Source organism: Halorubrum persicum (assembly GCF_002727125.1).
GTDB classification, from domain to species: domain Archaea; phylum Halobacteriota; class Halobacteria; order Halobacteriales; family Haloferacaceae; genus Halorubrum; species Halorubrum persicum.
This window is the reverse complement of sequence record NZ_NHOA01000036.1, coordinates 1-54,756: the sequence shown is the minus strand read 5'-3', so window position 1 is coordinate 54,756 and position 54,756 is coordinate 1. Positions and strand designations below refer to the sequence as shown.

At 69.5% G+C, this 54,756-nt stretch carries 56 protein-coding genes and 1 pseudogene; 22 read left to right on the top strand and 35 right to left on the bottom strand.

Annotation, left to right across the window (positions count from 1 at the left end; all coding sequences use genetic code 11):
- Positions 1–8: 8 nt before the first annotated feature.
- Positions 9–759 (bottom strand): annotated as a pseudogene (locus DJ69_RS05795) (J domain-containing protein).
- Between the two features lie 113 nt (positions 760–872).
- Complete coding sequence (locus DJ69_RS05790; RefSeq protein WP_099254731.1) at positions 873–1,130, bottom strand: MTH865 family protein; 258 nt, start codon at positions 1,128–1,130, stop codon at positions 873–875.
- 138 nt (positions 1,131–1,268) lie between these two features.
- On the opposite strand from DJ69_RS05790, the gene DJ69_RS05785 reads away from it, so the two are divergent.
- Positions 1,269–2,321, top strand: coding sequence for a M42 family metallopeptidase (locus tag DJ69_RS05785; RefSeq protein WP_099254755.1), 1,053 nt, complete (start codon positions 1,269–1,271; stop codon positions 2,319–2,321).
- Positions 2,318–3,157 carry an SDR family NAD(P)-dependent oxidoreductase gene (locus DJ69_RS05780; protein ID WP_099254730.1) on the top strand — a complete coding sequence of 280 codons (840 nt, stop codon included), beginning with the start codon at positions 2,318–2,320 and terminating at the stop codon, positions 3,155–3,157. Before DJ69_RS05785 ends, DJ69_RS05780 begins: the two co-directional genes overlap by 4 nt.
- Before the next feature lie 6 nt (positions 3,158–3,163).
- On the opposite strand, the gene citZ is transcribed toward DJ69_RS05780, so the two are convergent.
- From citZ to alaS, 5 genes are all read right to left on the bottom strand, one after another.
- Entirely contained in the window at positions 3,164–4,312 is a 1,149-nt protein-coding gene (gene citZ / locus DJ69_RS05775; RefSeq protein WP_099254729.1) for a citrate synthase, read from the bottom strand.
- A 190-nt stretch (positions 4,313–4,502) separates the two neighbouring features.
- Entirely contained in the window at positions 4,503–6,392 is a 1,890-nt protein-coding gene (locus DJ69_RS05770) for a PINc/VapC family ATPase (protein WP_099254728.1), read from the bottom strand.
- A gap of 78 nt (positions 6,393–6,470) precedes the next feature.
- Entirely contained in the window at positions 6,471–7,187 is a 717-nt protein-coding gene (locus DJ69_RS05765; RefSeq protein ID WP_099254727.1) for a type 1 glutamine amidotransferase, read from the bottom strand.
- Between the two features lie 97 nt (positions 7,188–7,284).
- Positions 7,285–8,091, bottom strand: a complete 807-nt coding sequence (locus tag DJ69_RS05760) for an alpha/beta fold hydrolase (RefSeq protein ID WP_099254726.1) — start codon at positions 8,089–8,091, stop codon at positions 7,285–7,287.
- Between the two features lie 16 nt (positions 8,092–8,107).
- Positions 8,108–10,888, bottom strand: coding sequence for an alanine--tRNA ligase (alaS, locus tag DJ69_RS05755; protein WP_099254725.1), 2,781 nt, complete (start codon positions 10,886–10,888; stop codon positions 8,108–8,110).
- Positions 10,889–11,044: 156 nt separating this feature from the next.
- Between alaS and DJ69_RS05750 the strand changes: the two genes are divergently transcribed.
- Genes DJ69_RS05750 through DJ69_RS05740 form a run of 3 tightly spaced genes read left to right on the top strand, consistent with a single transcriptional unit; the run spans position 11,045 to position 13,042 of the window.
- Positions 11,045–12,490 (top strand): ATP-binding protein, encoded by a 1,446-nt coding sequence (locus DJ69_RS05750; protein ID WP_099254724.1) that lies wholly within the window; start codon positions 11,045–11,047, stop codon positions 12,488–12,490.
- A gap of 43 nt (positions 12,491–12,533) precedes the next feature.
- Positions 12,534–12,812 carry a signal recognition particle subunit SRP19 gene (gene srp19 / locus DJ69_RS05745; protein ID WP_099254723.1) on the top strand — a complete coding sequence of 93 codons (279 nt, stop codon included), beginning with the start codon at positions 12,534–12,536 and terminating at the stop codon, positions 12,810–12,812.
- Positions 12,813–12,814: 2 nt separating this feature from the next.
- A complete protein-coding gene (locus DJ69_RS05740) occupies positions 12,815–13,042 on the top strand; it encodes an H/ACA ribonucleoprotein complex subunit GAR1 (protein ID WP_099254754.1) in 228 nt (75 codons plus the stop codon).
- A gap of 25 nt (positions 13,043–13,067) precedes the next feature.
- On the opposite strand, the gene DJ69_RS05735 is transcribed toward DJ69_RS05740, so the two are convergent.
- The 13 genes from DJ69_RS05735 to purE all read right to left on the bottom strand — a co-directional run bounded on the left by DJ69_RS05735 (position 13,068) and on the right by purE (position 24,659).
- Positions 13,068–13,433 carry a hypothetical protein gene (locus DJ69_RS05735; protein ID WP_099254722.1) on the bottom strand — a complete coding sequence of 122 codons (366 nt, stop codon included), beginning with the start codon at positions 13,431–13,433 and terminating at the stop codon, positions 13,068–13,070.
- Between the two features lie 88 nt (positions 13,434–13,521).
- Positions 13,522–15,033 (bottom strand): NADH-quinone oxidoreductase subunit N, encoded by a 1,512-nt coding sequence (locus DJ69_RS05730; RefSeq protein ID WP_099254721.1) that lies wholly within the window; start codon positions 15,031–15,033, stop codon positions 13,522–13,524.
- On the bottom strand, positions 15,026–16,555 hold the full coding sequence (locus DJ69_RS05725; protein WP_180271730.1) for a complex I subunit 4 family protein: 1,530 nt from the start codon (positions 16,553–16,555) through the stop codon (positions 15,026–15,028). The genes DJ69_RS05730 and DJ69_RS05725 overlap by 8 nt, the downstream gene beginning before the upstream one ends.
- Positions 16,552–18,594 (bottom strand): NADH-quinone oxidoreductase subunit L, encoded by a 2,043-nt coding sequence (nuoL, locus tag DJ69_RS05720; RefSeq protein WP_099254719.1) that lies wholly within the window; start codon positions 18,592–18,594, stop codon positions 16,552–16,554. Before nuoL ends, DJ69_RS05725 begins: the two co-directional genes overlap by 4 nt.
- 1 nt (position 18,595) lies before the next feature.
- Complete coding sequence (nuoK, locus tag DJ69_RS05715; protein ID WP_099254718.1) at positions 18,596–18,916, bottom strand: NADH-quinone oxidoreductase subunit NuoK; 321 nt, start codon at positions 18,914–18,916, stop codon at positions 18,596–18,598.
- Positions 18,913–19,272 carry a hypothetical protein gene (locus DJ69_RS05710; RefSeq protein WP_099254717.1) on the bottom strand — a complete coding sequence of 120 codons (360 nt, stop codon included), beginning with the start codon at positions 19,270–19,272 and terminating at the stop codon, positions 18,913–18,915. Before DJ69_RS05710 ends, nuoK begins: the two co-directional genes overlap by 4 nt.
- Positions 19,269–19,535, bottom strand: coding sequence for an NADH-quinone oxidoreductase subunit J (locus DJ69_RS05705; RefSeq protein WP_004049822.1), 267 nt, complete (start codon positions 19,533–19,535; stop codon positions 19,269–19,271). Before DJ69_RS05705 ends, DJ69_RS05710 begins: the two co-directional genes overlap by 4 nt.
- A gap of 49 nt (positions 19,536–19,584) precedes the next feature.
- Positions 19,585–20,046 (bottom strand): NuoI/complex I 23 kDa subunit family protein, encoded by a 462-nt coding sequence (locus DJ69_RS05700; protein WP_099254716.1) that lies wholly within the window; start codon positions 20,044–20,046, stop codon positions 19,585–19,587.
- A 1-nt stretch (position 20,047) separates the two neighbouring features.
- Positions 20,048–21,121 carry a complex I subunit 1/NuoH family protein gene (locus tag DJ69_RS05695; protein WP_099254715.1) on the bottom strand — a complete coding sequence of 358 codons (1,074 nt, stop codon included), beginning with the start codon at positions 21,119–21,121 and terminating at the stop codon, positions 20,048–20,050.
- Complete coding sequence (locus tag DJ69_RS05690) at positions 21,121–22,785, bottom strand: NADH-quinone oxidoreductase subunit D (protein WP_099254714.1); 1,665 nt, start codon at positions 22,783–22,785, stop codon at positions 21,121–21,123. The genes DJ69_RS05695 and DJ69_RS05690 overlap by 1 nt, the downstream gene beginning before the upstream one ends.
- The gene (locus DJ69_RS05685; protein WP_006113007.1) at positions 22,782–23,480 is read right to left on the bottom strand and encodes an NADH-quinone oxidoreductase subunit B; all 699 of its coding nucleotides are present in this window, start codon (positions 23,478–23,480) and stop codon (positions 22,782–22,784) included. The genes DJ69_RS05690 and DJ69_RS05685 overlap by 4 nt, the downstream gene beginning before the upstream one ends.
- Positions 23,477–23,896, bottom strand: coding sequence for an NADH-quinone oxidoreductase subunit A (locus DJ69_RS05680; protein ID WP_099254753.1), 420 nt, complete (start codon positions 23,894–23,896; stop codon positions 23,477–23,479). The genes DJ69_RS05685 and DJ69_RS05680 overlap by 4 nt, the downstream gene beginning before the upstream one ends.
- Positions 23,897–24,038: 142 nt before the next feature.
- On the bottom strand, positions 24,039–24,659 hold the full coding sequence (gene purE, locus DJ69_RS05675) for a 5-(carboxyamino)imidazole ribonucleotide mutase (protein ID WP_099254713.1): 621 nt from the start codon (positions 24,657–24,659) through the stop codon (positions 24,039–24,041).
- A gap of 122 nt (positions 24,660–24,781) precedes the next feature.
- Between purE and DJ69_RS05670 the strand changes: the two genes are divergently transcribed.
- Complete coding sequence (locus DJ69_RS05670) at positions 24,782–26,005, top strand: PQQ-binding-like beta-propeller repeat protein (protein WP_099254712.1); 1,224 nt, start codon at positions 24,782–24,784, stop codon at positions 26,003–26,005.
- Positions 26,006–26,038: 33 nt separating this feature from the next.
- On the opposite strand, the gene DJ69_RS05665 is transcribed toward DJ69_RS05670, so the two are convergent.
- The 5 genes from DJ69_RS05665 to aglJ form a co-directional block, all read right to left on the bottom strand.
- Positions 26,039–27,214, bottom strand: a complete 1,176-nt coding sequence (locus DJ69_RS05665) for a 5-(carboxyamino)imidazole ribonucleotide synthase (RefSeq protein ID WP_099254711.1) — start codon at positions 27,212–27,214, stop codon at positions 26,039–26,041.
- A 134-nt stretch (positions 27,215–27,348) separates the two neighbouring features.
- On the bottom strand, positions 27,349–28,083 hold the full coding sequence (locus DJ69_RS05660; RefSeq protein WP_099254710.1) for a hypothetical protein: 735 nt from the start codon (positions 28,081–28,083) through the stop codon (positions 27,349–27,351).
- A gap of 58 nt (positions 28,084–28,141) precedes the next feature.
- Entirely contained in the window at positions 28,142–29,293 is a 1,152-nt protein-coding gene (locus DJ69_RS05655; RefSeq protein WP_099254709.1) for an FtsZ/tubulin family protein, read from the bottom strand.
- 118 nt (positions 29,294–29,411) lie between these two features.
- A complete protein-coding gene (locus DJ69_RS05650; RefSeq protein ID WP_099254708.1) occupies positions 29,412–30,518 on the bottom strand; it encodes an AI-2E family transporter in 1,107 nt (368 codons plus the stop codon).
- Positions 30,519–30,637: 119 nt separating this feature from the next.
- Positions 30,638–31,570, bottom strand: coding sequence for an S-layer glycoprotein N-glycosyltransferase AglJ (gene aglJ / locus DJ69_RS05645; protein WP_099254707.1), 933 nt, complete (start codon positions 31,568–31,570; stop codon positions 30,638–30,640).
- A gap of 101 nt (positions 31,571–31,671) precedes the next feature.
- Here aglJ and DJ69_RS05640 point away from each other — a divergent pair, with 101 nt between their 5' ends.
- Positions 31,672–32,052 carry a DUF7522 family protein gene (locus tag DJ69_RS05640; protein ID WP_099254752.1) on the top strand — a complete coding sequence of 127 codons (381 nt, stop codon included), beginning with the start codon at positions 31,672–31,674 and terminating at the stop codon, positions 32,050–32,052.
- A gap of 52 nt (positions 32,053–32,104) precedes the next feature.
- Here the strand turns inward: DJ69_RS05640 and DJ69_RS05635 are convergent, their stop codons facing one another.
- Positions 32,105–32,464, bottom strand: a complete 360-nt coding sequence (locus tag DJ69_RS05635) for a response regulator (RefSeq protein ID WP_099254706.1) — start codon at positions 32,462–32,464, stop codon at positions 32,105–32,107.
- Between the two features lie 191 nt (positions 32,465–32,655).
- On the opposite strand from DJ69_RS05635, the gene DJ69_RS05630 reads away from it, so the two are divergent.
- From DJ69_RS05630 to DJ69_RS05605, 6 genes are all read left to right on the top strand, one after another.
- Positions 32,656–33,687 carry a phosphate signaling complex PhoU family protein gene (locus DJ69_RS05630; protein WP_099254705.1) on the top strand — a complete coding sequence of 344 codons (1,032 nt, stop codon included), beginning with the start codon at positions 32,656–32,658 and terminating at the stop codon, positions 33,685–33,687.
- Between the two features lie 107 nt (positions 33,688–33,794).
- Entirely contained in the window at positions 33,795–33,977 is a 183-nt protein-coding gene (locus DJ69_RS05625) for a DUF7525 family protein (RefSeq protein ID WP_099254704.1), read from the top strand.
- A gap of 51 nt (positions 33,978–34,028) precedes the next feature.
- The gene (locus tag DJ69_RS05620) at positions 34,029–34,256 is read left to right on the top strand and encodes a DUF7123 family protein (RefSeq protein ID WP_007998354.1); all 228 of its coding nucleotides are present in this window, start codon (positions 34,029–34,031) and stop codon (positions 34,254–34,256) included.
- Between the two features lie 104 nt (positions 34,257–34,360).
- The gene (locus DJ69_RS05615) at positions 34,361–34,789 is read left to right on the top strand and encodes a CoxG family protein (protein ID WP_099254703.1); all 429 of its coding nucleotides are present in this window, start codon (positions 34,361–34,363) and stop codon (positions 34,787–34,789) included.
- Positions 34,786–35,592 carry a carbon-nitrogen family hydrolase gene (locus DJ69_RS05610; RefSeq protein ID WP_099254702.1) on the top strand — a complete coding sequence of 269 codons (807 nt, stop codon included), beginning with the start codon at positions 34,786–34,788 and terminating at the stop codon, positions 35,590–35,592. Before DJ69_RS05615 ends, DJ69_RS05610 begins: the two co-directional genes overlap by 4 nt.
- Before the next feature lie 624 nt (positions 35,593–36,216).
- A complete protein-coding gene (locus DJ69_RS05605) occupies positions 36,217–37,260 on the top strand; it encodes a presenilin family intramembrane aspartyl protease PSH (RefSeq protein WP_099254701.1) in 1,044 nt (347 codons plus the stop codon).
- Between the two features lie 14 nt (positions 37,261–37,274).
- Here the strand turns inward: DJ69_RS05605 and aroA are convergent, their stop codons facing one another.
- Positions 37,275–38,636 carry a 3-phosphoshikimate 1-carboxyvinyltransferase gene (gene aroA / locus DJ69_RS05600; RefSeq protein WP_099254700.1) on the bottom strand — a complete coding sequence of 454 codons (1,362 nt, stop codon included), beginning with the start codon at positions 38,634–38,636 and terminating at the stop codon, positions 37,275–37,277.
- A 154-nt stretch (positions 38,637–38,790) separates the two neighbouring features.
- Here aroA and DJ69_RS05595 point away from each other — a divergent pair, with 154 nt between their 5' ends.
- The gene (locus DJ69_RS05595) at positions 38,791–39,324 is read left to right on the top strand and encodes a multiprotein bridging factor aMBF1 (RefSeq protein ID WP_099254699.1); all 534 of its coding nucleotides are present in this window, start codon (positions 38,791–38,793) and stop codon (positions 39,322–39,324) included.
- Between the two features lie 38 nt (positions 39,325–39,362).
- Here the strand turns inward: DJ69_RS05595 and DJ69_RS05590 are convergent, their stop codons facing one another.
- Both DJ69_RS05590 and DJ69_RS05585 read right to left on the bottom strand, forming a co-directional pair.
- The gene (locus tag DJ69_RS05590) at positions 39,363–39,779 is read right to left on the bottom strand and encodes a disulfide bond formation protein B (RefSeq protein WP_099254698.1); all 417 of its coding nucleotides are present in this window, start codon (positions 39,777–39,779) and stop codon (positions 39,363–39,365) included.
- Positions 39,776–40,582 (bottom strand): DICT sensory domain-containing protein, encoded by an 807-nt coding sequence (locus DJ69_RS05585; protein WP_099254697.1) that lies wholly within the window; start codon positions 40,580–40,582, stop codon positions 39,776–39,778. The genes DJ69_RS05590 and DJ69_RS05585 overlap by 4 nt, the downstream gene beginning before the upstream one ends.
- Positions 40,583–40,734: 152 nt before the next feature.
- On the opposite strand from DJ69_RS05585, the gene tpiA reads away from it, so the two are divergent.
- The 6 genes from tpiA to DJ69_RS05555 all read left to right on the top strand — a co-directional run bounded on the left by tpiA (position 40,735) and on the right by DJ69_RS05555 (position 46,563).
- On the top strand, positions 40,735–41,379 hold the full coding sequence (gene tpiA / locus DJ69_RS05580) for a triose-phosphate isomerase (protein ID WP_099254696.1): 645 nt from the start codon (positions 40,735–40,737) through the stop codon (positions 41,377–41,379).
- A gap of 246 nt (positions 41,380–41,625) precedes the next feature.
- Complete coding sequence (gene dnaK, locus DJ69_RS05575; protein WP_180271729.1) at positions 41,626–43,557, top strand: molecular chaperone DnaK; 1,932 nt, start codon at positions 41,626–41,628, stop codon at positions 43,555–43,557.
- Between the two features lie 81 nt (positions 43,558–43,638).
- Positions 43,639–44,802, top strand: coding sequence for a molecular chaperone DnaJ (dnaJ, locus tag DJ69_RS05570; protein WP_099254694.1), 1,164 nt, complete (start codon positions 43,639–43,641; stop codon positions 44,800–44,802).
- 54 nt (positions 44,803–44,856) lie between these two features.
- Positions 44,857–45,177, top strand: coding sequence for a cupin domain-containing protein (locus tag DJ69_RS05565; protein ID WP_099254693.1), 321 nt, complete (start codon positions 44,857–44,859; stop codon positions 45,175–45,177).
- An 81-nt stretch (positions 45,178–45,258) separates the two neighbouring features.
- The gene (locus tag DJ69_RS05560; RefSeq protein WP_099254692.1) at positions 45,259–45,993 is read left to right on the top strand and encodes an acyl-CoA synthetase family protein; all 735 of its coding nucleotides are present in this window, start codon (positions 45,259–45,261) and stop codon (positions 45,991–45,993) included.
- A 72-nt stretch (positions 45,994–46,065) separates the two neighbouring features.
- Entirely contained in the window at positions 46,066–46,563 is a 498-nt protein-coding gene (locus DJ69_RS05555; protein WP_099254691.1) for a LabA-like NYN domain-containing protein, read from the top strand.
- Between the two features lie 40 nt (positions 46,564–46,603).
- Here DJ69_RS05555 and DJ69_RS05550 read toward each other — a convergent pair whose 3' ends face one another.
- From DJ69_RS05550 to dapA, 6 genes are read right to left on the bottom strand one after another with little or no spacing between them, the layout of a single operon-like run.
- Complete coding sequence (locus tag DJ69_RS05550) at positions 46,604–47,800, bottom strand: M20/M25/M40 family metallo-hydrolase (protein WP_099254690.1); 1,197 nt, start codon at positions 47,798–47,800, stop codon at positions 46,604–46,606.
- Positions 47,797–48,714 (bottom strand): diaminopimelate epimerase, encoded by a 918-nt coding sequence (gene dapF, locus DJ69_RS05545; protein WP_099254689.1) that lies wholly within the window; start codon positions 48,712–48,714, stop codon positions 47,797–47,799. The genes DJ69_RS05550 and dapF overlap by 4 nt, the downstream gene beginning before the upstream one ends.
- Positions 48,711–50,096, bottom strand: coding sequence for a diaminopimelate decarboxylase (gene lysA / locus DJ69_RS05540; RefSeq protein WP_099254688.1), 1,386 nt, complete (start codon positions 50,094–50,096; stop codon positions 48,711–48,713). Before lysA ends, dapF begins: the two co-directional genes overlap by 4 nt.
- The gene (locus DJ69_RS05535) at positions 50,093–50,932 is read right to left on the bottom strand and encodes a 2,3,4,5-tetrahydropyridine-2,6-dicarboxylate N-succinyltransferase (protein WP_099254687.1); all 840 of its coding nucleotides are present in this window, start codon (positions 50,930–50,932) and stop codon (positions 50,093–50,095) included. The genes lysA and DJ69_RS05535 overlap by 4 nt, the downstream gene beginning before the upstream one ends.
- A gap of 57 nt (positions 50,933–50,989) precedes the next feature.
- On the bottom strand, positions 50,990–51,781 hold the full coding sequence (gene dapB, locus DJ69_RS05530) for a 4-hydroxy-tetrahydrodipicolinate reductase (protein ID WP_099254686.1): 792 nt from the start codon (positions 51,779–51,781) through the stop codon (positions 50,990–50,992).
- Positions 51,778–52,776: a 4-hydroxy-tetrahydrodipicolinate synthase gene (dapA, locus tag DJ69_RS05525; RefSeq protein WP_099254685.1), complete on the bottom strand. Its 999-nt coding sequence runs from the start codon at positions 52,774–52,776 to the stop codon at positions 51,778–51,780. Before dapA ends, dapB begins: the two co-directional genes overlap by 4 nt.
- 317 nt (positions 52,777–53,093) lie before the next feature.
- Between dapA and DJ69_RS05520 the strand changes: the two genes are divergently transcribed.
- Positions 53,094–54,014, top strand: coding sequence for an HD domain-containing protein (locus DJ69_RS05520; RefSeq protein ID WP_099254684.1), 921 nt, complete (start codon positions 53,094–53,096; stop codon positions 54,012–54,014).
- 50 nt (positions 54,015–54,064) lie between these two features.
- A complete protein-coding gene (locus DJ69_RS05515; protein WP_099254683.1) occupies positions 54,065–54,598 on the top strand; it encodes a PUA domain-containing protein in 534 nt (177 codons plus the stop codon).
- The last annotated feature ends 158 nt before the right edge of the window (positions 54,599–54,756 follow it).

Genomic DNA, 54,756 nt, shown 5'->3' with positions numbered 1-54,756 from the left:
GAAAACGTTTACCGCGAGGCGCTTTCGGGGACGCCGCCGTCTGCGTGGTTGCGCGCGGTCGCGTACGCCTCGCGGACGCGCCGGAACGACTCCTCGTCGCCGCCCTGATCCGGGTGCGTCTCCTTGACGCGCTCGCGGTAGGCGCGCTTCACCTCGGCGGCGTCCCCGAANNCGCTTCACCTCGGCGGCGTCGGCGTCGGTCGCCACGTCGAGTTCGGCGAAGGCGGCCGCGACGGGGTCTTGCCCGCCCGCGCTGCTCGCTCGGCCGATCCGATCGGCGGCGCGGCCGGCTGCGCCGACGCGCTGCCCGCCCCTCCCGGCACCCCCGCCCGTTGCCCACTCGGGTTCGGTCACGTCGAAGGGGAGCCGTCGACCGAGCCCGCGGCCGGGCATCTCGTGTTCACAGAGGACGGTGTAGATCCCCTCCCCCTCCAGTCTGAAGTAGTCGTGCGCGTCGAAGGTGATGGCGACGCCGCGTTCGGGGAGGTAGAAGGGAACCGCCACGCCGTCGAACGCGTGGTTCTCGTCGAACCGCTCGCCGATCGCTCGCAGGTACTCGCGGATCTCCCGCCGCCGTCGCTCGCCGGGGGCGCGCCCGGCGCCTCCCGGGCCGGCACCGCCGGCGCCGTCGCTCGGGGCGGGGCCCACGTACCGGTCCCCGAGGTAGAAGGCGAGCGCGACGAGCGCGGACGCGACGGCACCGAGCGCGAGGCCCAACGCGACCCACGGCGGCAGGAGACCGATGAGCTCGACGACCACGCTCGCAGTTACGGCTCCGAGCGTATCAACCCCTCGGCGGGGTCAGCCGGTCGGTTCGGCAGCGGCTGGCGGTGGACTACGCGACTGAGGAAGGGGCAGCGTTCGCCGACGCGTCAGAGCATCCCCTTCGCCTCGAGTCCGTCGATGATGTCGTCGACGAGCGCTTCGGGGGTGTCGTAGGGGAACTCCTGCTCGCTGCCGAGCTTCGCGGCCATCTCCATCGCGGTGAAGCTCACGTCGCCGGCCTCGAACTTCGTGCCCGGTCCGTCCGGAAGCGCGGGGACCAGATCCATCTGGTTCTCGACCGGGAAGTCGGCGCCGCCGAAGGCCTCCAAGAACTGTTCGCGGAGTTCCGCTTTCACGTCTGTCATACACCCACGTCCCGGGAGCGACCGCAAAAGCGTTGCGGAACAACCCTAAACCGGTTGAGGGTTCTCAGCAGAACGACCGAGACGAGGGGGTACCCCGGATCCTGCGGAACTTTGTCGATGGGCGACCGAGAGGGCGACATGTCGTTCAACTTCGATTACGACCTGCTGTGCGAGTTGACCGAGGCCCGAGGCGTTCCGGGATACGAAGACGAGGTCCGCGAGATCGTCCGCCGCGAGTTCGCCGACCGCGCCGACCGCGTCCGCACCGACGCGATGGGGAACGTCGTCGCCACGATCGAGGGCGACTCCGACTACTCGGTCGCCGTCGCGGCCCACATGGACGAGATCGGGTTCATGGTCCGACACGTCACCGACGAGGGGTTCGTGCAGGTGGACCCGCTCGGCGGGTTCGACGCCCGGGTGCTCCGCGCCCAGCGCGTCACCGTCCACGGGGAGGAGGATCTCACCGGCGTCATCGGCTCCGTCCCGCCGCACACGCTCACGGACGAGCAGGCGGAACAGGAGGACGAGGTTTCGGACGTGTTCATCGACGTGGGGCGCGACGCCGAGGCGGTCGAGGAGCTCGTCGGCGTCGGCGACCTCGTCACCCTCGACCAGACGACGACCCGCATGGGCGACCGGATCACGGGGAAGTCGCTCGACGACCGGATCTGCCTGTTCGCGACGCTCGAGGCCGCGGCGCGGATCGAATCGCCCGACGTGACGATCCACTTCGCGGCGACGGTCCAGGAGGAGGTCGGGCTCCGCGGCGCGACCGCGCTCGGCGTCGACATCGACCCCGACCTCGCGCTCGCCCTCGACGTGACCGTCGCGAACGACGTGCCGCAGATCGGCGACGCGGCGGACGCGGTGACCGAACTTGGCGAGGGCACCGCGGTCAAGCTGAAGGACTCCTCGGTGATCACCAGCCCGAAGGTCCACAGGCGACTCACCGCGGTCGCCGAGGAGGAGGGGATCGACCACCAGCACGAGGTGTTGCCCGCGGGCGGCACCGACACCGCCGGCTTCCAGAACACCGCGGGTGCCAAACCCGTCGGGGCCATCTCGGTCCCGACCCGGTACCTCCACACCGTCACCGAGACGGCCGACGGCGGCGACGTGACCGCGACGATCGACCTACTGACGGCGTTCTTAGAGTCAGAGACCGGCGAGCACGACTACACGCTATGAACCGATTCGCCGGGAAAACCGCGATCGTGACGGGCGCCAGCTCCGGGATCGGGCGGGCCACGGCGCTCCGCTTCGCCGAGGAGGGAGCGAACGTCGTCGTCGCCGACATCGCCCCCGACGCCGGGCGCGAGACCGTCGACCAGATCGCCGACGCGGGCGGGGACGCGACGTTCGTTACGGTCGACGTGGCCGACCCGTCCTCCGTTGAGGAGATGGTCGACGCCGCGGTCGAAACCTACGGGAGCCTCGACATCGCACACAACAACGCCGGGATCCTCACCGACTTCGTGGAAACGACCGAGGTGACGGCAGAGAAGTGGGACCAACTGATGGACGTGAACCTGAAGGGCGTCTGGAACTGTCTGAAGGCGGAGCTTCCCGTGATGAAACGCCAGGGCCACGGTGCGATCGTGAACACCGCCTCGATGGCCGGGCTCGTCGGGATGGGCGGCCTCTCGAGCTACGCGGCCAGCAAGCACGGCGTCGTCGGACTCACGAAGTCGGTCGCGCTGGAGAACGCGAGCCGGGGAATCCGCGTGAACGCAATCGCGCCGGGACCGACGAAGACGAACATTCAGTCGGGGCTTCTCGGGGGGTCGGGCAGCGCCGGCCCCGCGTCGTTCCGCGACCGGCTCAGGTCCGCTATCGCGCTGGTCAAAACCGCGATCCGGACGCTCCGGGCCGACTTCGACACGTCGACGATGCGCGACGTGCCGATGGACCGCATCGCCGATCCGGAGGAGATGGCGGGGCCCGTGGCGTTCCTCTGCTCGTCGGACGCCTCCTACATCACCGGCCACACGATCCCCGTCGACGGGGGACAGGCGGCCGACTGAGACGCCTCACCGATCGTCGATCGGGACGAACTCGGACTCCGTGGGGCCCGTGTACCGCGCCCGCGGGCGGATGAGGCGGTTGTCCTCCTGGTACTGGACGACGTGGGCGATCCAGCCGCCGACGCGGCTCATCGCGAAGATGGGGGTGTACATGTCGACCGGGATGCCGAGCGAGTCGTAGACGGAGCCGGAGTAGAAGTCGACGTTCGGGGCGATCCCCTTGTCGAGCAGCCCCTGGTCGGTGAGGTACTCCTCGATCGCGGTGGTGTAGTCGAGCCACTTCGTGTCGCCGGACGACTCCGAGAGGTCGCGGAGCTTCTCCTCGAGGATGTTCGCGCGGGGGTCCTTCACCTTGTAGACGCGGTGGCCGAAGCCGGGGATACGGCGCCCGTCCTCGCGGGCGTCTTTCACCCACTGCACCGGGTCCTTGTCGGAGGAGTCGACCTCCTGAAGCACCTCCATCACGTCCTGATTCGCACCGCCGTGGAGGGGACCCGAGAGCGCGCCGATCCCGCCGGTGACGCCGGAGTACACGTCCGCCATCGTCGAGCCGATCACGATCGCCGTGAACGTCGAGGCGTTGAACCCGTGGTCGGCGTGGAGCGTCAGCGCCATATCGAACGTCTCGGCGCTCACCTCGTCGGGCTCGGTTCCGGTGAGCATGTAGAGGAAGTTCGCGGCGTGCGACAGTTCCGGGTCGGGCGCGACCGGGTCTTCGCCCTGCCGGGCGCGCTCGAAGGCGGCGAGGATCGTCGGGATCTTCGCCGTGATCCGGCGACCCTTCCGGAGCGTCGCGTCGAGGTCCGCGGGGTCCGCGTCCTCCTCGGGCTCGTACGCCGACAGCATGGAGACCGCGGTCCGCAGGGCGGCCATCGGGCGTTCGCCCGCGTCGGCGAGCGTCCGAACGGTCTCGAGCACGCCGTCGTCGACGGCGCGTTCGGCGGCCAGGTCCGCGGTGAAGGCGTCGAGTTCGTCGCGTGTCGGAAGCGACCCGTGCCAGAGGAGGTACAGCACCTCTTCGTAGCTCGCGCCGCGCGCGAGGTCCTCGATGTCGTAGCCACGGTACACGAGCTTGCCGACCTCACCGTCGACGTAGCTCAGATCCGACTCCGCGACGAGGACGCCTTCGAGCCCGCGCTTTAACTCGTCTGACATGCTGTGACCTTCCGACCACCACCAAAAAAGCGTTATCTTTCAGGAGGAACTTGTACGACGATCGTCGAATCGATCCGCGTCGCGCGACGGCATTCAGCCGCTTCGGTTTGCGGGTGCCCCGGTGACGGCCCCCGGCAGTCTCAACCGAGGCGGGCACGGAACCCGGACGGCCAGCGAGCCGGCGCGAAGCTCAGCGAGCCGGAACGACCGTCACCGTGCGTTTCCGGTCGATCGCGTCCTCGAGCTCCTCGGCGATCGCGGAGCCGCGAGATACCTGGACCTCGCCGCCGCGGCCGACGGTGGCGGTGAAGAGGTACTCGCCGTCCGCGCGCACCTCGACCGTCTCGCCGACGCCGGCGTCGACGTCGATGACGACGTGCCGGGAGGTTATCTCGGGGGTCACGACGGTGCCGCGCTCCTCGCCGACCTGTCCGCCCTGCCCGTTCGCGCCGCGCCCGTCGCCGCCCGACCCGCCCCCGCGGCCGCCGGGTTTCTCGTCGTGCGTGCGGACGTCGACCTCGATCCCCAGCCGGTTCTCGATGTCGCTGATGCGGCCGCCGCCCTTGCCGATGACGGTGCCGATGTCGCCTTCGGAGACGTACACCACCGCCTCGTCGTTCCCCTTGAGTTCGACGTCGACGTGGCCGTGTGCGACCGACTTGATCTCGCGTTCGATCTCCTGTTTCGCGATCCGACCGACGCCCGTTTCGGACTCGGCCTCGCCGCCGTCTTCGTTCAGCGGAACCGTGACGACCTGCCGGTTGAACGTGTAGATCTCGTACTCGGGGCGCCCCGTCTCGAAGTTCGACACCTGAATGACCGGTCGTGCGAGGTCCTCAGCGGTGAGTCCCGCCGGCACCTTCACCTCCGTCGCCACGTCGTAGACGGTGTGGACCTCGCCGGCCTCGATGTAGACGACGGTGTCGACGATCTGCGGGATCATCCCGAGCTCGACGCGGCCGACGAGCCGCTGGAGCGCGTCGATGGCGCGCGAGGCGTGGACGACGCCGACCATCCCGACGCCGGCCATCCGCATGTCCGAGAACACCTCGAAGTCGTTCGTCTTCCGGACCTCGTCGTAGATCGTGTAGTCGGGCCGAACGAGGAGCAGCGAGTCCGCGGTGTTCTCCATCTCGCCGCCGAGCGCGCCGTACTGCGTGATCTCCGGGCCGACCTGGAGGTCGCGCGGCTTCTCCATCGTCTTCACCGCGTAGTCGCTGTCGTTCAGGAACTCCGCGACCGCCTGCGCGAACGTCGACTTCCCGGCGCCAGGCGACCCGGAGATGAGCACACCGCGCTTCCGCTCCGCGAACCGGTCGCGCAGTTCGTCGGCGAACTCGTAGTCGTCGAGGTCCGTCTTCGCGATAGGTCGGACGGCGGTGATCTCGAAGCCGTCGGCGAACGGGGGTCGCGCCACCGCGATCCGGTAGTTCCGGAACTGGACGATGTCCATCCCGTCGTCGGAGAGCTCGATGAACCCCTCGTTCGACTGGCGCGCCAAGTCGACGATCGAGTTGGCCCACTCGCGCATCTGCGCCTCGTCGGTGGGGTCGTCCGCGATTTCGACGTAGCGCATCTCGCCGAGCGCCCCGCGCTTCGCCTTCGGAACGGTCCCCGTCTTGAGGTGGACCGACATCGTCTCCTCGGTGAAAAACTCCTGTATCGGCAGCTCGTCGACGACGCCGCGGGCCACCGGCTCGACGTACTCGACGTCGATCCCCTTCGCGCGGGCGACCTCGGCCTGCACGACATCGCTGGAGAGGAGCGTGGCGTCGCGGTCGGCCGCAGTATCGCGGATCAGCGCGTCCACGTCGCCCTCGTAGGCGTGCGATCGGGCGTCACCGTCGGCGCGCTCGCCGACGTACTCCAGTTCGATCGTCCCGTCGTCGGCGAAGTCGGCGAGCCGCTTGAGCTCGCTCAGCCCGTCCCACCCCGACTCCAGCCCGTCGTTGGCCTGCGACTCCAGCTCGCCGACGACGGCCTCCGGGACGAGCACCGTCGCCGCCGCGTAGGTCCCGTCCTCGACGCGTTCGGACACGCGGCCGTCCACGACCGCACTGGTGTCCGGTACTACGTTCATACCGTGAGTCCGGGCGGGAACCGTATAAGCGTGTTCGACCGGACGGCGTCCACGTCGGCGGCGAATTCCCCCGGTGAATCAGTCGTCCGCCGCCGCGACCGACCCGCGATCGGCCCGCAGCCGCCGGGCGTACGCGACGAAGTTGTCGAACAGCGGCTTCGCCTCGCAGGCGGCGTCGTAGGCCTCGGGCGTGATCTCGGCCAACACCGCGTCGACGCGGGCGTCGCCGAGGCGCTCGCGTTTCCCTTCCGTGACCTCTCGCGCCGTGTCGAGGTCGTACTCGGGGTGGAACTGGACGCCCCAGCAGTGGCCGTCACGGAACGCGTGGACGCCGTGGTCGTTCTCGGCGAGCAGGGTCGCGTTCGGCGGAAGCTCTGTAACCGTGTCGCCGTGGGTCGTGAAGACGGTGAACGCCTCGTCGACCCCCGCGAACAGCTCGTCGTCGCCGCGGTGGCGCACCTCGTTGTATCCGATCTCGAACTCGTCCATGCCGGCGACGCGCCCGCCGAGCGCCTCGGCGACCACCTGGTGGCCGTAACAGACGCCGAGCACCGGACGGCCGGCCTCCGCGGCTTCGGCGACGTAATCGATGAGGGGCGGGATCCACGCCTCGTCCCAGTAGACGGAGGAGCGCGACCCGGTGACCACGACCCCGTCGAACTCGGTGTGGTCGGGCAGGTGCCCGTCGCTGACGGAGAACTCGACGAGGTCGGCGTCGAGCTCCCGCCGGAAGTTCCGACGGGTGTTCGCGCCCTCGTGGGCGGCGTTCAGCAGGGCGAACCGGAGGCGTGTCATTGGACGCCCCGAGACGCGACGGAGCAAAAACGGTTGCGGCGGCGGGAAGCGCTACCGGCGTCGGCGAGCGGCGGGTTCGGGCGGGCGGCGACCGCGCTCACCCCGAGAAGGGGTCCGCGGCGTGCTCCGCGAGCCAACCGACGAGGGCGTCGTTGACCGCGGCGGACGCCTCCACGCCGACGAGGTGGCGCGCGCCCGGGACTGCATGGAGCTCCCCGCGCGGGAGCCCCTCGGCGAGCCCTTCCGCTGCCGGCTTCGGACAGACCGCGTCCTCGGTCCCGTGGACGACGAGGGTCGGCGTCGTGAGCTCGTACAGCCGGTCCGAAACGTCGAACCCCTCGACCGCGGCGCGGTGAGCCTCGAACGTCTCGCGACCGGCGTCTTCGCCGAGCCGCCACTCGACGATCCGCGAGAGCACGTCGGGATGCCGCTCTCGGAACGGCTCCGAGAGGAGCCCGTTCAGCGACCCCTTCACCGACGACGGCGTCGACGGGTCGGCCCACACGCCGTCGGGGTTGTAGGCGTCGCCCGCGGGCGGGGTCCCGATCACCGAGAGGCTCGCCGGGCGCGACGAGGCGAGCGCGTACGCGAGCGCGACCATGCCGCCGAGCCCGTACCCGACGAGGTGGGCGTTCCGGACGCCTTCCGCGGCACACACCGCGTCAACGTCGCTCGCGAGGTCCTCGACCGCGTACGGCCCCGGCGGCGCGTCCGACCGGCCGACGCCCCGCGTTTCGGGCGTGATCACCGTGTGCGGTCCGGCGAGCGCGGCGTGTTGCCAGCCGAACTGCCACGCGCCGAGCCCCACGTCGCCACAGAACACGACCGCCTCGTCGGGGTCGCCCGCGTCGGGGGCGTCTACCTCGTACCGGATCTCGACGCCGGCGTTGTTGGCGTGGGGCATGGAGAGCGGTGGTTCGCTAGGCCTCCTGCAGGTTGCGAAGGACGTCCGGCGCCGCCTCCAGCGCATCGTCGAGCGCGCCGGCGTCCGGGCCGCCGCCCTGAGCGAAGTCCGGCGGGCCGCCGCCGCCGCCGCCGACGCGCGCCGCGAGTTCGGAGACCACCTGTCCGGCGTTCACGTCGACGCCGTCGGGAACGCCGACCACGAAGCTCGCGGAGCCGTCCGCCCCGCTGCCGACGACCGCGACCTTCCCGTCGTCGACGTGGGCGTTCGCGGTCGCGCGCAGCTCGTCGGCGTCGCCGTCGAGGCGCTGGATCACCGCGGTCACGCCGCCGACATCGACCTCCTCGGCGTCGGCGCCGCCGGAGGCGCGCGCCGCCGCGAGCTCCTCTTTGAGCGACTCGATCTCCTTCCCGCGCGCCTTCCACTCGTCGAAGAACCGCTCCGCCGTCTCGGGCACGTCGAGCGGGTCGACGTCGAGCGCGTCGGCGGCGTCGTACAGCGCGTCCTCGGTGCGCTGTGTCGCCTCGACCGCCGCGCCGCCCGCGGCGAACACGATCCGCTCGACGCCGTCCTGCACGGGCTCCGTTTTCAACACCTTCACCGCGCCGATCTCGCCGGTCCGTTCGACGTGAGTGCCGGCGCAGGCCTGCACGTCGGCGTCGCCGACGTGGATCAGGCGGACGTTCGTTCCCGGGGGAACCCCGCCCTGATAGAGGTCGAAGCCGTGTTCCGCCTCCGCCTCGTTGCGGTCGGGCCACTCCTGACGCACCGGCACGTCGTCGCGGACGAGATCGTTGGCGACGCGCTCGATCGCTTTGACCTGATCGCGGGTGATCCGCTCGAAGTGGCGGACGTCGAGCCGGGAGGAGTCGATCCCCTTCTGAGCGCCCGCCTGCCGGACGTGTTCGCCGAGCACCTCGCGGGCCGCGTGGCCGATCAGGTGAGTCGCCGTGTGGTGGGCGCGGAGCCGGTCACGGCGGTCGCCGTCGATCTGTCCCTTGACGAACTCCCCCTTGCCCGGATCGGCGTCGGTGCGGTGAAGCACGACGCCGTCGCGCTCCTGTACGTCGACCACGTCGACGGTCGTCTCGCCGGCGGTGAGCTGCCCGCGGTCGGCGGGCTGGCCGCCGCCCTCCGGGTAGAACATCGTCTGGTCCAACACCACGTCGTACCCCTCTTCGCGGTCGAACACGTCGAGGACGACGGCCTCGAACTCGGTGCGCCCCTGGTCGTCGTAGAACAGCTTCTCCGTCTCGGGGAGGTCGTCGAGCCGGCTGTCGCGGTCCCCGTCCGACTCGTCGCCGTCCTCCTCCTCGTGGCGGTCGGCGACGAGCGCGTAGAAGTCGTCCGGCACGTCGACGGTCGCGCCGCGCTCGGCGGCGATGTCGGCGACCATGTCGGGCTGGATCCCGTGGGAGTCGTACAGCTCCAACAGCGCCTCCGTCGGGATCGGCTCGCCCGTGCCGGCGTACTCGTCCGCGAGCGACTCCACCTTCCGAGAGCCGCGTTCGAGCGTCTTGCGGTACTTCCGTTCCTCGGTGCGGACGATCTCGCGGATCGTGTCGCGGTTCTCGTAGCCGAGCCGATCGGCCTGCATGTCGACCAGCTCGTCGAGCGGGGCGTCGACGCCGACCTCGTCGACGAGCCGCTTCGTGCGCCGAAGCACCATCCGAGCGAGGTATCCCGTCCCGACGTTCGAGGGGACGATCCCGTCGCCGAACATGTACGCGAGCGTCCGCGAGTGGTCGGCGATCGCGTAGATCGACTCGAGCGGCTCGACCAGCTCGCGGAGCCGGTCGACCTCGACGTCGAGCCGATCGGCGATCTCGCCGCGGGCGGCCTCCACGTCGTCGACATCGTCGATGTCGAGCCGGCCGGAGAGCTTCGCGGCGCGGTGGACGATCGCCTGCTCCTCGTCGTCGTAGTCGATCCCCGCGTTCTCCTTGAGGAAGTCGATCGCGTCGGGGTACACCGCCTCGTACACCGTCGCCGTCCCCTGGCTCATCCACGTCCACCGTTCGAGCCCGTACCCGGTGTCGACGATGTACGTGTCCATGAACGAGTACGTGTGCCCGTCCTTCATCTCGTAGTCGCCGTCGGGGTCGCGCTCCATGCACATGAAGACGAGCGTCGCCAGTTCGGCGCCCTTGTAGATGACCTCGATGGCGGGCCCGGCGTTCCCGCCGCCGACCCACGGGTCCTCGATGTAGGTGATCTCGTCGAGGTCCGCACCGAGGCTCTCGAACAGCTCGTCACAGTACTCGACGGTCTCGTCTTTCCAGTACACCTCGCCGTGGTAGGCGTACTCGTCCTCGTCGACCTCCTCGCGCGTGTTGAACGCGTGATGGGCCATCATCTCGAAGGCCATCGTGTGTCGGCCCGTCTTGCCGACGTTGTCGATGTCCTGCATCCGGATGCAGGGCTGAGAGATGGTGAGGGGGTTCGCGGGCGGCGGCGTCTGGCCGGACGTGACCAGCGGCTGGAAGTCGTAGATCGACGCCTGGGTCAGGAGCACGTCGTCGCGCCAGCGGTTCGCCGCGACCGGGTACGGGTCGATCCGCTCGTGGTCGTGCTCTTCGAAGAAGGAGAGAAACGCCTCCCGCATCTCCGACAGCGAATGGGCCTCCGGAAATCCCGGGTCGTCGATGAAGCTGTAGTCCTCACAGGGCGGCTCACCGCACAGTTCGCGGTCGGCGTCGCGGGTCCAAAAGTGCGCGCCACAGGAGGGGCACTCCTTCCGCTCGAACCCCTCCTCTTCGAAGTAGTCGAGACGGTACTCCGCTTCGAGGTCGCTCATTACACGAACGTGACCCGTGTTCCGTCAAAAGGGTTCCGGGGTGCCTTCCGACGCGCTCCGCCCACGGGTGCTGAGACACGCGCCGCAGCCGTGACGGTACGCAGTCCCGTTCTCCGGGGAAACTGGACGACTGGAGAAAATTTTATCCGAGCACAGATGGTGTTTATCGGCATCGTGAACACCGAGCCGAGGAGGCGGCGATCTGTTCTCGTCCTCTCCGGCAACCCGGGCGACGCGGCCGACGTGGCCGACACACTGCACGCGTTCGACGCCTCCGCGGCGTCCATCGGCGACGCCGCTCCGTCTGCACCCGGCGACGATGACATCGCGACCGCGGACATCGCCGTCGTCCTCGATGCCGAGGGGCTCGACGCGGTCCGCGACCGCGGCGGCTCGTTCCGCGTGGTCGCCTTCGTCGACGACCCCGTCGCACCGCCGGCGACCGACCCGCTCGTCGACGCAATCGCGACCACGCCGGCTGACCTCGACGCGACGCTCCGCTGGCTCGTACGCAGGGAAGAGTCGACGCTCGACCATGCCAACGAGCGGCTACGGGCAGAACGCGATCGGCTGCTGGCGCTGTTCTCGAACGTTCCCGATCCGGCGATCGCGTACGACTACGTCGACGGCGATCCGATCGTTCACCGGGTCAACGACGCGTTCGAGGAGACGTTCGGCTACGACGCGGATCGCGTGGTCGGCGAGTCCGTCGACGACTACATCGTCCCGACCACCGACGAGGCGGCGTCCGAGGCCGCGGATCTCAACGAGCGTCTCCAGCGCGGCGAGAGCGTCAGGCGAGAGGTGACCCGCGAGACCGCGGAGGGGCCCAGACACTTCATCCTCCACGTCGTCCCGATCCGGCTCGACGCGGAGAACGTCTCCGGGTACGCCATTTACACCGACGTGACGGAGCGGCGCGAGCACGAGGCGGCGCTGGAGCGACAGAACGAGCGGCTCGACGAGTTCGCGAGCATCGTCTCCCACGATCTCCGGAACCCCCTTTCCGTCGCGGAAGGGTACGTCGACCTCGCCCGCGAGACCGGCGAGACGGAGTATCTCGAGAAGGCGACCGAGGCGTTGGGACGCATGGACGAGCTCGTCGGCGACCTGCTCTCGCTGGCCCGACAGGGAGAGTCGGTCGGCGAAACCCAATCCGTCTCGATCAGCGCGCTCGCGAGAGACGCGTGGGAGAGCGTCGACACGGACGACGCCGAGCTCGTCTTCGACGGCGACGTGACGATCGACGCGAACCCGACCCGGACGCGCGAGCTGCTGGAGAACGTGTTCCGAAACAGCGCGGAGCACGGGCGACAGTCACCCGACGGGAGCGGCGGTGACGCGCTCACCGTCCACGTCGGGGCGGTGTCGTTCCGCGGTGCCGACGGCGGTTCGGAAAGCGGGTTCTTCGTCGAAGACGACGGCTGCGGACTCCCCACGGACGAGTGCGACCGCGTGTTCGAGAGCGGGTTCACGACCGAAGAGAACGGGACGGGACTCGGACTCGCGATCACGGAGCGGATCGCCGACGCGCACGGCTGGGACGTGCGCGCGCTCACCGGTGATTCCGGCGGCGCGCGGTTCGAGTTCAGGACCTCGTGACGGTCCGAAACGACCTTACGCCGCGCGCTCGCCTCTCCGATATATGGTCGAGAACGTCGTTTATCCCGCGTACTTCGACGCCGACCGATCGCGGTCCGAAGGGCGTCGCGTCCCGATGGACCTCGCGATCGAGGAGCCCACCGTCGACGAGATCGCGAAGGCGGTCCAACAGGTCGGCTACGACGCGGTGATCGAGCGCGAGAAAACGTACTCCCGCGAGTTCGAACCGCGAGGCTCGGTCGTCGTCAAAGGCACCGAAGACACCGCGAAAAACGACCTCGTACAGGCGATCGCGGCCTACCTCGGGATCATCCGCGAGTGACGATGCGACGCGTCGGCACCGTCGTTCGCACGGCAGGGGGCCTCGCTATCGCCCGCACGGAGGCGGGCGCGGAGCCGCCGCGGATCGGCTCGTCGGTGGTCGACGAGTCGCTCGCGACGGTCGGCCGCGTCGTCGACGTGTTCGGGCCCGTCGGTCGACCCTACGTGGCGGTGACGCCGAGCGACGACGACCTCGCGTCGCTCGTCGGCGGGAAGCTGTACGCGCGCTGACGGCCCGGCAGCGCACTCCGTCCCCTCACTCAGGGGTCGGCGATTCCGCGGTGCCGCCGACAGCCTCCGTCTCGTCCTCGTCACTCTGACCCTCGTCGCCTCGTTCCTCGCCGTCGTCGTCGCTCACGATCGAAAAGTCGTCGATCGTCTTCGTCGAGCGCACGAGCCGCTCGGCGACGACCAGTTTCTCCATCCGATCGAGCCGGTCCCAGTCGATCTCCGTCGGCGGCGACTCTTCGAACGCCTGGAACTGCTGGTACACCGCCTCGTTGACGAACCGCTCGAACGAGTCGCAGTTCGGACACGTCACCGAGAGGTGCGAGGTGTCGAACTCGCGGCTCACCGTGTGTTCGAGGCAGTTCAAACAGCGGTACGTTCGAGTGCGACTCATAGACGAACCACGGGACCGAACGCGCTAATACCTGCGGGTACCGGTGCGGAAAGCGGTGCCCGAAGCGCCGCGAGGCGGCGCCGGGCCGCTAGAACAGCGCCGACGCCGCGGCCTCGGCGGTCTCGATGACCGGGCCGAAGCCGGGCAAGAGGAGCACCGTCGCGACCGCCGCGAACACGACCGCGGCGTACAGCCCGGTCGGCCGCACGTCGATCGCGTCCAGCGAACTCGACGAGGCGGGGTCGTCGATGAACAGCGCCTTCACGACTCGGCTGTAGTAGTACAGCGAGATGACGCTGTTGACGGCGCCGAACGCCGCCAGCCACAGGAAGCCGTTATCGATGGCTCCCATGAACAGGAAGTACTTCGAGAAGAACCCGGCGAAGGGCGGCAGCCCGGCGAGCGAGAACATGAACACGGCCATCGCGACGGACGCGACCGGCGCGCGCCGTGAGAGCCCGGCGTAGTCCTCGAAGGTCCGACCGACGCCCCACCGCTCCGCCATCGCGACGAAGAGGAACGCGCCGGTGTTCATGAACCCGTAGACGAGCAGGTGCGCCATCGCCGCGCCCATCACGGCGTCGTTCGCGCTTCCGCTCTGTGACAGCGCCGCGACGCCGATGAGCACGTAGCCCGCGTGCCCGATGGAGGAGTACGCGAGCATCCGCTTGACCTCCTCCTGGACGGCCGCCGCGAAGTTCCCGAGCGTCATCGTCACCGCGGCGAGCACGCCGAACGCCAGCACCCAGTCGATGCCGGCGGTGAGCGACGCCCCGACCGGGAACGCCTCGGTGAACAGGCGGAACGCGACCACGAAGCCGGCCGCCTTCGAGGCGGACGAGAGGAACGCGCTCACCGGTGCGGGCGCGCCCTCGTACGCCTCCGGCGCCCAGAAGTGGAACGGGACGGAGGCGGTCTTGTACGCGACGCCGCCGACGATCATCACGATCCCGAGGCCGGCGACGCCGGCGAGGCCGGCGAGCGAGCCGATCCCCTCGGCGACGCCGGCGAACAGCAGCGAGCCGGTCGCCGCGTACACGAGCGAGATCCCGAACAGGAAGATCGCGGAGGAGAGCGCGCCGACGAGGAAGTACTTCATCCCCGCCTCGACGCTCCCGCGGTCCTGCTTGAGATACGCGACGAGCACGTACGACGGCAGCGACACCATCTCGAGGGCGACGAAGACGACCGCGAGCGAGTTCGCCGCCGCGAGCAGCGCCATCCCGGTCGCCGCGAACACGACGAGCGAGTAGAACGCCGCCGGACTCGCGTGGTCGTGGAAGTAGTCGTGGGCCGCGACGACGACCAGCGCCGTCACGGACGCGAAGATGGCGGTGAAGAACAGCGCCATCGTGTCCACCTTGATCGCCTCGGCGAACAGGGTGATCGCGCCGCCGGTGTCGGCGCTGCCGGTACCGGAGACGACCAGCCAGACGCTCGCCGCGAGCGCGGCGAGCGACCCGAGCGCGCCGACGACCGCCATCGAGGTGTTCGACCGCGCGTCGGGGCTGATCGTGTCGACGAGCAGCAGCGCGAGCCCGGTGAACGCGAGCAGGAAGACGGGCAACAGCGCCGCCACTTGTGGTAGCGTGTTAACCATTGATAGTCACCCCCTCGACCACGGGAAGGGCAGCGTCACGGATCATCTCGAAGAAGATGTCGGGCGCCACGCCGAGCACGATGATCGCCACCAGCAGCACCGCGAGCGGGGCGACGTCGTGGAACGGCGCGGGACCGACCTCGTAGTCGGTTTCGAGCTCGAACGGCCCGAACAGCGTGCTCTGCATCGCCGACAGCAGGTAGCCGGCGACGATGACGATACCGAACATCGCGAGCGCCGTGAAGAGCGGCGCGTACGGCAGCGCCGGAGCGGAGAACGAGCCCACGAAGATGAAGAACTCACCGGCGAAGCCGGCCATCAGCGGGAGCCCCATGTACCCGAACGCGCCGGCGACGAGGATGCCGACCGCGACGGGCATCCGGTCGGCCATGCCGGACATGTCGCCGACCATCCGCGTGTGCGTCGCGTTGTAGATGACGCCGACGGCCATGAACATCAGCCCCGAGATGAGGCCGTGCGCGACCATCTGGAACGTCGCGCCGCCGACGCCGTACTCGGTGAACACGACCAGCCCGAGGATGACGTACCCCATCGACGAGACCGAGGAGTACGCGACGATCCGCTTGAGATCCTTCTGCGCCAGCGCCAGCATCGCGCCGTAGATGACGCTGATGACGGCGATAGCGGCGATCGGGACCGCGAGCGCGGACGCCTGGTCCGGGAGCATCGTGAAGTTGAACCGGAGCAGCGCGTACGTTCCCATCTTCAGGAGGACGCCCGCCAGCAGCACCGACACCGGCGTCGGCGCCTCGACGTGAGCGTCCGGGAGCCACGTGTGCACCGGCACGATCGGGACCTTCACCGCGAAGCCGGCGAACATCGCGACGAACGCGATCATCGCGATCCGGTCCGGCGAGATGCCGAACCACGTCTCCAAGCCGCCGCTGGCGATCGCCTGCGTGATCTCCGGCAGCGCGAACGACTGCGTGTCGCCGAGCGCGAACGTCAGCGACATGAAGCCGATGAACATCAACAGCGACGCCGCGTTCGTGTACACGAAGAACTTGATCGCGGCGTACTTCCGGCGGGGACCGCCCCAGACGCCGATGAGGAAGTACATCGGCACGAGGACGGCCTCCCAGAAGACGAACCAGAGGAAGAAGTCAAGCGCGGTGAACACGCCGAGGAGGTTCGCCTCCATGAACAGCATGAGCCCGTAGAACTGACTCTGGCGGGCGTCGATCGGCGTCCACGCGCTCACGATCGCGAGCGGGACGAGGAACGTCGTGAGCACGACGAGCGGGAGGCTGATCCCGTCGACGCCGACGAACCACGACACGGTCCGACCGCCGACCTCCAGCCACTCGATCTGCGTCGCGTACGCGATGTCGCCGCCCGTGAGGGCGTTGCCGGCACCGTCGAAGCCGGACCAGAGGTACAGCGCCCCGGCGAACGGGAGCAGGCTGAACGCGAACGCGAGTCGCCCCGCCCACTCGTCCGGAGCGAGCAGCACGAGGAGCGCGGCCACGAACGTGAACCCGATGAGGGCTTCGATCATCATAGGAACCACCCCCCGCTCACGCCGAGCGCGAGCAGCAGCGCGACGAGCCCCAGCGTGAGCAGCGTGGCGTACTGCGACACCACGCCGCTCTGGAGCCGGCGAACCCGGCTCCCGCCGAAGAGGCTCACCGACGAGACGCCGTTGACGACGCCGTCGATGATCCCCTGATCGAAGGTGTTAGCGCCGCCGGCGACGTCTTCGGTGCGATACGCGAGCCATACCTGCAGTTCGTCCAAGTAGTAGTTGTTGTACAGCACGTCTTTGATCCCGCCGAGCTTCGCCGTGTGCTCCGTCGGCGACGGAACGTTGTAGAGCCGCCAGGCAACGAGGAGCCCGCCCAGCGCCAGGCCGAGCGAGACGGCCGCGCCGACGAGCACCGTACCGACCTCGCCGCCGACGAGATACCCGCTACTGTACGGACCGATGTCCGCGTAGTGGTGCGAGGAGAGGCCGTCGATGCCGCCCCAATGGTTGTCGAGCCACAGGTGGAGCAGGTCGATCCCCTCCACTCCGAGCACCTTCTGGACCGGCACCATGTTGATGAATCCGGTGACCACCGCGAGCACGCCCAGCACCGTCAGTGGCCCCTTCACGTTCCAGCGAACGGGTTCGGGGTCGCGAGCGGTCGCGCTCCGGGGCTCGCCGTGGAACGTCAGGAACACCATTCGGAAGGTGTAGAAGGCGGTGACCGGCACCGCGAGCAGTCCCATCAGGTAGCCGCCGAGCAGCAGCGGGTCGTTGAGGCCGTGCACGAGCGCCTCGTAGAGGATCTCGTCTTTCGACCAGAAGCCGGCGAACGGGAAGATGCCCGCGAGCGCGAGCGACCCGGCGAGGAACGTGTAGTACGTCACCGGCATCTTCGATTTGAGCCCCCCCATGTCCCACATGTCCTCGTTGTGATGCATCGCGATGATGACCGCACCGGCGCCGAGGAACAGCAGGGCCTTGAAGAAGGCGTGGGTGGTCAGGTGGAAGACCGCGGCCACGTACCCGCCCGCGCCGAGCGCGAGCATCATGTAGCCGTACTGCGAGATGGTGGAGTACGCGAGCACCTGCTTCAGCTCGTCTTTCACGAGCCCCATCGTCGCCGCGAACAGCGCGGTGAAGCCGCCGATGAAGGCGATGATCGCGAGCGCCGTCGGCGACAGCGCGTAGAACCCGTACATGCGCGCGACGAGGTAGACGCCGGCCGCCACCATCGTCGCGGCGTGGATCAGCGCGGAGACGGGCGTCGGGCCCTCCATCGCGTCGGGGAGCCACGTGTGGAGCGGGAACTGCGCGGACTTCCCGACGACGCCGCCTAACACGAGCAGGCCGACGACCGTGAGCCACGTCTGCAGTTCGACTCCGCCGGGCGTCCATGCGACCGATCCGGAGCCGTTGAGCGCCGCCTCGGCGAGCGCCGGGAACGACCCCTCACCGGCGAACTGCGCCGTGCCGAACGTCGCGAGCACGGCGACGACGCCGATCAGGAAGAAGTAGTCACCGAACCGGGTGACGAGGAACGCCTTCTTCGCCGCCGACGGCGGCCCGGGCTCTCGGAAGTGGAACCCGATGAGCAGGTACGAGCAGAGCCCGACCAGCTCGAAGAACATGAACGCCATCAGGAGGTTGTCGGCGACGACGAATCCGAGCATCGAGGCCGAGAACAGCCCGAGCCCGGCGTAGTACCGGGGGAGCCCCGTCTCGCCCTCGTCGTTCATGTAGCCGAGCGAGAACACGTGGACCAGAAGCGCCACGAGCGTCACGATGACGAGCATGAGCGCCGACAGCGGGTCGATCAGGATCCCGAAGGACAGTTCGATGTCCGTCGGACCGATCCCGCCTGCGTCGGCCCACGTGTAGAGCGTACGGTTCGCCGCCTCCCCGCCCGCGACCGTCGCGAGCACCCACAGCGAGAGCAGGAACGATCCCGCCGTCGCCGCGATGCCGCCGAAGGCGCCGCCCTTCGGAAGGTGTTTGCCGACACCGAGGGCGACCAGGAACGAGAAGAACGGGAGGAGAACGATCGCCGGAACGTATGAGAACACGTCTATCATGTTACCACCTCATCTCCGTTGGAACGGTCACGTCGGTGACGCCGAAGTTGCGGTACAACACGAGGATGATGCCGATCCCGATCGCGACCTCTGCGGCCGCGAGCGCGATGACGAACAGCGCGAACACCTGTCCCGTGAGGTCACCGTAGTACAGCGCGAACGCGACGAAGTTGATGTTCGCGGCGTTCATCATGAGCTCGACGCTCATCAGGAAGTACAGCGCGTCGTTCCGCGTGAGCACGCCGAACAGGCCGATACAGAACACGGCGGTGGCGAGCAGCAGGTACCACTGGGGCGGTATCGAAGCGGCGACAGCGGTCATTTCCGCTCACCCCCCTCTTGCCCGCCGTCAGTAAGCGCCTTGCCCACCGCGGCGACGATGGAACCGTCCTCCTCGCGTTTCGCCAGGTAGACGGCGCCGTCGACGGCCACGTCGAGTGCGACAGCCGCGATCAGGAACGCCGCCAGGAAGCCCTCGGACGGCACCGAGCCGAGCTCGTACTCGCCGAGGTTGAAGAGGGCGTACCCGATGTTGTGGACGATCGACGCGTCCGCCGGGAAGCCCCCGACCGCGCCGAATTCGGCCGACAGCGCGGTCAGGGCCATGATGACGAACAGGAGTCCGACCGCAATTGCGGGCACGAGACGCCCGCGGCTCCGGGAGCCATCGTTACTCATGCGCTATTCACCTCCGTTTCCGTGTCCGATCGCGTGAGCATCACGGCGAACGTGACGAGAATCAAGACCCCGCCCACGTAGACGAGGATCTGCATGGCGGCGATAAACTCCGCCTGCAGCATCACGTAGTGCACCGCAACGCTCGTCAGGGCACCGCCCAGAAGCAACGCGGCGTGGAACACGTCGCGCGCCAGGACGACCCCGAGGCCGAACGCCAGCGTGACCGCGGCGAACAGCCCGAACGCGATGGTAGCATAAACCATTGTGTGTGTCTCCTATGAGAGTCCCTTTGAAGATTTCGAGACGCGCCCGCTACTGGTAGTCGACCTCGCCGTCTCCCTCCCCGATCCACGCGCCGCGATCGGGGTTCCGGGACTCCAGCGGGTCGATTCCCTTGTACCACGGGACGTTCTTGAGCTGTTCTTTGTTGAACACGAAGTCGTCCTTCGTGTCCGCGGTGAACTCGAAGTTCTGTGTCAGGAGGATCGCGTCGACCGGGCAGACCTCCTCACAGAGCCGGCAGTAGATGCACTGGCCGATGTGGAGGTTGTACTGCTCGCCGTTGCGCTGCTCGTCCTGCACGATCTGAATCGTGTCGTTCGGGCAGACGTTCTCGCACTGGCGGCACCAGATGCACCGCTCCTGACTGAACTTGTGGACGCCGCGGAAGCGCGGGCTGACCTCGGGCGCTTCCTCCGGGTATTCCACCGTGAACGTCTTCCCGTCCAGCGCGTGCTTCATCGTCGTCGCCATGGATTTCATGAGTCCAATCATATTACGCGATCACCCCCACGATTACGGCCGTGAGCACCAGGTTCGCGAACGACAGCACGAGCATTCCCTTCCAGCCGATCTCGATCAGCTGATCGATCCGGACACGAGGTATCGCCGCACGGGCCCACTGCGTGAACAGGAAGAAGCCCCAGACCTTCACCACGAACCAGATGAAGCTGATGCTCTCCGGGCCCGGACCGGACGCGCCGCCGAGGAAGACCACGGAGAGGATCGCACCGCCGAGGAAGATGTGGACGAACTCGCCGAGGTAGAACAGGACGAAGTACGCGGAGGAGTACTCCGTCTGGTACCCGGCGACGATCTCGGTCGGCGCTTCGGGGATGTCGAACGGGTTCCGGCCGATCTCCGCCATGTTCGCCGTGAGGAACAGCACGAACGCGAACGGGTTCACGAACGCGAACCACGCCGGGATCGAGACCCCGGCGATCGTCACGAGCGTCTCCGTCTGCGCCCCGACGACCCCGCTTATCTGAAGCGTCCCCGCGAAGATCACGACGGACATCGCGGTGACGATGAGCGGAATCTCGTACGCGAGGTTCTGCGCGACGGCGCGGAGGCCGCCGAGCAGCGAGTACTTGTTGTTCGACGCGTAGCCGGCCATCACCAGGGAGACCGAGGCGATGGACGCGAACGCGAACACCAGCGCCAGTCCGACTTCGGGATCGGCGAGATGGATGTTCAGCGGCCCGATATGCCCCATCGGAATGACGGAGAACCCGAGCATCGCCGACGCCGGCAGGATGATCGGGGCGATGTCCCACGTCGGGCGGTCGACGCCTTCGGGGATGATGAGCTCCTTCGCGAGCAGCTGGACCGCCGCCGCCGGAATGATGAGCAGCCCGTAGGGCCCGATCCGGTCGACCGCGATACGGTCGGTGAACGCGGCGGTGATCTTCCGCTTCGCCCACGGCCCGGCGACGCCGGAGAACGCGAGGATGATGTTGGCGACGAGCGCCGCCCCGATCAGGGAGGCCACGACATCGCCGAGGATGCTGTCGATCCCGAACGTGTCGACGAGGAACTCGGGGAACAGCTGTGCGGGCGCCGTCCCCATCAGCGGTCCACCTCCCCGAGCACGATGTCCAGGCTACCGAGCGCGGCGACCACGTCGGGGATGTACTCCCCGTTTGCCATCTCCGGGAGCGTCTGGAGGTTCGAGAAGCACGGTGAGCGGATCTTGAAGCGGGCGGGTTTGTCGGTGCCGTCCGCGCGGATGTAGATGCCGAGTTCGCCCTTCGCCCCCTCGACGGCGCGGTAGATCTCCGTGTCGTCGTCCGGGCGCAGCGTGCGCGGCACGTTCGCCTGGATGTTCCGCTCGTCTTCGGGCCAGTCCTCGAGCAGGTCGACGCACTGCTCGATGATCTTCGCGGACTCCTCGACCTCGCGCATCCGGACGAGGAGGCGGCTGAAGTTGTCGCAGCCGTCCTCGGTGATCACGTCCCAGTCGAGCTCGTCGTAGTAGCCGTACGGGTCGTCGCGGCGCAGGTCGTAGTCGACGCCCGACCCGCGGGCGACGGGACCGGTCGCGCCGTAGTTCTTCGCCACCTCCGGGGGGAGAACCCCGGTATCGATCGTCCGCATCTGGAAGATCTCGTTGGAGGTGATGAGGTTGTGGTACTCCTCGATGGACTCCGGGAGCTGGTCGAGGAAGTCGCGGGTCTTCGAGAAGAACTCCTCGCGGGGCTCGGGGAGGTCCCAGACGACCCCGCCGAGACGGAAGTAGTTGAACATCAGCCGCTGCCCCGTCAGATCCTCCAAGAGGTTCTGGACGCGCTCGCGGTCGTTGATGGCGTACATGAACGTCGCCGTGAAGTCGCCGTTGATGTCGAGCGCGAAGGTGGCGAGCGCGAGCATGTGCGCGGCGATCCGGCACATCTCCGCGCCCATCGTGCGGATCACCTGCGCGTACTCGGGCACCTCGATGTCGGCGAGGTCCTCGGCCGCGCGGGCGTACGCCCACTCGTTGAGCAGGCCCGCCGAGATGTAGTCCCAGCGGTCGGGGTACGGCATGATCTGGTGCCGGTACGTCCCGTTCTGCGCCATCTGCTCCTCGCTCCGGTGGAGGTAGCCGATGTCGGGCTCGACGTCGATGACCTGCTCGCCGTCGAGCGTCGTCTTCAGGTGGAGCACGCCGTGCGTCGCCGGGTGGTGCGGCCCGATGTTGAGGAACATCGTGTCGGACTCGGCGTCCTTGTGGTGCTCCTGGAGCGGGTTCGCGTGCTCCGGCAACGTGGCGATCTGCGGCCGGTCCTTGTCGTAGTCCATCGAGAGCGGGTGGCCCTGCCACGTCTCGGGCAGGAGGATCCGGCGCAGGTCGGGGTGATCGTCGTACTCGATGCCGATCAGGTCGTACGCCTCCCGCTCGTGCCAGTCCGCCGTGCGGAACACCGGCTCGGCCGACTCCGAGACGGGGTTGTCCTTGTCCGCGGGGACGACGACGCTGACCTCCTGGGTCGGGTCGTCGAACTTCTTCAGGTGGTAGATCGATTCGTAGCGGTTCTCGTACTCCTGAGCGGAGACCACCGAGAGGTGGTCGTACCCCGCCTGCTCTTTCAGGATCGAGAGCGTCTCCTGAACGGTGTCGGGCCGGATCACGAACCCGGGCGCGTTCAGGTGGTCGTCGCGGTCGACGACGAGGTCGCCCAGGAGCGCCTCCAGCTCGTCCGGAGTGCGCTCGACGGCGCCGTCGTCGACGGAATCTGGTCGTTCGAGGCTCATGGCGAATCAGCGAAGTTGTACCGCATGACGAGTTCGTCGTCGTCAATCTGGTCGGCGAGCTTGTCGACGAGCTCGTCGCGTTCGAGGTCGGAGAACTCCTCCAGCTCGTACGGCTTGACGGTGACGGGCGCGGCCTCGCCGTTGGCGACGCGCTCCTGCAGCTTCACGACGCCGTAGACGAGCGCCTCGGGGCGAGGCGGGCAGCCGGGGACGTGGATGTCGATCGGGATGACCTCCTCGGCGCCTTTGATCACGTTGTACCCCTCCTGGAACGGACCGCCGGAGATGGTACACGAGCCCATGCCGACCACGAACTTCGGCTCGGGCATCTGGTCGTAGACGCGCTTCATCCGCGGCGCGAACTTCGAGACGATCGTCCCGGGGACGATCATCACGTCGGCCTGTCGCGGCGACGCGCGGGGGACGCCCGACCCGAAGCGGTCGAGGTCGTGTTTCACCGCGTAGGTGTGCATCATTTCGATGCTGCAGCAGGCGATGCCGAACTGCAGCATGAACATCGAGGAGCCGCGACACCAGTTCAGGAACTTGTCGAACTTGGTGAGGATGAACGGCGAGGAGCCGAACGCCTCCCGGAGCCGGGAGTTAAACCGGTCCCCCTGCCCGGTCATCCGGGCGTCGCGGGTCTCGGTTACGACTTGCGATTCGTCGGTGATGAATGGTTGATCGCTGCTCATTGGTTGAGGTCACGCTCCGTCTTTCGGCTGGTCGCGCGGGGACTCCGGGCCCAGCTGATCGCCCCAGAGCGCCACGCCCAGACGAGCCCGATCGCGAGGACTCCGACAAAGGCCAACATCGGCCACAGCAGGTCGATCATCGGCACGCCAGCGCTGATCGCCGGACGGTAGATGACGGCCCACGGGAACAGTAACACGGTCTCGATGTCGAACACGACGAACAACAGCGCGACCATGTAGTACTGGATGTTGAACCGGATCCGCGTCCCGCCCGTCGGGGTCTCGCCGGACTCGTAGGTGGTACTTTTACCGGTCTCAGGCACACTCGGACGGAGCAACGCCGACACCGACATCATCCCCAGCGGGATGAGCAGGCCGACGGCCGCCAAGGCGCCGATCGCTATCCAATCACTCATATAGGTCTCCGTAACGTGCGAGGATTTGGACCGCCCCCTCATAAGCGTTGAGTCTTCACCGCAACGCCCCCACGTCTCCGAAAACGCCGGCGAGCGGTCCGGAGCGGCGATCGGGATCCGATGCCCGCTGGGTTTCTCGCCGCTACTCCGACGCGTCGCGCTCCCGGAAGCCGTCGATGCCGAGGTCGTGGAGACCGGCCGACACGTCCGCGACGCCCGCCTTCTGCTCGTCGTGGAGACCGATCAGCCGCTCCTCGACGGCGTCGTGCTCGCGCGCGAGCACCTGCGCGGCCGACAGGGCGGCGTTGTACGACTTGCCGGCGTCGACCGCGACGATCGGCGCCCCGGTCGGCATCCCGATGACGGAGTCGACCGACTTCTCCTGGACCGGGACGCCGATCACGGGGATCGGGTAGGCGACGGAGGCGGTCATGTTCGGGAGGTCGGCGGACTTCCCGCCCGCGCCCGCGACGATGACGTCGAGCCCGCGAGCCGCCGCAGTCTCCCCGTAGGCGTACATGAGCTCCGGCGTCCGATGCGCCGACACGACGTAGCTCTCGTAGGTGAACCGCGCGTCGGGAGCGTCGTGGAACTCCGTCTGTTCCGCGAACCCGAGCTCGTCGAGCGCGTCGTAGGCGCCCTCCATGACGGGGAGGTCGGAATCGGATCCCATGATGATCCCCACGTCCGGGGTGGTCTCGGGGGGGGCGTCGGCCGCCGCCTCCGCTTCGAGCCGGTCGATCAGGTCTTCGACAGTCGTCATGGGCGTGGGTGACACGAGCTGGGTTGTAAATCGTGCCGGTCTGCGGACCGACCTGCGCGTCGCCGACTGGCTCTCAGCGACCGCAAATCCGAAGGGATCGGTCGCCGAACCGTCGGACGAACATGCCCTCCAGACGCGCGTTGCTCGCCGGGCTCGGCGCGACCGGAGTGACGGCTACCGCCGGGTGTCTCGGCGGGTTCGACGGCGACCCCGGCACCGACGAGACGTACGACTGGCCGGCCGGCGGCGGCAACGACTGGAACTCGCGGGCGGTGCCGAACGGCGTCGCGCCGCGCGACGACCCGACCGTCGACCGGACGCACGAGTTCGACGGGACCCCGGCCGGCGACCCGGTCGTGACCGCCGGGACAGTGCTCCTAAACACCGGCGTGGACGTGGTTGCGCTCGATCGCGAGGACCTGACCCCGCGCTGGAGCGTCGCTCCCGACGGCAACGACGCGTTTCGCTACACCGGGGCGCCGGCGGTCGCGGACGGCGTTGCGTACGTCCCGGAGAGCGACACGCTGGTCGCGCGCGACCTCGACACCGGTGAGCGGCTGTGGAGCCGAGCGTTCGAGTACGTCTTCGGCGAGACGACGCCCCTTCTCGTCGAGCGTGGAGACGGCCATCGGGTCGTGATCGGCGCCGGCGAGTCCCTCCGGGCGTTCGACGGCGCGACGGGCGAACGACAGTGGGAACGCCGGCTCGACGGGATCGTCCGACGTGCCGTCGCCCGCGCGCAGGCGTCGGTGTACGGGGCCGTCTACGCCGCGACCGCTGGCGGGGAGCTGTACGCGGTCGACGACGAGGGGCGAGTGCGCTGGAACCGGACCGTCGACGCCGGGATTCGTACCGCACCGACCGTCGTCGCGTCTCGCGGGCCGGACGACGAGTCGATACGGGGATCGGGCGACGTGGTGGTCGGCGGCGGAGACGGCTCGGTCCGCTGTTTCGACCCGAACGGGACCCCGCAGTGGCGTGCCGACCTTCGCGGGTTCGTCGAAGGGGGAATAGCGGTCGGCCACGAGGGAGTGTTCGCGGCCTCGGGCGGGCGGCTGTACGCGCTGAGCGCCGAGAACGGGACCCGCGCGTGGCAGACGGAGATCGGCAACGCCGTTCGACCGACGCCGCCGGCGCTCGTCGGTGACACGATCTACGTCGGCGGAGAGCGACTCCACGGGATCGGCGTCGACGGCGGGGTCGGTTTCCGGTCCGTTCGCCTCGGAGAGACGCGGTTCGAGCACGATGTCGACGGCGGCGCGAGCTACGTCACCGCCGCCGACGGGAGGCTGTTCGCGTCGGTAGCGACGGGGACCGGAGGCGGGCGATTGGTGGTCCTCTCCTGAGAGGTACGCGCGGACAGGGTCGCCGGCCCGCGACTACGCGTCCCGGAACGTCAGTCCGTCGCGGAGGGCTCGCGCCCGCGAGAGGAGGTCGTCGCGGTCGGCGGCGCCGTCGTCTCCGCCGGCTTCGAGTGTCGCGGTCAGGTGGCCCATCTTCCGGAGCGGGCGCACGTCGGCTTTCCCGTACCAGTGGAAGTCGGCCTCGGGCGCTCTGAGGACATCGTCGACGCCCGACAGCGTCGCGGGGCGCGTCTCCTCGGTATCCCCGAGCACGTTCGCCGTGACCGCCGGCGCGACGAGGTCGGTCGGGCCGAGGGGCCAGCCGAGGACGGCCCGGACGTGGTTCTCGAACTGCGAGGTCCGCGCGCCCTCGATGGTCCAGTGGCCCGAGTTGTGCGGTCGCGGCGCGATCTCGTTGACGAGCACCTCGCCGTCCCGACTCTCGAACAGTTCGATCCCGAACACCCCCCGACCGTCGAGCACGTCGAGCACGTCGCGCGCGACCGACTCGGCCTCGGCGACGATCGCGTCGTCGGTCCGGGCCGGGGCGACGCTCTCGCGGAGGATCTCCTCGCGGTGGATCGTCTCCGTGACGGGGTACGTTCGGGTCTCGCCGTCGGCTCCCTTCAGGCCCATCACGGCGATCTCGCGCTCGAAGTCGAGGAGCTCCTCCGCCATCGCGGCCCCGCCGATCGCGTCGAGCGCGGCGGCGGCCTCGTCGGGCGTCTCGACCGGGACGTTCCCGCGCCCGTCGTACCCCCCCTCGCGGGCCTTCAGCATGGCGCCGCCGAACTCCTCGACGACGCGTTCGAGCCCCCCGGCGGTGGCGACCGCGGCGAACTCCGGAACCGGGATCCCGGCGTCGACCAGCGCCTCCTTCTGCACCAGTTTATCCTGAATAGTACGGAGTGTGTCCGGGTCGGGATGGACGGGCACGTCGTGTTCGGCGGCCGCCTCCGCCATCAGGTCCGGATCGGCCAGCTCGATCTCGAACGTCAGGGCGTCGGCGCGGCTCGCCAGCTCGTGGATCGCGTCGGCGTCGTCGAAGCCGCCGACGATCTGGTCGCTGACGACGGGGGTGGCCGGACAGTCGGGCGTCGGATCGAGCACGACGACCTCGACGCCGAGCGGCGCGACCGCCTCGCCCATCATCCGACCGAGCTGTCCGCCGCCGACGACACCGAGCGTCGGCCCCGGTAACGTGATCGACATACGCGGCGATACCCGACGTTACTGCATAAATATTCCCACATCGAAGCAATAAATACGCACGCACATGCATATGATCGGAGCCACCCTCCGCGGGGATGACCGAGACGGCGGGCCGCTACGTCCGGGCGACGCTCTCAGCGTTCGACGCTCGCCAAGTCGCTCTCCAGTTCGGCGACGAACTCGTTGTACGCGTCGACGAACCCGCGGAACGAGTCGGCGTACTCGCGCACGTCGGCCGCCGACGGCGCCTCGTACTGCGAGAGCAGGTAGAGACCGCCCGATCCGCCGACGCGGAGGTACGAGACGGTCCCCTCGTCCCACTTCAGCTCCCACCGATCGCCGTCGACGCGAGCGGTGAACGTCCCGTAGTCGTCGCCCTCGTAGCGGTAGATCTCGCCGGCCATGACCGAGCAGGTGTCGCGCACGCGGTCCAGTACGCGGTCGCGCTCGGCGACGATTCCGTCGGTCGAGGCCGGTTCGGGGAACTCGGCGCTCACGCCGTCGAGGACGCCCGAGAGCGAATCTACCCACTCGTTCCACGCCGCGACGAAGTTCGCGTAGTCGTCGAGCGCGGTCGCCAGATCGGCCGGTTCGGGCGGCTGTTTCGTCGATATCACGTACACGTCCGACCCCGACTTCGGCGAGAACAGCAGGAACTCCAGCTCGCCGGCCTCGTGTTTGACGGTCCACGTCCCGCCCGGCGTCGACAGCTCCTGTCGCCCGTAGTCGCCGCCCTGCAGCCGCGCGAGCTGATAGGCGATCGTTCCCGCGTGGTCCCGCACGGCGGCGACGAGCTCGTCGCGCCGGTCGGCGACCGCGTCCGTGTCGCGCACGTCGAGGTCGAGCCCGAGGTCGGCGTGGGTTGTCACGGGCGTACTGGGCGCCTCACGCGGTTAACGAGTTCGGGTCGGGCGGAGCCGGGCCCCATCACGCGATCGACTCCCGGATCTCCCGGACGCGAGGCGGTTCGTCGACCCCCGAACGCACGACCAGCGCGAACACCTCGTCGCCGCCCGGGACCGGGGCGTCGCCGCTCAGAATCGCGCCGGAGCCGGTCTCGTCGGCGAGCCACCGCCGCCCGTCGGCGATCGCCTCGCGGTTGAGCCACGCCGGCGGCCCGCCGACCACGAGCAGGGTCCGGTCCGCCCGCCCGTCCGGTACCTCGACGGTGTTTTTCCCGCGAGCCGCCTTGCGGATCGTCGTCTCGATCGCCGACACCGCTTCGCTCGTGTCCACGTCCGCCGGCTCCGAGGCGCCGAACAGCCCGAGCCCGAACCGCGACCCCGACTCGGGCGGCTCGACCGCCTGCGTCGCGTGGCCGATGGCGGCGATCTCCCCGTCGTCTCCGACCGCGCGCGCCACGTCGCTCGCGTCGAGCACCTGCTGGGGCGTCGACTCCGCGTCGTCGGCTTCCCCGGCGCCGAACAGCGCCGCCATCCGATCGGCGACGACGGCGTTCAGTCGGTCGCGGGCGTCGGCGATCGTCTCGCCCGGACGGAGCCACGCGTCGTTGTCGAACGGGAAGACCGCCGCGCACCGCTCCGACAGCGCGTCGAGGGTCCGCGCCGCGTTCTTCTCCGCGAGGGGGCGCTCCGGAGGTCGCTCCTCGGCGTCGTCCCCGGACCCACTCGTGTGGGGAGGCTCGGGCTCGCCGCGCTCGGACTCCGCGGGCGTCGGGAGCAGTCCGACGGCGTAGACGGGTACGTCGTAGAGCCGCGTCAGCTCCTCGGCCAGCGCCGGCGCGACGCCCGCACCCGCGCCGCCGCCGAGCCCCACGACGAGGACGAACGCCTCCGCGAGCGACGGCTGCTGGTCGTCCATCGCTCGGCCGAGCTCGCTGGCGTGGGCGTCGCCGAGCCGCCGGGCCGCGTGGAGGTCGCCGTCGAGCCCGCCACCGCCGGCCGCGTCGCCGAAGCGGTACCGGCGGGACTCGTCGATCGACCGGAGGGCGTCGAGCGCGCTCGCGTCGGTGTCGAACGCGTTGACGCCCTGCAGGAACCGGTCCCCGTCGCCGTCGGCGACGAGCCGGTCGGCGATCCGACCGCCCGCGCCCCCGAGACCGATGACGTGTACTCGCATACGTCACTCCGGTCGTCGAGCGGGGGTTTATCTCTTCGGCACGAGGCCGGGCGGCGGCCCAGAGCGCGCCGGTCGAGCCGCGTCAGCCAGGGCACGCCGAGCCGGCGCCGCCCGCCGGTCAGAACTCGTCGAGCCGGCGCTGCCCGCGCGGCATCGACGGACCGGTCTCCTCGGTGTCGCCCCCGAGGAGCCGTATCAGGGCGGTGTCGGCGAACGTGAGCGCCAACACGAGCACGATCGGGGCGAGGAACAGCCCGTGGAACCCGAACACGACCGGGCCGAAGATGTACGCCAGCATGAGCAGCCCGACGTGCGTCGTCTTCCCGCTGAAGTAGGGCCGGAGCACGATGTCGGGGATCGTGTCGACGACGATCGCGGAAACGACGAGGAACCCGGCGACGTACACGAGCGCGGCGACCTCGTCGGCGAGGACCGACGGGACCGCGGTCACCGCCGCGAGCGGGACGTACACGATCTTCATCCCGATCACGGGGATCAGGCTCGCGATGCCCGTGAGCGCCCCCGCGAGCGCGGGGTAGGGGACCTCGACGATTTCGGGCGCGACCACGTTGTAGCCGGTGTACGTCACGACGGCGATGATCGAGATGGCGATGACGTTGAGCAGGTTCCCGTACAACACCGCCTCCAGCTCTGCGTCGACCGCTTCGAGGTACTCGCGGACGACGGCGTCGTCGTCGAACGTGAGCAGCCAGTCGTGGAACTTCGAGCCGTCGAGCAGCAGGTAGTAGGTGACGACGATCGTGATGAGGAGGTTCAGCGTGAGCCCGGAGAGCACGCCCGCCAGCAGCCCCGCCTGCTCGGAGACGAACTCGATGAGCGGGTCGAGCTGGCCGGACTGGTACGCCTGCATGATCCCCTCGAACGTCGGGTTCGAGAGCGCGGCGAGGTCGCCGACCCACGAGTTCTCGGCCCCGACCGTCTCGGCGACCGGATACCGCTCGATGAACCGGCGCGCTTCGACCAGCAGGAGGAGCACGGTGTAGCTCAGGAGCCCGATAAGCGGGATACCGATCAGCGACAGCGAGGCCACCGCCCTGACCCGCGCGGGGAGCCGGAAGCGCTCGAGGCGGTGGTAGAGTCGCCGGGTGGAGTAGTAGAGGAAGACGGCGACCGTGAGCGGGGCGACGAACCGATAGGCGATGAACCCGACGAGCAGCGCGACGACGAGACCGAAGAGGGCGATGACGAACCGCTTTTCGTCCATGGCGGTTCCTCTCTGTGGTCGAACATAAACTATGGGGGCTCGTTCGGGAGCGCGACGGAGGGAACGCGGCCGGAGACGGACGAGGCGAGGAGGAGCGGTGCGGGAGCGGCGATCGACGCTTACCGCTCCGATCCGTCGTCGACCGCGCGCTCGTAGCGAGCCACCTGCTCGCGGTGGAGCGAGAGGATCATGTCGGCGAGGAATCCGAAGATCAGAAGCTGGATCCCCAAGACTGCGGCGCCGACGGCGCCGATCGAGATTATCTCGTGGGTGATCCGGTTGACGACCCAGTCGTAGAGCACGTATCCGGTCATGAGCGCCCCGGCGCCCGTCAACACCGCGCCGAGGCTCCCGAAGTAGAACAGGGGGTTGTTCGTCTTCGCCTTCCGGTACAGTTCGAGGAAGATCACGCCGCCGTCGCGGACGGGGTGCAGATTGGTCGCAGAGCCGCCGGGGCGCTCGCGGTAGGTGATCGGGACGACCGCGACCGACTGTTGGTCCTTCACGCACTCGACCGCCATCTCGGTCTCGATCCCGAACCCGTCGGCGGTGAGGTGGAGTCTGCGGAACGACTCCCGGGTGAACGCGCGGTACCCGGAGAGGATGTCTCGGTAGGACTCGCCGTGGATGACGCGGAACGAGGCGTTGATGATCCGGTTCCCGATCCGGTTCAGCCGCGTCATCGCGCCCGGTCGCATGTCGGCGAAGCGGTTTCCGATGACGTGGTCCGCCTCGCCCGACAGCAGGGGATCGAGCATCGCCTCGGCGTCGCCCGCGTCGTACGTCGCGTCCGCGTCGGCCATCACGACGTACCGCGCCTCGATGTGGTCTCGGACCGCCTCTCTGACCGCCTGTCCCTTTCCTCGCCCGGACTGCTCGACGACGCGCGCGCCCGCCTCTCGGGCCGCCTCCTGCGTGCCGTCCGCCGATCCGCCGTCGATGACGAGAACCTCGTCGAGCCCGGCGTCGCGGAACGCCTCGACGACGCGCGCGACCGTCTCGACTTCGTCCATCGTCGGCAGCAAGACGCAGACGTCGTCGTACTCACTCATTACGGGGGTGATATCAGGGGAGTCGCTAAACTCTGTCCCTCCGCGTCGGATCCGCTGCGGACACCCATACGCTCATGTACCAGACGATCGATCGTGGTAGCATGCCACACCCACCGGACGAGAGCGTCGAGGAGCTGCTCAGCGCCGCGCGGACCGCCATCGGAGACGAGCTGCGGAGCCTCACGTACTTCACCGAGGGCGACGTCGAACAGCTCTACCTCCGCAGCGATCTGAGCCGGACCGCCGACCTCGTCGGCTTCGCGGAGAGCGAGCGACACGGGTTCCACGCGCAGTCGCTGTACGCCGACACCCAGCTCGGCGACTACCGGTTCACGGTTCGCGTCTTCGAGAACGGCTACCTCACCCGCGTTATCAACAACGGCCACGGGGTGTGGGTGACGACCGATTCGATGGACATCGACCGCTTCGAGGAGCTCGCGAGCGCGCTCGCGTCGATCCTGCGGTCGTTCGATCCGGCCTAAGGAGACCTGCGGTCGTTCGATCCGACTCGAGAGCGGCGCCGACCGCGAGGTTTCACGCGAAGTGGCTCTGCATCTCGGGAACCAGCTTGTCGGCGTCGACCGGTTTCGTCACGTAGCCGTCGGCGCCGGCTTTCACCGCCTCCATCATCTTCTCCTGCTGGTCGACGCTCGTGCACATCACGATCACCGCGTCCGGCCAGCGTTCTTTGATCGCGGCGGTCGCCTCGATCCCGGTCATCTCGGGCATCACGACGTCCATCGACACCGCGTCCGGTTCGTACGCTTCGAACAGCTCCACCGCCTCCGCACCGTTCTCGGCCTCGCCGACCACCTCGAAGGGGCCCTCCAGCGCGTCCCGAACGACGGTCCGCTGGAACGAGGAGTCGTCGACGACGAGTACCCGCTCGGTCATGCCCCACCGTCGGCGGCAGAACGGCATAAACGCGCGGATCGCCTCGTAGTCGGTGAACACTCGCCCTTCGCGCAGCCGGTGAGCACCTCACTCCCTTTCGCCGGCAAATCGAGAATATCCCTTGTATATTCGACAAAGCGTATAATGGACATAGGAACAAGGTTAAGGTGTATCCGGCGGTATCAACCCGTATGGAAACGCGGAAAGTCCAGCGGTTGGGACCGTCGACGCTGGCGATGACTCTCCCGGCTGAGTGGGCGAAGGAACACGGTGTCAACAAGGGCGACGAGGTCTCGCTGCGGATGGGCGGCAAGGGCACGCTCACGGTCCTTCCGGAGTCCGTGAGCACGGAGGAGTCAGAGGCCGTTATCAACGCGGACGCGCTGGACGCGCGCTCGCTCGAACGCGCCATCGTCGCGCAGTACGTTCTGGGGCGGCGCGTGATCCACGTCCGTAGCGAGGGGACGCTCGACAGCGAGCACATCAACGCCGTCTACAAGGCGGAAACGCAGCTGATGGGACTCGGCGTCATCGAGGAGACGCCCGCGGACATCTCGATCCGGTGTTCCGTCGACCCCGAGGACTTCACCCTCGACAACCTGCTCGAGCGACTGGAGAACACGGGGTCCACGATGCGCGGCGAGGCCGTGAAGGCGCTCGCGCACGGCAATCCCGACCTGGCTCAGCGCGCGCTCAACCGCGAGCGGCAGGCGAACAAGATCTTCGTGCTCCTGCTCCGGCTCATCTTCACGGCGTACCAGAACCCGAACCTCGCCCGCGCGGTCGGGTTAGAGGAGGGGTTCCCGCTCATCGGCTACCGGTCGGTGGCGAAGAACCTCGAACTCACCGCCGACAACGCGGAGGACATCGCCGACATCGTGATGGAGGCCGAGGGCCACACGCTCGACGTCGACAGCGCGACGATGCGGCAGATCCGAGAGTTCACCGATCAGGTGGACGACCTGACCGCGCTGGCGGTGCGGGCGGTCGTCGAGCGGGACTACGATCTCACGGTCGAGTGCCGGGAGCTGTTCGTCCGGCTCGAAGACCGCGAACAGGAGATCCTCGGCGAGCTCCCGAGCGACCTCGACAACGACACGCTGTTGATGACCCGCGAGGTGCTCGTCAGCCTGCAGCACACCGCGGAGTACGCGATGCGGAACGCCGAGATCGCCGCCAACCTCGCGCTCAACGAGGAGTCGGAGCACGTCGAGATCATCTAGTCGGAGCGCGTCGAGAACAGCCGATCAGGGACCGGGCCGCGCCCTCCGCTTCGGCTCTAACTCCCCGCGTTCGCATGAACTAAGTAGTCGCCCGCAAAGCGACGAGTATGAGCGAGGCATCCATCGAGTCTGACAAGGAGATCGGCGTGGCGCTCGCGTTGGGCGCAATCGCGGTCGTCGGCGCCATCGTGATGTTCGGCCACCCGTCGCAGCTCGGGAAGGCGTGGGGGTTCGGGGCGGCGTTCGTCTTCGCCCTCTGCTCGGTCGTCGCCGTCCAGATTTTCGACTGAGCGCGGTCCCGACGAGAAACCGTTAATAACGTTTGACGCCTACCTACAGACATGAGCGAGTACACCGAGGAGGAGCAGCGCATCCTCGCGTACCTCACGGACAGCGTCACCCGTGGCGAGCGGTACGTCCGCTCGAAGACGATCGCCGACGCTATCGGCCTCACCGCCAAGCAGGTCGGCTCGCGACTCCCCCGGCTCGCCGAGAAGTCCGACGACGTGGACATCGAAAAGTGGGGTCGCGCGCGGTCGACGACGTGGCGCGTGACGCCGCAGGGCTGAGACGGCGACCCGTTCGCCTGCGTTCGCCCCCACTCGCCCCGCGCGGTTGCGACCGCGGTGCCGACTCGCGTGCTTTTAACTCCCGTAGTCCCAAACGGAAGCGTATGACCGTCCGAGTTTCCCGGACGTTCGAGTTCGACGCCCCCGCCGAGGACGTGTGGGCGTTCATCTCGGATGCCGAGCAGCGCGCAGGGGCGATAAGCGTCGTCGACACCTTCGAGGTACACGGCGACGGGCGAGCGACGTGGCACGTCGCGCTCCCGATCCCGATGATCCGGTCGACCATCTCCGTCGAGACGGAGGAGGTCGAGCGCGACCCGCCGACGCGGGTGAAGTTCGTCGGCAAGTCGCGGGGGTTCCGCGTCACCGGCGAGCACACGATCACCGAGACCGACGGCGGCTGCCGGCTGGCCAACGAGTTCGTGGTCGACGGCCGGCTGCCGGGCGTCGAGTCCTTCTTCGAGCGCAACTTCGACGAGGAGCTCGACAACTTGGAAGACGCCCTGCGGGCGTCGCTCGGAACGACGGCATGAGACTCGCCTGCGTCCAGCTCGGCGTCGAGGGCGGCGCCGTCGAGGACAACGTCGCGGCCGCGATCGAGGCGGTCCGCGAGGCCGCGGCGGACGGGGCCGACCTGGTCGTGCTCCCGGAGCTGTTCGACGTGGGGTACTTCGCGTTCGACTCCTACGCCCGCGCGGCCGAGAGCCTCGCGGGCGACCGGCTGGGTCGGTTCGCCGCGGTCGCCGCCGAGGCCGACGTGAACGTGCTGGCGGGGACCGTCGTCGAGGACCTCGCCGCGTCCGCGAGCGACGGGATCGACGTCCCGGCCGACGAGGGGCTCGCGAACGCGGCGGTGCTGTTCGATCGGAGCGGAGAGCGGCGGCTCGTCTACCGGAAGCGCCACCTCTTCGGGTACGGGTCCGAGGAGACCTCGCGGATGGTCCCCGGCGAGCGGGCACCCGTGACCGAGTTGGAGGGCGTGCGCGTCGGGGTGACCACCTGTTACGACCTCCGGTTCCCCGAGCAGTTCCGACGGATGGTCGAGGCGGGCGTCGACTGCGTCCTGGTGCCGAGCGCGTGGCCGTATCCGCGGGTTGAGCACTGGCGGACGCTCGGCCGGGCGCGAGCGATCGAGAATCTGGCCTACGTCGCGGCGGTCAACGGGAGCGGCGCGTTCGACGGCGACACGCTCTGCGGTCGGACGACCGTCTACGATCCGTGGGGAACGACGCTGGCGTCGGCGGGCGAGGAGCCGACGACCGTGACCGCCGAAGTCGACCCGGACCGCGTTGCCGCGGTGCGCGAGGAGTTCCCCGCACTGCGCGACCGTCGGTGACCACGGACCGTCTCATTTATACGGGAGAAGCGATTAGTCTCGGTTGCCGAAGTCCGACGCTTTTCTCGTTGGAGTTCGGCGACAAAACCACGCGCCCGTCCCGACCACTCGGGCGGCGACGCCGGTAACAGCCCGGGGGTCCGCTGTTCGGCCGCCGCCCGCCCGCCTCCCGTCGTTCAACCGTTCGCTCCGCGGTTCACCGTTTGCCACCTCACCTTCGCCTCTCGCCGCCTTCGCCTCCGCTCCCGTTTTTCGAACGCCACGCAGTCGTTGACTCGCGTTTCGTGGCCCCACGTCTCGCCCGCCGGTCACTCCCGACGGCGGGGGCCGGCGCGACTCTCGGAATCAACATCGATAACTGGGGCGATAGCTACTTACCTCGCTCGCGGCAGCAGGTAAACGCCGCGGACGAATCTGGTCGGCCCCACCCCGTTTCCGGGCGGGCCGGCCGAAGACTCGCTTCCACCGTCCGTCGTCCGTCGGCTTTCGGGTTCGGGTTCACCCGCTCCCACACCGTACCCGATCCCGTTTCTCTACGCGCACTGGCCTCCCGTAGCGGCCGGACGGGTCCGACCCGGAGCGAAACGCAAGGACGAAACCCTCCGATCCCGAACAGACGGTCGAATGTTCCCCCGCGAGTACCGCGGCGTCGCCTTCGTCGTGGGCCTGTTCCTCGTCGTCCAGTTGGGCGCGTTAGCGCTGGTGCCGGAGTTCGCCGAGAGCGGCTACCAAGCGGTCGAAAACCCGGAGAACCCGACGAACAGCCTCGTGTACATCGCCGCGATCATCGCCATGACCGGGGTGATGCTCGCCGCGTTCCGCTACGACCTCGATCAGGGGATCCGGCTGCTGATCGTCGGCGTCTCCGCGTGGCTCTCGTGGTACGTCTTCTCGGCGGTGCTCTCCCCCCTCGCGGCCGCCGTGCCCGCGGTCGCGGTCGGCGTCGCCCTGCTCGCGTACCCCGAGTGGTACGTGATCGACGCCGCCGGCGTGTTGATGGGAGCGGGCGCGGCGGGGTTGTTCGGCATCTCGTTCGGGCTGTTGCCCGCGCTGCTGCTGTTGGCGTTCCTGGCGATCTACGACGCGATCTCGGTGTACGGCACCGAGCACATGCTGTCGCTCGCGGAAGGCGTGATGGACCTGAACATCCCGGTGGTGCTCGTGATCCCGCTGTCGCTTTCGTACTCGCTTCTGGGGGAGGAGTCGGAGCCGGAGGGCGAGGACGACTCCGTGACCGCCGACGGCGACGACGCCGACGGCGATCCCGATCCCGACACCGACGACGCTGACGGTGATACTGATGCCGACACCGACGACGCCGAGGGCGCGGACGCCGACGTCTCGGAGCCGACCGACATCGAGGACCGCGACGCGTTCTTCATCGGCCTCGGCGACGCCGTGATCCCGACGGTGCTCGTCGCGAGCGCGGCGACGTTCTCGCCGGCCGAGACCCTCTCCGTGCCCCTGATCGGGGTCAACGCCCCCGCGCTGCTCGCGATGGTCGGGAGCCTCGCGGGGCTGTTGGTGCTGATGAGCTGGGTGATCAAGGGACGGCCGCACGCCGGGCTCCCCCTGCTCAACGGCGGGGCGATCGGCGGCTACCTGATCGGGTCCGTCGTCGCCGGCGTGCCGCTGATCGAGGCGGTCGGCCTCGCCGGGTTCCTGTAGGTCGCAGGCGCGCGCTACTCGCTCTCGCCGTCGCGCTCGACGGCCATGCCGAGGTCGGCCATCGCGTCGAAGAAGTTCGGGAAGGAGACGTCGACATGCTCGCCGCCGCGGATCGTCGTGGTGCCCTCGGCGACCAAGGCGGCCACCGCGAGCGACATCACGATCCGGTGGTCCGCGCGCCCGTCGACGCTCGCGCCCCGGAGGTCGCTCTCGGAGCCGTGGACCGTCAGCGTGTCTTGCTCCTCGGTCGTCTCGGCGCCCAGCTTCTCCAGCTCCTCGGCCATCGCGGCGACGCGGTCGGTCTCCTTGTACCGGACGTGTTCGCAGTTCGTGATCCGGGTTTCGCCCTCGGCGACCGCGCCCAGCGCGGCGATGGTGGGAAGCAGATCCGGCGTGTCGCCCACGTCGACCTCGACGCCGGAGAGGTCGGCGCGTCGAACGGCGATGACGCCAGCCTCGCGGTCCCACTCGATGTCCGCGCCCATGCGCTCGGCGATCTCGACGATCGCGGAGTCGCCCTGCGCGCTCGGCACGGCGCCCTCGATCCGGACGGCCTCGCCGGGCTCGGCGGCGACGGCGCCGGCGGCGACCAGATACGAGATCGAGGAGAAGTCGCCGGGGACGGTGTAGCTCCCGTCCGCGGGCGCGTACGACTGCCCGCCGTCGACGACGAAGCCCGCGGCGCCGGCCGCGCCGTCGAGCGCCGACCCGCCGTCGTCGACCGGCGTGGCCTCGACGCCGAAGTCATCGAGCAGTTCGAGCGTGATGTCGACGTACGGGGCGGATTTGAGGGGTGTCGTCAGATCGATCTCGACGCCCGCCTCGGTGACCGCGCCGGCCATCAGCAGGGCGGTGACGTACTGCGAGGAGACGTCGCCGGGGAGCGCGACCTCGCCGCCCGCGAGCGGTCCGGAGACGACGAGGGGCGCCTGCCCGTTCGCGCGGGTCGACTCCGCGCGCACGCCGAGGTCGCCGAGCGCCTCGAGGAGCGGCCCCTGCGGGCGCGACCGAAGCGATCCGTCGCCCGTCAACACCGTGGTCCCGTCCGCGAGCGCGGCCGCGGCGGTGACGAGTCGCATCGTCGTCCCGGAGTTCGCGCAGTCGATCACGTCGCCCGGGACGGCGGGTCGACCGCCGAACCCGTCGACGACGAGCGCGTCGGCGTCGTCGATGTCGGTCGCCGACTCCGGCTCGACCCCGCCGCCGAAGGCGGTCACGGCTCGGGCGGTCGCCTTCGTGTCGGCCGAGACGAGCGGGGAGCGCACGGTCGCGCCGTCGCTGTACCCCGCCGCCAGCAGCGCGCGGTGCGTGTAGCTCTTCGAGGGCGGCGCACGGGTGGTCCCCCGAACGGTCGAACTGGTTACGTGAACGTCCATACTCCCTCTGCCGCCCGCGGCGACAAGTGGGTACCGGCCGCGGCACGATTCTGCGGTCCGACCGGCACCGGGTGAGGGGAAACAGCGCGGAGCGACCGGCCCGTCGGCGGCGCCCGGCGCACCCTTTATACCACCGGGAGCGCTACCGTCGCGTATGCCCCAGTGTGAGATGTGTGGCGCCGACCAGGCCTCGCTGACGACGACGAAGGTCGAAGGCGCCGAGCTGGAGCTGTGTAGCTCGTGTACGGACTTCGGTACCGAGGTCCGCGACGAGTCCACCGGCTCCGGCGGCAGCAAGTACTCCACGAGTTCGAGCACCGGGAAGTCGTCCGGATCCTCCTCCGGCTCCTCGGGCGGGTCGTCCCGGTCGTCGGGCGGCTCGACGCGTCCGCGCGACATGTTCGACGACATGGACGAGATCGCCACCGACTACGACGACCAGATCCGGAACGCCCGCGAGTCCCGCGGCCTCAGCCAGGAAGAGCTGGCCGACCAGCTCAACGAGAAGGCGAGCCTCATCCGGAAGCTGGAGCGCGGCGACACGCTCCCCACCGACGACATCCAGCGGAAGCTGGAGAGCGCGCTCGACATCTCTCTGGTCGAGGGCGAGTCGGTCGACGACGCCGACTGGGACGGCGGCGACGCCGGGACGATGACGCTCGGCGACGTGGTCAAGCGGAAGGACTGACCGCGGCTTCTCCCGGGCGTCGCTCTGAGCTCCGACGATTACCGCCGACCGATCCGTGCCCACACTCCCGCGAGCAGGACCGCGATCAGTCCGAACGCGACGAGCGAGAGGTTCGGGATCGTGAACCCGATCGCGGGGCTCTGCCACTGCACGGTCGCGCACGGGCCGCCGAGCGTGCACTCCGTCTGCGTCGCCTGGAGGAACGAGTGATAGGCGGCGAGAGCCGTACCGAGAGCCGCGAGCGGCAGGGCGGTCCTGACGACCGCCGGTCGTCGCTCGCCGGCCGCGACGCCGAGCACCACGACGAGCGGGTACATGAGGATCCGCTGGTACCAGCACAGATCGCAGGGCGTGAGCCCGAGTCCGAGGCTGAACCAGAGGCTCCCGCCCGTCGCGATCGTCGCGACGAGCGTGGCGACCGACAGCCAGGCGGTCGTCTCCGACGCCCGATTCACACCGTCGCTCCGCCGTCGTCGGTCTGTTCCGAGCCGCCGTAGCGATCGGTCAGGTAGTCGATGATGTAGTCGACCGTCTCGGGATCGTAGCTCCAGAACCCGTAGAACTCTCCCGGGGCGCGCTCCTCGGCGAGCAGCGCGCACTTCGCGTCGTCGTACCCGCCGCCGTCGTACGCGACGAACCACGTCTCGCGGATCTCGGCGGTCTCGCCGACGTGGACGGTGTAGTGTTCCACGTCCGGGGCCTCGCCCTCGTCGGCGGCGTACGCGTGCACGTCGAGACGGTCTTTCCCGCCGAGGATATCGTAGGTGTCCATCTCGCCGGTGAGCACGTCGAGCGTCTGAAAGCCGGCGTGAAGCTCCCCGTCTCCGACCCGCCACGCGCGGTCCTCGATCTCGCGGGAGGCGGCCACCATGTCCGCGCGCGAGTAGGAGGTGAACATCGTCTCGTCGAGGTGGTCTAACACCGGACCCCCGACGCGCTGGCCGACTGTCTCCCCGTCACCCCGGTCGGCGGTCTCTCCGTCGCCCCGCGCTCCGGCCTCCGTCTCGCCGCCTTCCGCGGTCCCGGCTTCGTCAGACCCCGGCAGTAGCTCGCCGACGGGCACGGCCGTGACGAACTCGCCGTCGCGCGCGAGCACGGCGAATCCCTCCGGACCCGCGGCGGTCTGGTCCTCGGCGACCCGTATGTTGCGGTCGGCGAAGTGCGCCCGGAGTTCGTCCGTGATCTCCGGGTCGGCGTTGAAGACTGTCAGCGTGGCCTCGTGAGCTTCCACGCCGGCGATGAGCTCGATGAGGGACATCCCTTGCCGGACCCACAGTAGCGGGGTATAAGGTCGTTTCTGCTTTCGGGGTGGTGACCCGCCCCGAACGCGGGCGCCGAGGGCGTCGGGCACAGGCGGAGGAGCGTCGCCGGAGTATGAAGCTATTTGCGCCGCGCCCCCCGAATGAGGGTATGTTCATCTTGGTGAACCTCAAGGCGTACCCGTGTGATCCGATCGAAGTCGCGACCGCCGCCCGCGACGTGGCGGAGGCGTCCGGCGCGCGGATCGCGGTCTCCCCGCAGGCCGCCGACATCGCCCGCGTCGCCGACACTGGCGTCGAAACGTGGGCGCAGCACGTCTCGCCGAACGCGCACGGCTCCCACACCGGGTCGACCCTCGCCGAGGCGGTCGCCGACAACGGCGCCGAGGGGACGCTGATCAACCACTCCGAGAACCGCCTGAAGCTCGCCGACATCGACGGCTCCGTCCGCGCGGCCGACCGCGCCGACCTGGAGACGATCGTCTGTGCGAACAACCCCGCGCAGGTCGGCGCCGCCGCCGCGCTCGGCCCCGACGCGGTCGCCGTCGAGCCGCCGGAGCTCATCGGCGGCGACATCTCCGTCTCGACGGCCGACCCCGGAATCGTCGAGGACGCGGTTTCGGCCGCCGAGGCCGTCGATCCTACGGTCGACGTGTTCTGCGGCGCCGGCGTCTCGACGGGCGACGACGTGGCCGCCGCCGGTGACCTCGGCGCCGCCGGCGTCCTGCTTGCCTCCGGCGTGGCGAAGGCCGACGACCCGGAAGCCGTGCTCGAAGACCTGGTCGGCGGGATCTGAAGGGCGCGCGGCGGGCTCCGCGAGACGGGGATCTATTTCTGCGAACGCCTCACCCGCTGGCGGCGCCCGAACTCGCGACGCCGGCGACGGGGCGCGAGTTGCTGCGCTTGCGGATCGATATAAAAACACCGATGTGACGCGTTCACACGATCGCGGAAATCGCACGACAGCACCGGGATCGGCTGTGCGCTCGAATCGTGCCGTCTAGTAACCTTTAACCGACACAAGCCGGTACATTTGGGTAAGATGGCGAGCAACAAGATCCTCGGTATCGACCTCGGTACCACCAACTCCGCGTTCGCGGTGATGGAAGGCGACGAGCCCGAGATCATCGCCAACGCGGAAGGCGACCGAACCACCCCGTCGGTCGTCGCCTTCGCCGACGACGGCGAGCGACTCGTCGGGAAGCCGGCGAAGAACCAGGCCGTCCAGAACCCCGACCGCACGATCCAGTCGATCAAGCGGCACATGGGCGAGGACGGCTACACCGTCGAGATCGGCGACGAGGAGTACACGCCCGAGCAGGTGTCGGCGATGATCCTCCAGAAGATCAAGCGCGACGCCGAGGAGTACCTCGGCGACGACGTCGAGAAGGCGGTCATCACCGTCCCCGCGTACTTCAACGACAAGCAGCGGCAGGCGACCAAAGACGCCGGCGAGATCGCCGGCTTCGAGGTCGAGCGCATCGTCAACGAGCCGACCGCGGCCTCCATGGCGTACGGTCTCGACGACGAGTCCGACCAGACTGTCCTCGTCTACGACCTCGGGGGCGGGACGTTCGACGTGTCGGTCCTCGATCTGGGCGGCGGCGTCTACGAGGTCGTCGCCACGAACGGGGACAACGACCTCGGCGGCGACGACTGGGACGAGGCGCTCATCGACCACCTCGCCGACGAGTTCCAGAACAACCACGGGATCGACCTCCGCGAGGACCGGCAGGCGCTCCAGCGGCTGAAAGACGCCGCCGAGGAGGCGAAGATCGAGCTGTCGAACAAGAAGGAGACCACCGTCAACCTCCCCTTCATCACCGCGACCGACAGCGGCCCGGTCCACCTCGAGCAGTCCGTCACCCGCGCCACGTTCGAGAACCTCACCTCCGACCTCATCGAGCGCACGGTGAACCCGACCGAGCAGGCGCTCGCCGACGCCGACTACTCGAAGTCGGACATCGACGAGGTCATCCTCGTCGGCGGCTCCACCCGGATGCCGCAGGTCCAGGAGAAGGTCGAGGAGCTCGTCGGCCAGGAGCCGAAGAAGAACGTCAACCCGGACGAGGCGGTCGCGCTCGGCGCGGCGGTCCAGGGCGGCGTGCTCTCCGGCGACGTCGACGACATCGTGCTGCTCGACGTGACCCCGCTCTCGCTCGGTATCGAAGTGAAGGGCGGCCTCTTCGAGCGGCTCATCGAGAAGAACACCACGATCCCGACCGAGGAGTCGAAGGTGTTCACCACGGCCGCGGACAACCAGACCTCCGTCAACGTCCGCGTCTTCCAGGGCGAACGCGAGATCGCCGAGGAGAACGAGCTGCTCGGCGCGTTCCAGCTCTCCGGCATCCCGCCGGCGCCCGCCGGAACCCCCCAGATCGAGGTCTCCTTCAACATCGACGAGAACGGCATCGTCAACGTCGAGGCCGAGGACCAGGGTTCGGGCAACGCCGAGTCGATCACCATCGAGGGCGGCGTCGGCCTCTCCGACGAGGAGATCGAGGAGATGCAGGAGGAAGCCGAGAAGCACAAGGAGGAGGACGAGGCCCGCCGCGAGCGGATCGAGGCCCGCAACGAGGCCGAGACGACGATCCAGCGCGCCGAGACCCTCCTCGAGGAGAACGAGGAGGAGCTCGACGACGACGAGCTCGTCGCCGACATCGAGGCGGCCATCGAGGACGTCGAGGAGGTCCTCGAAGACGAGGACGCCGAGACCGACGAGATCGAGTCCGCCACCGAGGCGCTCACCGAGGAGCTACAGGAGATCGGCAAGCAGATGTACGAGGGACAGGCCGCGCAGGCCGGTCCGGGCGGCGCGGGCGGTGCCGCCGGCGCCGGACCCGGCGGCATGGGTGGCATGGGCGGCGCCGGTCCGGGCGGTGCGGGCCCCGGCGGTGCCGGTCCCGGCGCCGACGGCGACGACGAGGAGTACGTCGACGCCGACTTCGAGGACGTGGACGACGACGAAGAGTAGCCACCGGACACCCTCCCTTCGGACGCGCCGCGTAGCACGATCAGATACGAACGACACATCACCGAACAACGAACGTAACGCATGAGCGAAGATTTCTACGACATCCTCGGCGTATCGCGGGACGCCAGCGAGGAAGAGATCAAGAAGGCGTACCGCAAGCAGGCCGCCGAACACCACCCGGACGTCAGCGACGACGACGACGCCGAGGAGCGGTTCAAGAAGATCCAGAAGGCCAAGGAGGTGCTTACCGACGAGCAGAAGCGCCAACAGTACGACCAGATGGGCCACGACCGATTCACGGAGGCCGACAAGCGCGGCGCGACCGGCGGCGGCCCCGGCGGTGCGGGCGGCCCCTTCGGCGGCGCGGGGGGCGCCGGCGGTGCCGGCGGCTTCGAGGACATCTTCAACCAGTTCTTCGGCGGTGGCGGCGGCCGCGGCGGCGGCGGTGGCGGCGGCAACCGTCCCCGTCAGGGGCAGGACCTCCGGACCGGGCTCACGATCGACTTGGAGGAGGCGTTCGAGGGCGCGACCAAGGAGCTCACGCTCACGCGACCGACCGCCTGTGACACCTGCGACGGCGCGGGCCACCCGCCCGACGCCGACGTGGAGACCTGTCCGCAGTGTAACGGCCGCGGGCAGGTTCAACAGGTCCAGCAGACGCCGCTCGGCCGCGTCCAGCAGACCTCGACGTGTCCCCGCTGTGATGGCGAGGGCGAACTGTACAGCGAGGACTGCGCCGACTGCGGCGGCGACGGCGTCGCCCGAGAGGAGGCGACGCTCTCGGTCGAGATCCCGGCGGGGATCCGCTCGGGGCAGAGCCTCCGGATGGAGCGCGAGGGCGCGCCCGGCGAGAACGGCGGCCCCAACGGCGACCTGCTGATCGAGGTCGACGTCGACATCGGCGACCGGTTCGAGCGCGACGGCGACGACCTCCGGGTGAACGAGGCGGTCTCCTTCCCGCAGGCCGTCTTCGGCGACACCATCGAGGTCGAGACGGTCGACGGCAGCGTCGAGATGGACGTGCCGGCCGGCACCCAGAGCGGCGAGACGTTCCGCCTCAAGGGGAAGGGGATGCCCCGGCTCCGCCGGCGCGGGCGCGGCGACCTCTACGTGCAGGTCGGCGTCGTGATTCCGGAGTCGCTCAACGAGGAACAGCGCGAGGCGCTGGAGGCGTTCGCCGAGGCCGGCGGCGAGGACGTCGACGTCGGCGGCGGCTTCTTCGAGAAGCTGAAGAGCTCCTTCTAGCGACGCGCCTTCGCCGACCCGTACCTTTTCCGCGGTTCGGACCCATGGTCAGGTATGGGCTACGACGCGACCACCTACGACGACGTGGAACCGCGCGCCCCCGGCATGTACTTCCTCCGCGACGCGCTCGACTGCGAGGAGCTGGGAGTCACGGTCGTCGAGGCCGACGACGGCTGGGAGGGGATGGAACACGACCACGCCGACGCCGGTCAGGAGGAGGTGTACGTGCTGCTCCACGGCGAGGCGACGCTCACCGTCGACGGCGACCCCGTCGAGCTCGGTCCCGGCGACGCGGTCCGAGTGGACGCCGACTCCACCCGCGACCTGACGTTCTCCGCGGACGGGTCGAAGATGGTCATCGCCGGCGCGCCCTGAGCGCCCCTCGGTCGACCCCCGAATCGCGCGGCTCGGGAACGCCTCCGCGTTTTTAAGTCTCACCCGCCCCGAGCACCGCGTATGGATGTCGTCGGCGACTTACTCGACCGCGACCGACGGAGCCGCGACACCGCGCTCGTCACGGCCGACGGGCGCGAGCGCACGTATCACGACCTGATCACGAACGCGTACAAGGCCGCCAACGTGTTGCGCTATCTCGGCGTCCGCGAGGGGGCGACCGTCGCCGTCGAGCCGACGCCGAGGCTCCACACGACCCTCGCCTTCCTCGGCGCCGCGGGGCTGGGCGCTCCGGTCCGGTTCGACCCCGCCGCGGGGATCGAACGGGGCGATCGCGTGGTCCTCGTCCCCGTCGCGGACGAGGCGGCGACCGAGCCGGCCCCCGGAACCAACCTCGTCGCCTTCGGCGGCCCGCCGGACCGCCCCGAAACCACGCACTGGGAGCAGGAGCTGTGGAGCGAGAACCCGGGAATGCCCCCGAGCCCGGTCGGTCCGGACGATCCGGTCGTGCGTACCGTCGACCGCGAGGTCACCCACCGCGACCTCCTCGCGGCGGCCGCCTCGGTCGTCGAGAGCGACGGGATCGACGCCGACACCCGCGTCGTCCTCCGGAGCGATCTGTCGGACCCGCGGGCGCTGGCCGCCGGCGTGGTCGCGCCGCTGTCGGTCGGCGGAACGGTCGTGTTGACGGAGGGCCAGGAGAGCGAGTCCCGCGGCGATCTCGCGGTGACCGTCGACAACGGGGAGGGACCGCCGGAGCCGCGGCGAGCGACGCTTCCCGCGCTCGGGGACCGCTGACTCCGGGGCCCGATCGGTTGGTTGCCGGGAACGGATCCCAAAACCCCTAACCCAGCGGGTCGAACGGGGCGTATGACCGAAATCCACCCCGACCAGCGCGTCGCGGTGCTCGCCGACTCGCAGAACCTGTACCACTCCGCACAGAGCGTGTACTCGCAGAACATCGACTACTCGGGACTGCTGGAGGAGGCGGTGAACGACCGGTCGCTCGTTCGGGCCATCGCGTACGTGATCCGCGCCGACTCGCCGGAGGAGGAGAGCTTCTTCGAGGCGTTGCGCGACATCGGCTTCGAGACGAAGATCAAGGAGATCAAGACGTTCGCCGACGGGTCGAAGAAGGCCGACTGGGACCTCGGGATGAGCCTCGACGCCGTCTCGCTGGCGAGCCACGTCGACACCGTCGTGCTCTGTACCGGCGACGGCGACTTCGCTCGGCTCTGCTCGCACCTCCGCCACGAGGGGGTCCGCGTCGAGGCGATGGGGTTCGGCAACTCCGCCGCCGACGAGCTGATCGAGGCCGCCGACGACTTCATCGACCTCGCGGAGAAGGAAGAGACGTTCCTGCTGTAGGAGACCGAAGTCGACGAGCCCCGCCGGCCTCCTGGCGCCGCTACCCGTCCGCAAGCAGCCCCGACACCGCGCGCTTGACCGCCGCCGCGGCCGCCGCCACCTCGCGGACGCGGACGTACTCCCGCTCGGCGTGCGCCACCGCGCCGGCGTCGTCCGCGAGGTCGCCGGGACCGAACACGACCGTCGGCGCCGGGGCGAAGTACGACGCCTCCGTCGCCGCGCCGAAGGGGCGGACCGCGCCGCCGCGGGACGCCGAGAGTCCGACGGAGTCGGCGGCGCTCCGGGCCGCGGTCGCGACCGTCTCCACCAGTTCGTGGTCCGGATCCGTCGAGAACGCCTCGAAGAACGGCGACTCGCGGTCCGTCAGCGCGACGCCGACTCCAACGTCGTCCGGCGTCGACTCCCGGACCGCGTCCGCGAGCGACGACCGGAACCCCTCGGCGGTCTCCGGCGGGACGCTCCGGCGGTCGACCGTGATCGCACAGTCCGCGGGCACCTGATTCGTCGCGCCGCCGCCCTCGATGACGGTCGGCGTGAGCTTCGGCGGCCCGAGCTGGGGGTGTTCGTCGCTCCTGTCGTCGAACGTTCGGATGGCCGCGAGCGCGCCCTCGGCGGCCGCGACCGCGTTCGCCCCCGCGAACTCCGCGGCGTGGGCGGCGGTCCCCGACAGCTCGACGGTCCCCTGAAACCGCCCCTTCGCGGCGGTACAGGCGTCGAGGCCGGTCGGTTCGCCGACCAGGAACAGATCGCCGTCGAGCCGGTCCGCGGTGCCGGGCGAACGCCCGGTCAGCGCCGCCGCGCCGAGCGACAGCGACTCCTCGTCCGGAGTGAGCGCGAGGGTGAGCCGCCCGCGCTCCGGGTCAGCGGCGAGGAACCCGGCGAGCAGCGCCGCGAGCGGCCCCTTCGCGTCGCAGGCGCCGCGGCCGCGGATCACATCTTCGGGGGCGTCGCCCGCGGCGGGGCCGCCTCGCTCGTCCGCGGCCGCTTCCCCACGTTCGAACGGGACGTGCGGCGTCACAGTGTCGAGGTGCGTGTTCAACACGAGGTGCGGCCCGGCGGCGGGGGCAGCCGACCGCTTCTCGGCGAGCACGCAGCCGCCCGCGACGACCTCACAGTCGACGCCGAACCGGTCGAGCGTCTCGACGACGAGCGCGCGCATCTCGTCGACCGACTCGTGAGAGGGGGTCCGTACCGCCGTCTCGAGGAACGAGACCGGGTTGAACGCCGCCTCGCTCATTGCGGGTCGGCGGGGAGGGTCCCCTCGTACTCGTGGGCGACGGGACCGGTCAGCGTCGCGTGGCCGTGGGCGGGCACCGTGATCTCGAGTTCGCCGCCCGGGGGACGGCTGACCGCCGACTCGCCGTCGATCAGGCCGAGCCGTTGCGCGACCGCGACGATCGCGACCGCGCCGGTGCCACAGGAGCGCGTCTCGCCCTCGACGCCGCGCTCGAAGGTGCGCTGGTCGATGACGGCGGGGCCGTCGCCGGACCCGTCGTCGACGACGCTCGCGAGGTTGACGTTCGCGCCCTCGGGGAACGCGTCGGCGTGACGGACCGCCGGAGCGACCGCGTCGAGGTCGACCGTGTCGATCCCGTCGGGGTCGTCGCGGCCGCCGTCGACGAACGCCACGGCGTGCGGGACGCCGGTGTTGACGGCGGTGACGGTCAACCCTTCGACCGGCTCGTCGACCAGCGGTTCGTCGCGGGCGACGGGGACCCGCGCGGGGGCGAACGTCGGCTCGCCCATCTCGATGGTGGCCGCGGTCGCGTCCGCGTTCACGGAGGCGCGCCGAGTGCCGGCCTGCGTGTCGATCATGAACTCGCGGTCGCCGGTCCGGTCGTGGGCCCACCGGGCGACGACGCGGGCGCCGTTGCCGCACATCGTCGCCGTGGAGCCGTCGGGCTGGACGAGCGTCATCACGACGCGAGTGGGGTTGAAGCGCTCCTCGACGCTGAGAAAGAGGACGCCGTCGGCGCCGCGTCCTCCGTCGCTCTCGGCTCCGAAATCGGCCCCGGCGGCGCCCGTCTCGCGGTCGCAGTGGGCGCGCGCGAACGCCGCGCGGTCGCCGACGACCTCGGCGTCGGCGTCGACGACGAAGAAGTCGTTGCCCGTGCCGTGGTACTTCTCGAACGGGACGGCGTGGGCGCTCATCGGCCCGCCCCCGTTCGGTCGGACCGGTTCGGTCGGTCCGTTCGGTTCGAAGTCGCGTCCCGCTCGACCGTCGTCAGATCGGCGAGCGTCTCGCGGCGGCGGACGACAGCCGCGGTCTCGTCGTCGAGTGCGACCTCAGCCGGTCGCGGTCGTGAGTTGTATTGGTTCGCCATTTCGTATCCGTACGCACCCGCGATTCCGACCGCGAGGAGGTCCCCGCGGGCCGGATCGGCGAGCGCTCGGTTCCTACAGAGTGTATCGCCGGTCTCACAGATAGGTCCGGCGACCGTGACAGGGGTTGCCGACCGGTCGTCGGGGGTCGGGGCGTCGGTCCCGTCGGCTCCGCGTCCGCCCCCGAGGTTCCGGATCGGGTGGTAGGCGTCGTACATCGCCGGGCGAAGCAGGTCCGTCATGCCGGCGTCGACGCCGACGACGCGCTCGTCCGGCGTCGGCTTCACGGTGTTCACGCGCGTCAGGAGCACCCCAGCGTCGGCGACGACGTACCGTCCGGGTTCGATCGCGAGGTCCACGCCCGCGGGCAGGGGTGCGACCGCCTCCCGAGTCGCCTCGGCGACCGCCGGGAGGTCGAGCGGCGGCGCGTCCTCCCGGTAGGGGACGCCGAAGCCGCCGCCGACGTCGACGTACTCGATGTCGACGGGGGGTTCGGCGCCCTGTGGCTCCGCCAGCTCCCGCGCCAACTCGCCCATTCGCGCCACCAGCTCGCGGTGGCTGTCGAGCTGGTCCGGGTCGATGCCGGAGCCCGCGTGCGCGTGGACGCCGACCACGTCGAAGCGCTCGGCCGCGTCACGCGTCGCGGCCGCGGCCCGGTCGTACGGGATCCCGAACTTCGCCGCGCCGCCGGTCTTGACCTTCTCGTGGTGGCCCGCGCCGACGCCGGGGTTCACTCGGACGCAGACCCGCCCGTCGTAGCCGCGCTCCGCCAGCCGGTCGAGGGTGTCGACCGCACCGACGGTGACCGTGAGGTCCGACTCGGCCTCCGCGACGCCGACGACGTAGTCGAGGTCGCGGGCGGGCGGGTTGACCGCGGTGTAGTGGAGGCGGTCCCCGCCGAAGCCGGCCGCAAGTGCGCGGTCGACCTCGCCAGCGGAGGCGCACTCGGCGTCGAGGCCCGCCTCGCGAACGGCCTCCAACACGGACCGGCCGGTGTGGGCCTTCACCGCGTACCGCACGTCGGCGTCCGGGAACGCCCCGCGCAGGCGCTCGCAGTTCTCGCGGACGCGGTCGAGGTCCTGCACGTAGAGCGGGGTGCCGTGTTCGCTCGCGAGCGCGGCGAGGCGGTCGGCGTCCCAGTCGCTCACGCGCCGGACCGAGGGGTTGGCGTCGGGTTCGGCGGTCGGTCCCGCGGCCGCGTCGTCGCTTATTCGCGGAGCGCGTCCTCCCGCTGCGTCGCCTCGAGTGTCTCCTCCTCGACGTGGGTCGCGACGACCGCGGGCTTGTACGCGCCGCCCTCGAACAGGTCGTGGTCGCCGACGGACGACTCCACCATCCGGGTGAACGCGCGGCGCTCGGCCGGGAGGTGGCCGTAGATGACCTCCTCCTCGACGAGGTCGTAGACGGGGATGCGCGGGGTCAGCAGGGTGTTCTCGCCGACGATGCTGTTCTCGCCGACGCGGAACCCGCTCGTGACCCGACAGCCGGCGCCGAGCGAGACGCCGTCCTCGACGATCACCGGCGCGTCCTCGACGGGTTCGAGGACGCCGCCGATCAGCGTGTTGGCGCCGAGCTTGACGTTCTCGCCGAGCTGGGCGCAGGAGCCGACCGTATCACACGAGTCGACGAGCGTCCCGTCGCCGACGTACGCGCCCATGTTGACGAACGACGGACTCATCATGATGCAGTCGCTGCCGAGGTACGCCCCCCGGCGGATCGCCGTCCCGTCCGGCGTGTTTCGCGTGCCGCGCTCGCCGAGGTCGTCGGTGTCGCGCAGCGGGAGCACGTCGTGGTAGGTCACCCCGCCGTACTCTCGCGCCTCGGTCTCGCGCAGGCCGAAGTTGAGCAGGATACCCCGCTTGACCCACTCGTTGGCCTCCCACGAGGTCACCTCGTCGCCGGTCTTCTCGGCGGCGCGGACCTCGCCGGCCTCGAGGGCGGCGAGGAACTCGTCGACGACGGCAGCGTCCTCGTCGGTCGCGTCGGCGGCGGTCAGCCCGTCCTGATAGCGGTCCCACAGATCGGATACGTCGGCTTCCAGCGTCATTGATTGGTGTATGGATGAGTGTCGGTATTTATTCGTCGATGTGAGGATGCCCCACGGTTATACCCCTGCGTCGCCGGCGTCCAGCACGTCGCCGAACCCGTACCAGCCGGGGTCGCGGCCGGCGAGCCAGTCGGCGGCGTCGAGCGCGCCCTCGGCGAACACGCCGCGGTCGCCGGCGCGGTGGGTGAGTTCGAGCGTCTCCCGGTTCCCCGCCAACAGCACCTCGTGTGCGCCGGTCACGTCGCCCGCGCGCCGGGCGTGGACGCCGATCTCGCCCTCCTCTCGGGGCGCGTCGCCCTCGCGGCCGTGGACGCGCCGATCGAGGTCGTCGCGGACCGACTCCACGTCGTCGAGGATCGACTTCGCGGTCCCCGACGGCGCGTCTCGCTTGGCGTTGTGGTGCGTCTCCGTCAGCTCTACGTCGTAGCCCGGGAGCGCGGCGGCGGCCTCGCGGACCGCGCGCCTGAGCGCGGCGACGCCGCGCGCGAAGTTCGACGCCTTGAGGACCGGCACCGACTCGCTCGCGGCCCGGAGGCTGTCGAGCTGGGCGTCCGCGAACCCGGTCGTCCCGGTGACCATCGGTACCCCCGCGTCCGCGCAGGCCTCGGCGTACGCGACCGCCGATTCGGGGCCGGTGAAGTCGACGAGCGCGTCCGGCTCCGCGGCCGCCAGCAGTTCGTCGAGGCGGTCGGCGTCCTCGACCGCGACCCCCGCCACCGGGTCGGTCGGGGTGCGGTTGACGGCGACCTCGACCGCGACGCCCTCGCGGTCGACCGCGGCCGAGATCACTTCCCGGCCCATCCGACCGCCGGCGCCGGTGACGGCGACCGTCAGGGGGCCGCCGCTCATTCGGCCCCACCCGCCGCGGGCTCGACGCCCGCCGGATCGACGGTGCCGGGCGCCCCCTCGTCGTACTCGGCGAGCAGCGCGCGCAGGATCTCGCGTCGTTCCTCGGAGAGCCGTGAGAGCGGCGGGCGAACGCGCGGACCGCCTCGCCCGCGGATATGCATCGCCTCCTTCACCGGAATCGGGTTCGTCTCGGCGAACAGCTCGCGGACGAGCGGCGACAGCTCGTGGTGGAGGGCCCGAGCCCGCTCGTAATCGCCCGAGAGCGCGGCGCCGACCATCGCGCAGGAGCGCTCCGGTTCGACGTTGGCGACGACGCTGATGGTGCCGGTGCCGCCGACGGAGAGGACCGGAAGCGTGAGCCCGTCGTCCCCGGAGAGCACGGAGAACTCCTCGTCTCGGGTGCGCTCTATCACCTCGCTGACTAGGTTCAGGTCGCCGGACGCCGCCTTGTACCCCTGGATGTTCGGGTGCTCGGCGAGCTCGACGGTCACGTCGACGGGGACCGACTGGCCCGTCCGGCCCGGGACGTTGTACACGATCTGCGGGAGGTCGACCTCGTCGGCGATCGTCCGGAAATGCTCCAGGAACCCCTGCGGTTCGGGCATGTTGTAGTACGGGGAGATGAGGAGGAGCCCGTCGGCGCCCGCGTCGGCCGCGCGCCGGGACAGCGAGAGCGCCTCGGCCGTGTTGTTCGAGCCGGTGCCGGCGATCACCGGCACGTCCTCGACGGCGTCGCGGACCGTCTCGATCACGTCGATGTGTTCGTCGTGGCTCATCGTCGCCGACTCGCCGGTGGAGCCGACAGGGACGACCCCGTCGACGCCGGCGCGTTCGAGGTACCGGGCGTTGGCGGCGAGCTGCTCGTGATCGACCTCGTCGTCGTCGGTGAACGGGGTCGTCATCGCCGGGTAGACGCCCTCGAAGGGCTCGTCAGTCGTCTCTCGATCCGTCTCGTCCTGCGTCGTGTAGGGTGTCGTGGTCGTGGTGTCCGTCATGAGTGTGTCGTTCGCGTCTGTGTCCGCTCGGTGTCGGCGGTCGGTCGGAGAACGATACGCGCGGGTCGGGGGTCGTCCGGGACGGGGTCGCCACTCCCGCCGGCGGACGGTTCACGCGCGTTTTTTCGAGAAGAGCCGCGTCGCTGTCGGCGTTGGCGAGCCGCGTTCGGACGCGGGTCGGGTCACACCAGAGTATGCGCCTTTGGCTCGCTTATAGATTGCGCCTCGGGCTGAAACTGCCGCTCCGGGCGGTTCCACCCGGATCGGGAGCGTCCACGAACATTCTTTTATCCGTCCGTCGTGTTTGTTTCACTCTCATGACCGACTCTCCGGACGCCGGATCCGATCCCGCCGAACCCGACGGCGTCGACGCCGAGGCCGACCCTGTCGACGCCGCCGACGCTGAGTCCGACGGCGACACCGATCCCGACCGCGACGCCGACCGCCACGAGTACCACCCCGACGGAGAGCACGGCTTCCCCGACGATCGGCTCAACGAGATGCTCGACCGGATCGAGTCGGACCCGGAGATCACGGCGTACCTGGAGGCGCAGAACGTCAACCCCGTCGACCGGAAGGGGTACAACGACCACGGCACGAAACACGTCGAGATCGTTCGAGACCGCGCACTCCGGCTGTACGACCTGCTGAAGGCCGGCGGCGTCGAGTTCAACGGCGCCCGCCAGCAGGGGCTCGACGAGGCCGACGAGCCGGTGATCATCGCGCTCGCGGCCACGCTCCACGACATCGGCCACGTCGTCCACCGCCACGACCACCCGTACTACTCGATCCCGCTCGCCGCGGACTTCCTCGACGACTTCCTCCCGTCCTTCTACGGCGTGCCGGATCGGGTCCGGATCAAAGCCGAGGTGCTCCACGCCATCCTCTGTCACCACACCGAGGAACAGCCGCTGACCCGCGAGGCCGGCGTCGTCCGGATCGCCGACGGCCTCGACATGGAACGCGGGCGCTCGCGGGTCCCCTACGAGGAGGGCGGCCGCGGGATCAACACCGTCTCCTCGCAGGCGATCGAGCGCGTCTCCCTGCGCGAGGGGGACGAGACCCCCGCGCAGGTCGTGATCCGGATGAACAACGCGGCGGGCGTCTACCAGGTCGACTCGCTGCTCAAAGCGAAGATCGAGGGGTCCCTGCTGGAAGACCAGATCCGAACGGTCGCGATCAACACCCACCGCGACAGCGACGGCAACGGGTCGATCGTCGACCGGATCGAGCTGTAGCGCTCGTCCCGTGTCGCAACCGCTTTGCGGGTGGCCGCGGTAGCCGAGGTATGAGCGACGCAGCGGCCCTCGCTGACCTGCGGACCGGCGCCGACTACCAGTTCGGTGCCGGCGCGGGCGACGCGCTGTTCCCCCCGGACGAGACGCTGACCCTCCGGCGGTCGAGCGGCGGCCGCCCCCGACAGGTGATCGTCGGCGACGTGGACGACGACCCCGGGAGCCCGGAGGGCGACCGACTCGTCTCGTACGGCACGGACGGGCGATTCACCCTCGGCGTTGCCGGCGGGAGCCGGCTCCGAGAGGCGTTCGCACCCCCGCGTCACCGGATGGTCGTGGGCGAGGAGAGCGAGCCGTTCGTCCGCGAGGGGCGCAACGCGTTCGCGAAGTTCGTGACCGCGGCCGACGACGGGATCCGCCCCGGCGACGAGGTGCTCGTCGTCGACGAGGACGACGCGCTGTTCGCGGTCGGGCGGGCTGAACTCTCCGGCGCCGAGGCCGAGAGCTTCGCGAGCGGCGTCGCCGTCAAGGTGCGGAACGGTACCGGGAGCGACGGGGACGAGAACACGAACGAAGTCGGCGAGTAGCGCGCACTCGCCGTTTTTAAACGACTTTCCAGGATCTGTATGCGGTGGCGCGCCCCGGTGAGCGGTCCGGAGGGGCGCGAACCGACGGTGCGAGGGACGCGGCGAACGCGAGCGGCGAAGCCGCGAGCCGTGAGCTGCGAGGCTGGGGAGGCGTGAGG

What these genes read in the sequence shown, in the direction of transcription:
- DJ69_RS05790 (WP_099254731.1), bottom strand. Translation starts at nt 1,130, where the DNA reads ATGACAGACGTGAAAGCGGAACTCCGCGAACAGTTCTTGGAGGCCTTC.
- DJ69_RS05785 (WP_099254755.1), top strand. Translation starts at nt 1,269, where the DNA reads ATGTCGTTCAACTTCGATTACGACCTGCTGTGCGAGTTGACCGAGGCC.
- DJ69_RS05780 (WP_099254730.1), top strand. Translation starts at nt 2,318, where the DNA reads ATGAACCGATTCGCCGGGAAAACCGCGATCGTGACGGGCGCCAGCTCC.
- citZ (WP_099254729.1), bottom strand. Translation starts at nt 4,312, where the DNA reads ATGTCAGACGAGTTAAAGCGCGGGCTCGAAGGCGTCCTCGTCGCGGAG.
- DJ69_RS05770 (WP_099254728.1), bottom strand. Translation starts at nt 6,392, where the DNA reads ATGAACGTAGTACCGGACACCAGTGCGGTCGTGGACGGCCGCGTGTCC.
- DJ69_RS05765 (WP_099254727.1), bottom strand. Translation starts at nt 7,187, where the DNA reads ATGACACGCCTCCGGTTCGCCCTGCTGAACGCCGCCCACGAGGGCGCG.
- DJ69_RS05760 (WP_099254726.1), bottom strand. Translation starts at nt 8,091, where the DNA reads ATGCCCCACGCCAACAACGCCGGCGTCGAGATCCGGTACGAGGTAGAC.
- alaS (WP_099254725.1), bottom strand. Translation starts at nt 10,888, where the DNA reads ATGAGCGACCTCGAAGCGGAGTACCGTCTCGACTACTTCGAAGAGGAG.
- DJ69_RS05750 (WP_099254724.1), top strand. Translation starts at nt 11,045, where the DNA reads ATGGTGTTTATCGGCATCGTGAACACCGAGCCGAGGAGGCGGCGATCT.
- srp19 (WP_099254723.1), top strand. Translation starts at nt 12,534, where the DNA reads ATGGTCGAGAACGTCGTTTATCCCGCGTACTTCGACGCCGACCGATCG.
- DJ69_RS05740 (WP_099254754.1), top strand. Translation starts at nt 12,815, where the DNA reads ATGCGACGCGTCGGCACCGTCGTTCGCACGGCAGGGGGCCTCGCTATC.
- DJ69_RS05735 (WP_099254722.1), bottom strand. Translation starts at nt 13,433, where the DNA reads ATGAGTCGCACTCGAACGTACCGCTGTTTGAACTGCCTCGAACACACG.
- DJ69_RS05730 (WP_099254721.1), bottom strand. Translation starts at nt 15,033, where the DNA reads ATGGTTAACACGCTACCACAAGTGGCGGCGCTGTTGCCCGTCTTCCTG.
- DJ69_RS05725 (WP_180271730.1), bottom strand. Translation starts at nt 16,555, where the DNA reads ATGATGATCGAAGCCCTCATCGGGTTCACGTTCGTGGCCGCGCTCCTC.
- nuoL (WP_099254719.1), bottom strand. Translation starts at nt 18,594, where the DNA reads ATGATAGACGTGTTCTCATACGTTCCGGCGATCGTTCTCCTCCCGTTC.
- nuoK (WP_099254718.1), bottom strand. Translation starts at nt 18,916, where the DNA reads ATGACCGCTGTCGCCGCTTCGATACCGCCCCAGTGGTACCTGCTGCTC.
- DJ69_RS05710 (WP_099254717.1), bottom strand. Translation starts at nt 19,272, where the DNA reads ATGAGTAACGATGGCTCCCGGAGCCGCGGGCGTCTCGTGCCCGCAATT.
- DJ69_RS05705 (WP_004049822.1), bottom strand. Translation starts at nt 19,535, where the DNA reads ATGGTTTATGCTACCATCGCGTTCGGGCTGTTCGCCGCGGTCACGCTG.
- DJ69_RS05700 (WP_099254716.1), bottom strand. Translation starts at nt 20,046, where the DNA reads ATGATTGGACTCATGAAATCCATGGCGACGACGATGAAGCACGCGCTG.
- DJ69_RS05695 (WP_099254715.1), bottom strand. Translation starts at nt 21,121, where the DNA reads ATGGGGACGGCGCCCGCACAGCTGTTCCCCGAGTTCCTCGTCGACACG.
- DJ69_RS05690 (WP_099254714.1), bottom strand. Translation starts at nt 22,785, where the DNA reads ATGAGCCTCGAACGACCAGATTCCGTCGACGACGGCGCCGTCGAGCGC.
- DJ69_RS05685 (WP_006113007.1), bottom strand. Translation starts at nt 23,480, where the DNA reads ATGAGCAGCGATCAACCATTCATCACCGACGAATCGCAAGTCGTAACC.
- DJ69_RS05680 (WP_099254753.1), bottom strand. Translation starts at nt 23,896, where the DNA reads ATGAGTGATTGGATAGCGATCGGCGCCTTGGCGGCCGTCGGCCTGCTC.
- purE (WP_099254713.1), bottom strand. Translation starts at nt 24,659, where the DNA reads ATGACGACTGTCGAAGACCTGATCGACCGGCTCGAAGCGGAGGCGGCG.
- DJ69_RS05670 (WP_099254712.1), top strand. Translation starts at nt 24,782, where the DNA reads ATGCCCTCCAGACGCGCGTTGCTCGCCGGGCTCGGCGCGACCGGAGTG.
- DJ69_RS05665 (WP_099254711.1), bottom strand. Translation starts at nt 27,214, where the DNA reads ATGTCGATCACGTTACCGGGGCCGACGCTCGGTGTCGTCGGCGGCGGA.
- DJ69_RS05655 (WP_099254709.1), bottom strand. Translation starts at nt 29,293, where the DNA reads ATGCGAGTACACGTCATCGGTCTCGGGGGCGCGGGCGGTCGGATCGCC.
- DJ69_RS05650 (WP_099254708.1), bottom strand. Translation starts at nt 30,518, where the DNA reads ATGGACGAAAAGCGGTTCGTCATCGCCCTCTTCGGTCTCGTCGTCGCG.
- aglJ (WP_099254707.1), bottom strand. Translation starts at nt 31,570, where the DNA reads ATGAGTGAGTACGACGACGTCTGCGTCTTGCTGCCGACGATGGACGAA.
- DJ69_RS05640 (WP_099254752.1), top strand. Translation starts at nt 31,672, where the DNA reads ATGCCACACCCACCGGACGAGAGCGTCGAGGAGCTGCTCAGCGCCGCG.
- DJ69_RS05635 (WP_099254706.1), bottom strand. Translation starts at nt 32,464, where the DNA reads ATGACCGAGCGGGTACTCGTCGTCGACGACTCCTCGTTCCAGCGGACC.
- DJ69_RS05630 (WP_099254705.1), top strand. Translation starts at nt 32,656, where the DNA reads ATGGAAACGCGGAAAGTCCAGCGGTTGGGACCGTCGACGCTGGCGATG.
- DJ69_RS05625 (WP_099254704.1), top strand. Translation starts at nt 33,795, where the DNA reads ATGAGCGAGGCATCCATCGAGTCTGACAAGGAGATCGGCGTGGCGCTC.
- DJ69_RS05620 (WP_007998354.1), top strand. Translation starts at nt 34,029, where the DNA reads ATGAGCGAGTACACCGAGGAGGAGCAGCGCATCCTCGCGTACCTCACG.
- DJ69_RS05615 (WP_099254703.1), top strand. Translation starts at nt 34,361, where the DNA reads ATGACCGTCCGAGTTTCCCGGACGTTCGAGTTCGACGCCCCCGCCGAG.
- DJ69_RS05610 (WP_099254702.1), top strand. Translation starts at nt 34,786, where the DNA reads ATGAGACTCGCCTGCGTCCAGCTCGGCGTCGAGGGCGGCGCCGTCGAG.
- DJ69_RS05605 (WP_099254701.1), top strand. Translation starts at nt 36,217, where the DNA reads ATGTTCCCCCGCGAGTACCGCGGCGTCGCCTTCGTCGTGGGCCTGTTC.
- aroA (WP_099254700.1), bottom strand. Translation starts at nt 38,636, where the DNA reads ATGGACGTTCACGTAACCAGTTCGACCGTTCGGGGGACCACCCGTGCG.
- DJ69_RS05595 (WP_099254699.1), top strand. Translation starts at nt 38,791, where the DNA reads ATGCCCCAGTGTGAGATGTGTGGCGCCGACCAGGCCTCGCTGACGACG.
- DJ69_RS05585 (WP_099254697.1), bottom strand. Translation starts at nt 40,582, where the DNA reads ATGTCCCTCATCGAGCTCATCGCCGGCGTGGAAGCTCACGAGGCCACG.
- tpiA (WP_099254696.1), top strand. Translation starts at nt 40,735, where the DNA reads ATGTTCATCTTGGTGAACCTCAAGGCGTACCCGTGTGATCCGATCGAA.
- dnaK (WP_180271729.1), top strand. Translation starts at nt 41,626, where the DNA reads ATGGCGAGCAACAAGATCCTCGGTATCGACCTCGGTACCACCAACTCC.
- dnaJ (WP_099254694.1), top strand. Translation starts at nt 43,639, where the DNA reads ATGAGCGAAGATTTCTACGACATCCTCGGCGTATCGCGGGACGCCAGC.
- DJ69_RS05565 (WP_099254693.1), top strand. Translation starts at nt 44,857, where the DNA reads ATGGGCTACGACGCGACCACCTACGACGACGTGGAACCGCGCGCCCCC.
- DJ69_RS05560 (WP_099254692.1), top strand. Translation starts at nt 45,259, where the DNA reads ATGGATGTCGTCGGCGACTTACTCGACCGCGACCGACGGAGCCGCGAC.
- DJ69_RS05555 (WP_099254691.1), top strand. Translation starts at nt 46,066, where the DNA reads ATGACCGAAATCCACCCCGACCAGCGCGTCGCGGTGCTCGCCGACTCG.
- DJ69_RS05550 (WP_099254690.1), bottom strand. Translation starts at nt 47,800, where the DNA reads ATGAGCGAGGCGGCGTTCAACCCGGTCTCGTTCCTCGAGACGGCGGTA.
- dapF (WP_099254689.1), bottom strand. Translation starts at nt 48,714, where the DNA reads ATGAGCGCCCACGCCGTCCCGTTCGAGAAGTACCACGGCACGGGCAAC.
- DJ69_RS05535 (WP_099254687.1), bottom strand. Translation starts at nt 50,932, where the DNA reads ATGACGCTGGAAGCCGACGTATCCGATCTGTGGGACCGCTATCAGGAC.
- dapB (WP_099254686.1), bottom strand. Translation starts at nt 51,781, where the DNA reads ATGAGCGGCGGCCCCCTGACGGTCGCCGTCACCGGCGCCGGCGGTCGG.
- dapA (WP_099254685.1), bottom strand. Translation starts at nt 52,776, where the DNA reads ATGACGGACACCACGACCACGACACCCTACACGACGCAGGACGAGACG.
- DJ69_RS05520 (WP_099254684.1), top strand. Translation starts at nt 53,094, where the DNA reads ATGACCGACTCTCCGGACGCCGGATCCGATCCCGCCGAACCCGACGGC.
- DJ69_RS05515 (WP_099254683.1), top strand. Translation starts at nt 54,065, where the DNA reads ATGAGCGACGCAGCGGCCCTCGCTGACCTGCGGACCGGCGCCGACTAC.